Origin of the sequence: Francisella sp. LA112445, assembly GCF_012224145.1 — a bacterium.
GTDB lineage: Bacteria > Pseudomonadota > Gammaproteobacteria > Francisellales > Francisellaceae > Francisella.
This window is the reverse complement of the sequence record NZ_CP041030.1, coordinates 1960145-2017815: the sequence shown is the minus strand read 5'-3', so window position 1 is coordinate 2017815 and position 57671 is coordinate 1960145. Positions and strand designations below refer to the sequence as shown.

The following is a 57671-nucleotide window of genomic DNA, read 5'->3' as shown; positions in this document are numbered from 1 at the left end:
ACAAGTAATAAAGTAATAATGGTTACATCTGATAAGCCTATAGGAGTTGATGCAGAACAAATATCTGAATCTCGTAAAATCTTAAAGATTGCACAAAGATATTTTAAAAAAAATGAGTTTTTAGCTTTGGAAAATAGCGGTGATTTATATAGGGATTTTTATACGTTGTGGACACTAAAAGAGGCTCAAGTTAAGAGAAGTTCTTTAGGAATTGCAAAAGGCTTAGATAGCGCGGTATTTAAAGATATTGGTAACGGTAATTGGGATAGTAAAAATTATCCTAATGACTTTATAACATTCTATTATGAAGAGTTGGTAGTGTCAATTTGCTCTAGTAATATTAAAACAGAGACTTTTAGTTTATTTGAGATCGTAGATTTTGAGTTTAGAGAGATAAAAAGATAGAGGGAGAAGTTATGGCTTTACATGGTAAAAAGAATGTCACAGATGATTTTGAGTTTTTTGAAGAATCATTACCAAAGGTTAGAATCCCAGTAGGGTCACAAGATCCATTACAAACATATCAAGAGATAAAAGATGAGTTAATGTTAGATGGTAACTCAAAGCAAAATCTAGCTACTTTTTGTCAGACCCAAGTTGATGATTTTTCTCATAAGCTTATGGATGATTGTCTTGATAAGAATATGATTGATAAGGATGAATATCCTCAAACTGCTGAAATAGAGTCTAGATGTGTAAACATTTTGGCGAATTTGTGGAACTCTTCGGCTGAAAATGCTATCGGCTGTTCAACTACAGGGTCATCAGAAGCGGCGATGCTTGGTGGTATGGCAATGAAATGGCGTTGGCGCGATAAAATGAAGGCCCTAGGCAAAGACTGTTCAAAACCAAATCTAGTTACAGGTCCTGTTCAAGTTTGTTGGCATAAATTTGCAAAATATTGGGATATTGAGCTTAGGGAAATACCGATGTCTAACGAAAGTCTTATAATGACTCCAGAAGCAGTTATAGAAAGATGTGATGAAAATACTATAGGTGTGGTTCCGACATTAGGTGTTACATTTACAGGGCAGTATGAGCCTGTTGAAGAAGTTTGTAAAGCTCTAGATAAGTTTGAGCAAGAAACTGGTATTGATATTCCGGTACATGTAGATGGAGCTTCTGGAGGCTTTCTTGCTCCATTTATAGATCCTGAGCTTAAGTGGGATTTTAGGCTACCTCGAGTTAAGTCAATCAATGCATCTGGGCATAAATTTGGTTTATCTCCATTAGGTGTTGGTTGGGTTATCTGGTCGGATAAAAAGTATTTACCTGATGATTTAGTTTTTAATGTAAATTATTTGGGTGGCAATATGCCTACTTTTGCATTGAATTTCTCTCGACCTGGTGGGCAAATAGTTGCGCAATACTATAATTTTGTTAGATTGGGTTTTGAAGGGTATAGAAAAGTACATCAGGTTAGTTATGATGTTACAAAGTATATTGCTGGACAGCTTGATGATATGGGTATCTTTGAGATTATTCATAGTGGTCAGGGTGGGATTCCTGCGGTTAGTTGGTCTCTTAAGGATACTAAGGATTATACTTTGTTTGATATTTCTGAGAAAATTCGCGCAAAAGGTTGGCAAATAGCAGCATACTCAATGCCTAAAGATAGACAAGATCTTGTTGTTATGAGAGTCTTGGTTCGAAGAGGTTTTACTTTTGACTTAGCTCAGCTAATGCTTCGAGATTTAAAAGTAGTGATTGATTCACTTGAGGGCAAAAGTACAACTAATGGGGCTAGTTTTTCACACTAGGCTCTATAAAGAAAAGGATATTGTAGGGAGTTACAATTGAACACTATGAATATGAGCTTCTTAGCTCGAGTAATCCATACTGTTGGTTTTGAAGTTTTTGGTGTTGTCATTTTTACGCCATTTGCAGTGCTTGTTCTAAATGAGAATATTTGGAGGATAGGATTTTTAGCAATAGTTATATCTGTAATAGCAATGGTATGGAATCTTATTTATAACTATATATTTGACTTTATAGAGAGTAGCTTTGGTGGGCATAGATCAAAAAGAAAATTGTTTATGCGAATGGCACACGCCGTTTTATTTGAGCTTGGGTTACTTGTAGTAACTTTACCAATGGTCGCGTATTGGTTACATATGAGTATATGGAAGGCTCTGCTTACGGATATTGGTTTTGTTGTTTTCTATCTTATATATGCTTTTGTTTATAATTATATATTTGACAAAATATATTTTGGAATAGTTGTTTCGAAGAAGAATAATAGAAGTTAATTTAATTAAATTTGTTACCCCAGAGTCGATTAAATATTGTTATAATATTTTTGTTTGGTAATTAAACTTTCTGGTGAATTATGTGCGGAGTAATTGGGGTTGCTGGACCAAATCAGGTCAGTTATGCATTGTTTTATGGTTTAAGTCTGTTACAACATAGAGGTCAAGATGCTGCAGGCATTGCCACTATGGATCAGGGACATTTTTTCATACGTAAAAATACTGGTTTAGTTAGTGATGTTTTTACAGATGAGAAGCTTGAAAAGTCAAAGGGTAATATGGGTATTGGTCATGTAAGATATCCAACAGCGGGTAGTCTTGGTGCTGCAGATAGCCAACCTTTTTATGTTAATAACCCTCATGGAATTGTTTTTGCACACAATGGTAATTTGACTAATGTACCTGAGTTAGCAAAAATGCTACATGATATTGAAAGGCGTCATTTAAATACAAGTTCAGATTCTGAGCTTTTACTTAACTTCTTTGCTTGTGGAATGAATAAATCCAGAGGTGGTCCAACTACCCAAGCTGTGTACAAAGCATGTGAGTTTGTGTTTAAGCATGCTAAAGGTGGTTATGCTTGTACGGCGATGATTGCTAACTTTGGCTTAGTAGCTTTTAGAGATCCATATGGAATTCGTCCGTTAGTGCTCGGTGTCAAAGAGTATGAGACTGGTGAAAAAGCTTATATGGTAGCTAGTGAGAGTGTTTCACTTGATATCTCAGGATTTAAAGTGCTACGCGATGTAGAGCCTGGGGAGGTAGTTATTATAACCGAGGATATGAAGGTTCATTCAAAAATATGTGCTAAGAAGCCTGTTTTAGCGCCTTGTTTATTTGAGTATGTATATTTTGCCCGTCCAGATAGTATTATGAATGGTGTTAGTGTTTATCAAGCAAGGGTTGATGCTGGTAAAGCACTCAGTAGAAGAATTATTGAATCTTGGAAAGACAAGGATATTGATATTGTAATACCAGTTCCTGAAACTGGTAGAGCATCAGCACAAGAGATAGCAACAGCTTTAGGTGTTGAGTATAGAGAAGGATTTGTAAAAAATAGATACATTGGCAGAACTTTTATAATGCCAGAGAATGTCGATAGAAAAAACTTTGTTAGAAGAAAACTAAACCCAATCCCAGCAGAGTTTAAAGATAAGAATGTACTACTAGTAGATGACTCTATTGTACGTGGTACAACATCTAAACGTATTATCGAGATGATCAGAGATTTAGGTGCCAAATCAGTATATTTAGCATCTGTATCACCAGCGGTATGTTATCCAAATGTTTATGGTATCGATATGCCAGTTAAATCAGATCTTATTGCTCATGGTAAGTCTCTAGAAGAGATACGCCAATGGATTGGTGTTGATGGACTTATATACTTGCCATTATCAGATCTAAAAGAAATTGTTCAAAAGCAAAATCCTGATATTACTGAATTTGAAGATAGTGTCTTCTCTGGTAACTATATTACAGGAGATGTGGATGAGGCTTATTTAGATGAGCTTGAGAGACATAGAAAAGAATTAAAAGAGTTAGAAAAGAAATACAAAGGGTTTGATAGCTAATGATTAAGATTTTTAAAGGTTTAAGTGCATTATCTCCATTTAGAAGAGAGAAGGTTTTAGCAGATGCTAAAAAAATATCTAGTAAAGTTGAGTCTATATCTGCTGAATATATTCATATAGTTGAAAGTTCTCAAGATCTTAGTGACAAGCAGGTTGAGATTATAAGCTCACTGCTTAATTATAACAAAGAATATGGCTCAGTTGAGCCAAAGGGACATACGTTTATTACAGCTCCAAGAGTTGGCACAATCTCACCATGGTCATCAAAAGCTACTGATATTATCAAAAATACTGGTATTGATGTAGTTAAAAGAGTTGAAAGAGCAGTTCTTTTTGGTGTAGAGGGGAATATCTCTAAGACTGAATTAAAAGAGATAGAAGACCTTGTCCATGATCGTATGGTTGAAGAGGTTTTTGTTTGTGAAAAAGATCTTCAGCGTTTATTTGATGTTACAGCTCCTAAAGAGTTGGAGTTTGTCAATGTTTTAGAGAATGGTGCCGAAGCTATCAAAGATGCTGATAAGAAGCTAGGTTTAGCTCTAAGTGAGCAAGAGATTGATTATTTAGCTGATGAATATACAAAGCTTGGCAGAAATCCTACAGATACAGAGCTATATATGTTTGCTCAAGCTAACTCTGAGCATTGTAGACATAAGATTTTTAATGCTAAATGGACTATAGATGGTCAAGAGCAAGATAAATCATTGTTTAAAATGATTCGCAACACTACTGAAAAATCTCCAAAAGGTGTGCTTTCAGCTTATAAAGATAATGCTGCTGTGATAGAGGGTGCAACAGCTCAGAGATTTTACTCAAATACTCAAACGGGTATCTATAGTTTTAATCAAGAAGAGGTTGATATCTTGATGAAAGTTGAGACACATAACCATCCTACAGCGATAGCGCCATTTAGTGGCTCAGCAACGGGTATTGGTGGTGAGATTCGTGATGAGGGTGCTACAGGTCTTGGAGCTAAGCCAAAGGCTGGCTTAACTGGATTTACAGTATCAAACTTAAATATACCAGGTTTTGAGCAAGCTTGGGAAACTAGCAAGTATGGTAAGCCATATCATATTGTAACCCCACTACAAATAATGCTAGAGGCACCAATAGGTGGAGCTCATTATTCAAACGAATTTGGTCGACCTAACTTAAATGGTTATTTCCGTACTTATGAGCAAGAAGTCAATACATCTGCAGGTAAAGAGATGTTCGGTTATCATAAGCCGATTATGATTGCTGGTGGTATGGGTAATATTAAGAGAATGCATGTTGAGAAAGGCGATATTAATGTTGGTGCTAAGCTAATCTGTCTTGGTGGACCTGCTATGCGTATAGGTCTTGGTGGTGGAGCAGCGTCATCTGTTGTATCTTCTGATACTAACTCAGAGTTAGATTTTGCATCTGTACAACGTGATAATGCGGAAATGGAGCGTCGTTGCCAAGAAGTGATAGATAGATGTTGGCAAATGGGTGAGCATAACCCAATCACATTTATCCATGATGTTGGCGCTGGTGGTATTTCAAATGCGTTTCCTGAGCTTGTAAAAGATGGTAATGTTGGTGGTCATTTTGAGCTTAGAAAAGTAAATGTTGGTGAGGAAGGACTTTCTCCGTTAGAGATATGGTCAAATGAGTCACAAGAAAGATATGTACTATCTGTAGATCCTGAGTCATTAGAGCTTTTTGAACAACTTTGTAATAGAGAAAGATGTCCATTTGCAGTTGTCGGTGAGGCAATCTCTGAGAAGCATATTACGTTAAATGATGAGTATTTTGATAATAAGCCAGTTGATTTACCAATGGGGCTATTATTTGGTAATACACCTCAAATGCATATTGATGTAAAAACTGTAAAAGTTGAGCAAGAAGTATTTGATACAAGCGCTATTAAACTTGATGATGCGATTGAAAGAGTGCTAAAAGTACCAGCTGTAGCTTCTAAATCTTTCCTAATCATAATTGGTGACAGAAGTATTACAGGTATGGTTGCTCGTGATCAGATGGTTGGTCCATGGCAAGTGCCAGTTGCAGACTGTGCTGTGACAACGGCTACAGTAGATAGTCAAGCAGGTGAGGCTATGGCTATGGGTGAGAGAACTCCTGTTGCGGCTATTAATGCAGCTGCCTCAGGTAGATTAGCAATAGCTGAGACTGTAACAAACTTATTAGCTGCGGATATTGAAAAGTTGAGTGATATTCGCCTATCTGCAAACTGGATGGTTGCTGCAAATCAAGGCGATGAAAACCAAAAGTTATACGAGACTGTAAAAGCTGTTGGTATGGAATTTGCACCAGCGTTGGGTATCGCAATACCAGTTGGTAAAGATTCAATGTCAATGAAAACTAAGTGGTCGGATAATGGTCAAGCTAAATCAGTAACATCGCCATTATCATTAGTGATTTCAGGTTTCTCACCTGTAACAAATGCTCGTAAGACTCTTACGCCAGTTTTAGTAGATGATAATGATACAACTTTATTGCATATTGATCTATCTAATGGTGCCGGTAGACTTGGAGCTTCATGTTTAGCCCAAGCTTATAACCAAGTTGGTAATGTTGCTCCAGATGTTGAAGCAAGTAAGCTAAAAGTGCTATTTGAAAATATCACTAAGCTAAAAGCTGAAAATAAAATCTTAGCATATCATGATGTATCGGATGGAGGTGTATTTGCAACTTTAGCAGAGATGTCATTCGCTGGGCGTAAAGGTTTAGATATTAAACTACAAACTCAAGATATACTAGCAAAACTTTTCGCTGAAGAAGTTGGGGCTGTTATCCAAGTTAAAAATAGCGATGTAGTACTAGTTGAAGAGATGTTTAAAGACACTCAAATTCACCTATGTGCAATAGCTAAGCTAAGCTCTAGCGATGAGTTAAATATCTTTGCAAATGGTGAGAAGGTATATTCAAACACACGTGTAAATTTACAAAGATGGTGGGCTGAGACTTCTTATCAAATTCAATCAATCCGCGATAATAGCGAATGTGCTCAACAAGAGTTTGATAGTATATTAAATACTGATGATAAAGGTATCCATGTTGAGGCTACATTTGATCTTGAAGAGGATGTTACAGCTAGGTTTGTCAATGTTGAGAAGCCAAAAGTTGCAATCCTAAGAGAGCAAGGTGTCAACGGTCAAGTTGAGATGGCAGCAGCATTTACTACAGCTGGTTTTGAGGCCCATGATGTGCATATGTCAGATTTACATGCTGGGCGTGTAACTTTGGCAGATTTCAAAGTATTGGTAGCTTGTGGTGGTTTCTCGTATGGTGATGTTTTAGGTGCTGGTGGTGGCTGGGCTAAAAACATCCTATTTACCGAGAAGCTAAGAGATGAGTTTAGCAAATTCTTTGGTCGTGATGATACTCTAGCGTTAGGTGTGTGTAATGGTTGTCAAATGCTTGCACAGCTTAAATCACTAATCAAAGGAGCTGAAAACTGGCCGATATTTATTAAGAATAAATCAGAGCAGTTTGAGGCAAGAGCTTCTATGGTAGAGATTCAAGAATCTGACTCTATTTGGTTTGCTGATATGGCAGGCACAAAAGCACCAATTGCCGTAGCTCATGGAGAGGGTCGTCCATTATTTGAGAATGATAGTCAGCAACAGGCAATGCTAGCAAGCTCACAAGTAGCTCTTAAATATATCGATGGGCAAGGCCAAGCAACAGAAATGTACCCATATAATCCAAATGGTGCAGTAAATGGACTAACAGCTGTCACAGCACTAAATGGGCGTGTCCTTGCAATGATGCCACATCCAGAGCGTGTCTATAGAGCTATCACAAACTCGCATATTCCAGCAGAGTATGATGAGTATTCTGTATGGATGAGAATGTTTAGAAATGCTAGGAAGTGGGTTGGGTAAAATTGAAATGGTTTTTAAATCATAAGTTTGCTACTTTTTTAGGTGTTTTAGCTAGTATAGTGACAATATGGGGCTTTTTTAGTAATAATCCTAAAAAAGAAGTAATTTTTAAAGAAGGACATGTTGACTGGTGTCAACAAACTTATGGAATTAAAACACCTTCTAAATATATACAAAATCATAGTACTAGGAAGTGCTTTTATCCGCTAATTTACACAGTTATAAAGGGAAATCATCTAGTGTGCAGGTTCGATAGTGCTTTAGATGACATCTTATATGGAAATATATACACATCTAATTATCAGCTTAATATAGGAAGTTTCTCAAATAATAGAAATTTAAAAAACCTAACTGAAATAAAAATTAGAGTTAAACCAGAAGAACGTGTTGTTATTTCATGCAATTCAGAAATTAGTGATGATAAAGGAGCTGTAACAATCTATGAGTCTATTGAAGGTGGTACAGCATTATACTGTGCAATAACAGTGTTATCTAAAAAAGAAGGTATTTCAAAACCTGAAGTTAATGTGATGAACTTCGAGATTGATTCTCAGGAGATTAAAGCTTCACTGTGGAGAAAAGATGTTGTTGGGTTTGATAAATTTTATACTGAGAAAGATATATTTAAGCCTATTAATGATGCTTTTGATGAAAAGGGCATAAGATGCTCTCGAAGAGCATAAATTCCCCTTCATAAATGAAGGGGAATTGCTGTAAGTTAAAATTGAGTTTACTATTTAATCTATTCATTTATATTGTGTTAAAATACTAATAGAGTATTTTAAATCATAGGTTTTGAACTACTCATTCTTACTGAAGATATTGAAGTTAACCCTGAAGAGGGAATTGTTGAGTATGTATCGGTAAAGATTATCGATTTAATAACGACAGTCATTCCCATGAAGATGGGAATCTCTTAAATGGTTGAGAGATCCCCGTGTCAAGCACGAGGATGACAATGTTTCTTGATACAAAAACCCTCTTCACTAACAACGAAGGGGAATTCTTATGATTAGAATCAAAAATGATAACTTATTAGTAGAGATTAGTGAGCTAGGCGCTGAAGTCAGGGCTGTCGTAAATATCGAGACAGATCATCAATATATGTGGTCAGGAGATGGCCGAGTGTGGGCTGGAGTGTCGCCAGTGCTATTTCCAGTAGTGGGCAAATCTCATGATAATAAAATCAAATATCAAGGTAAAGAATATCCTATGGGTAATCATGGCCTTGCTCGCCACACTGTATTTGATATTGTTTTACATAGTGAAAATAGCGTCATCTTAGCTATGGAGACTAGCAAAGATAATTATCCATTTAGATTAAGGTTTGAGGTTACATATACTCTTGAGGCTAATAAACTTATCACCGAGTATAATATTATAAATCTAGATGATAGTGTTGCATCATGTGGCTTTGGCGCACATCCAGCATTTGCTTGTCCTTTTGATGAGAAACATAAGTTTAGTGATTATGAAATCAGATTTTCAGAACAGAAACTAGATTTCCATACCATTACACCAGAGGCTTTTTATACTGGAGAAATTAAGCATTTCAAGCTATCTAAAATTGAGCTAGATAATCATACATTTGATAATGATGCATTAGTATATAGTGGTTTCACAGATAAAAAAGTTCGATTAGCTGAGAAGGATTCCGATAGATATGTTGAAGTGTCGTTTGATGGTTTTGAATATCTTGGTCTATGGTCAAAACCTAAAGCAAATGCGCCGTATGTATGTATCGAGCCATGGTGTGGTAGAAGTGATACATTAGGCATGGATCTTGATATTGAGTATCGTATAGGTAACGTTGATATAGAACCTCAGCAAAATTTCTCTCGTTCGTATACAATAGAGTTTGGATATTAAGTTAAGCTATTAGATTAATCCAATTACTTGATAACGTCAAAGTTACATATTGTTACATATAATAAATATTTCAGATAAATTTATCCATTATTATGTAAGTCTAGTTTACCGTAATAAGGCAAGTTATATAAGTATTAAATCCTAAGCATTATGTTCTATAAATAAGGATTGTAATGAAAAATACGTACAAAAGAATAGTACCAATTTATTGGAAGTTTCATTACTATGGAAATAGTAAATGGTACAATCCAGCTAGCCTTTGTAAAGGTTTTATGAAGCAGCTAGCTGGTCATGCTGCGTTACTAGTTTATAAGGTTAGAAAAGAAGATGCTACTAATGTACCATTTTATCCATTTGATGAAAATATAGTTGCAAAAGTAAATTACCTAATCTGTAGATATTGGCCTACGAGAATACTTTCTCAAGAAGATAAAGACACTATAATGTCACGTCTTGATTCATTTCTAGAAAAACTAGTTTTTGGAAATATAGTACAGATGATAAGAGAAGATCATATTTATAAAGAGCTTATGGAAAGCCTTAGTAAAATTAATATAGATGCTTATTTGTCATGGTTGCCGGGAGATGATGCTAGTAAACCTATTTTAACAGTGGTTACTGAGAAAAGGGATGCATCTAATTATGGCTTTGATAAAGACCATAGCTTTAACTATGGTTTTCGGAGCTCAGACATATCCAAAGGTCATTTAAGGCTCAAAGACTCATCTATCAAAAAATCTTTGGTAATGGCATTACAGGAGTTTTTTAGTTATAACACATATATTAATGAGGATAGAAATAGTAAAAGTAAACTTTTGTATAACTTTAAAACAGAAAATGATATTCCTTATACTCAGATACCTGCTACTGAAGGAGATTTTGAAGGTTTAGATTATAATAAAATTATTGCTTGGTGGATAAATATAAATAATACTAAAAGACTAAAGTATTCTTATGCAAAAGAAAATTGTTGTTTTTTTATTGCAAAAGCACTCAAAGCTGGTGGTGCTGACAAATTTTTTACTAAAAATAAAGTAGTATGGACTCCTTATGATATAGCGGATTATGCTAAAAGATTGCGTATAGCAATTAATAAAAAAGCATTAAAGAGATCTAAATCTACTTTGCTTAAAGAAAATATACAGAGTTCAGATAATTTATTATGGACTAAAGAGGAATTTTATAATCAGTCATATGTTTCAAAGATGTCACATAGATATCAAAAACTGGTAAAAATAGATAAAATTTTAAAGAAAATACATGCATGTAGGTATATAGATGGCGTAAATATAAATAGTCCTGAACAACTTGTGCATGATCTAATAGAAATAAAAAATTTAATAGCAGAAATTTTTTATGAACGTCCAAATACTAAAAGATATAAAGCGCTGTATGCTTTATTATTACAGTGTAATCATGTATTACAGATGATACATGATCAATTTTATGATGATGGAGATGCTAAGTACCCAAAACAAGATTATTTTATGTTCATGCTTGATCCAAAGTCATCAATAATTGATGATAAAATAAATATAGCAAGGAAGCGTAGAATGACCTTGGAATCTAGCCCTATATAAACTCCTTATAATTTTCTACTAGATCAAAAATAGAACTAAATAGCTGTACTTTCAATAATAATTCATCTAAGTAGGTATGTAGCTATTGAGTATCTATAAGTATATAGATCCACAGCAAAATTTTTTGATATCGTATATAATAGAGTTGGGTTATTAATCTTTGTTATATCGTATTGAGATATAATAATAAAAAGATTTTTATTTGGTATCTTGGAGCTTTTCCGATATCAGTAGTCAAATATTAGCCATAAAGTGTTGAAATAAAAACGCATAGTATTTTTTGATAAATTAGCTATAAAACAACAGAAAAAGGAGAAAATTGTGTTAGCTAACACCTTAGGAGTTGGTGGGGATATTCTTGTAATAATCGCCTTCTTCCTACTACAAACACGTAGACTAGAATCTAGTGACTTAAGTTATTTAGTATTAAACATATTAGGATCTCTAGGAGTTCTATTTTCATTAATGTATAATTGGAATTTACCTGCTTTTATCATAGAAGGAGCTTGGGTTGTAATCAGTGGTTATGGAGTATATAGCTACTTTAGAGATAGGAGTATTGGATCTTCAGCTTAGCTATCTTTATGAGTAATACTTTGAAGAGTTTCTATATAGCTACCATTTAAGGCAAAATTGTTATACTCAGGGTTTTTAACAGGGATAAGCGAATAGATAGACATTTCTTTTCTTACGGCGCCTATGTTTTTACAGTCTATCTCATTCGTGAGAATTTTGATCTTTTTATCGTTAAGAGGGGTGACTGTTTCAGAGATTATGTTTAGACAGTTTTCATACTTATGATTGTTGATTTTAATACTAGGAACTTCTTGGTGAACAATTAGCCTTTCTCTAACATCGCCATATCTCTCTGGGTGTTGCATATCTACTTCATGTTTAAGTTGTAATTTCTCAGGAAGCAAGATACTACTATCTTTATAGAAGTTGTCTGATACTCGGACAGATCCTTTAATGAAAAAAGAGCCTTTATTGATTGTATAGTGCATACTATATTTACTGATCATCTTGCCTGAAGAGTCAAAAATCTTGGTAGTGTATGAACATTTTGATTTGTTTGAATTACAGCTATCAACTGTTATGTCTATGGAAATGCTTTTCTTGGTTTTGAGTTCGACTCTTTTATAGTGATATGTTGTACCAACATCTGTAGAAATGTAATCACTTCCTTTAAAAGTAGGACCATTATATGTTGAGCAGCTTGTTAGCATAAAAACTACTAGTAATAATGCTAATAAGTTTCTCATAGGTTAAAATTTATGGTTTCTTCATTGATACTAATATGCTTTTATAAATTACAGGTGTTCCTGAAGCATCTGTTTCTTTGAAGTTTTCTTTTACTAAACCAACTCCTTTACAATAAATCTCTTGGCTTTGTGTTTTTACTGGCTTGTTATCTATAGTCATATCTGATTTAGCTTCAAGCTCAATACAGTTTTTATATTTATTACCGTTTACAGTTATCTCTGGAATTTGTTTAGTAAACTCATAAGAGTTTGTAAACTTACCGTTTGCATTCGAGTTATCTTCATTTCTAACTTTATTAAACTCAATATTTGCTGGGAGTAATAATGTTTCTTTATCTGAATTTGGGTATTTGATGTAAACTGCACCATTTTTTATATCATATGCATACTTAGATTCAGAACCGTCTATTTTCTTCTTAACATGGTCTTTTATGCTACTAACATATCTACATAGAGTATTATCATCATTACAGTCTTTTATTTTAGTTCTGATCGTGAAGTTATCATTGTCATTAGCTTCAACTCTTTGATAGATATAAGTTGTACCTGGTTGAGTTGAAATATAGTCACTTCCTTTTAGTGTAGAACTATATCCAAATGATATCGCTGCAATAAGAACTGTAGAAATAAGTATATGTTTTTTCATATAATTTTGTTTCCTAATTTACCTAATGTTGACTTTATCATATTTATTATAAAATCGGTATTTATAACTAAATAATTGATCAGTAATATTTGCTTAATAAGTTAAATTTATAAGAGAATTTGTGCTGTGGTTAATCTCTTATCTAGGTCTTAGCAATATAATAAATGGGTTGACAATAAGGCTCTATTTGAGAGAATTAAAAGTATATTTAACGTTGGTTTAGATAGTTTATCAAGATTTTAGTTGTATGCTGGTGCTTTTAGTCATTTTTGCCTAAAGTGTTCAGGTATGTGCTTGCTTATGATTTATCAAATAGGGATAGTGTAATGATAAAAAGGTATGATGTAGCAGAAATTTCAAAAATATGGGCAGATGAAAATAAATATCGTAAGATGCTTGAAGTTGAATTAGCTATTTTAGAAGCTTTAGAAGATAAAATGGTTCCTAAAGGAACAGCTGCTGAGATTCGTTCTAAAGCAGAAATTAAACCAGATAGAGTTGATGAAATAGAAAAGGTAACAAAGCACGATATTATTGCTTTTTGTACTTCAATTGCAGAGCAGTTTACTGCTGAAACTGGTAAGTTTTTCCATTTTGGTGTGACATCATCAGATATTATTGATTCAGCTTTAAGTCTACAGATACGAGAGTCTTTAGAATTTGTAGTTAAAGATCTAGAAGCTTTATGCGATTCACTATTAGCAAAAGCACAAGAAACAAAAGAGATCATTACTATGGGTAGAAGCCATGGTATGTTTGCTGAGCCGATGAGCTTTGGACAAAAGTTCTTAAGCACATATGTTGAATTTAAACGTAGATTAAAAGATCTTAAAGAGTTCCAAAAAGATGGATTAACGGTACAGTTCTCAGGAGCTGTTGGTAACTATTGTATTTTAACAACAGAAGATGAGAAGAAAGCAGCAGATATCTTAGGTTTGCCTGTTGAAGAAGTTTCTACTCAAGTTATACCAAGAGATAGAATAGCTAAACTAATCTCAATCCACGGACTCATAGCTTCAGCTATTGAGAGATTAGCAGTTGAGATTAGACATCTGCATAGAAGTGATGTTTTTGAAGTGTATGAAGGTTTCTCTAAAGGACAAAAAGGTTCTTCAACTATGCCACATAAGAAAAATCCGATCTCTACAGAGAACTTAACAGGTATGGCGAGAATGCTTAGATCACATGTATCTATAGCATTAGAAAATTGTGTTTTATGGCATGAAAGAGATATTTCACATTCATCAGCAGAGCGTTTTTATCTTCCAGATAATTTCGGCATAATGGTTTATGCATTACGTAGAATGAAAAATACTATTGATAACTTAGTGGTTCAAAAAGATATTATCGAAGATAGAGTTAGAAGTACTAGTGCTTATTTATCAAGTTTCTACTTGCATTTCTTGGTAGCAAATACTCCATTTATGCGTGAAGATTGTTATAAAATTGTTCAACAAGTAGCCTTTGACCTTAAGTCAGGAGAGTCTTTCTCTAAAAGCTTACAAAAAGTTATGCAAGATGAGCATAATATTATTCTTGATATTCCAGAGATGGATTTTGAAGGTATCAAAAAGACTTATCTAAAAGAAATTGATAATGTATTTGCACGTAGTACTAAGTAACTATTCAAATATAAGCTCAAAATAAATTGTTTTCTTAACAAAAATTAATTCTTCAAAGTAGATTTTATTATAATATAGACTATACTAAAGAAGTATAATTCATGACTAGTATTTACTATGTTATATAAACAAATAAAAACTGTACTAAAAATACCAAGACATACTGTATATACACTTATTATATATAGTTTATTGCTAGGTTTTTTATCTCTTACAATTCCTGTATCAGTGCAGACTTTGGTTAACTTAGTCGGAGTTAGTTTATCTATCCGACCTGTTATATCTCTTATTACTATATTATTTATACTTCTTACAGCAGCTTTTTTTGTAAGGATTTTTCAGCTGAAGTTAGTTGAGGATATTCAGCGTAAAGTTTTTGTTGAAACTGTTTTTAGGATTGTATCAGCTATTCATAAGGTGGATTTTGATAAGCTCAAGAGGATAAATATTCGAGAAAAGATTAATAGAACTTTTGAACTGAAGTTTTTACAAAAATCAGTAGCTGTAATTTTCATTATCTTACTTGATATTTTCTTGCAGACTTTATTCTGTGTGATTATTTTGGCATTTTATCATCCTTTATTTTTAGTCTTTGATATTTTGCTTGTTACATGTATTTTACTTACTATATTTATTCCATTAAGAGCTGGCTATGAAGCTGGTCTTAAAGAATCTAACGCGGTATATGATGTTGTATATTGGTTTGAGGAGAAAACAGCAGAGTTTCTATCGTTCCGCCAGCTCCCAGAAGATAGTTCTGTGAGTAAAGTCGATACAAAATTATGCAGCTATATAGATAGTAGGAAAAAATTTTTTAGTGTTATCTTTAGACAGCATGTTTATATAGGTTTAACTTATATTTTTATAAATATTTTACTTTTAGGTATAGGAAGTTATTTGATAATTAATGGTCAGCTTTCTATAGGTCAGTTGATTGCCGCAGAATTATTAGTAAATATAGTTTTATTAGGGTTACTAAAGTTTAGCCAATATTTATATGACTGTTATGGCTTTTTAGTAGCGACTAGAAAAATACTAGACCTTCTAGAAATATCAGATCAACAAGAAATTACATCTGAACATAAGAGCGCGGAGCTTACTGAGAAAGTTGATCTTTTAGAAATTAATTTAGGGAATTCTCAGGAATACTCATTTGATTTTAATAAGAGTCATTTTAATAAGCTTTCTCTATCTACACAAGCAGCGCAAACACTTTTAGGTTCATTTTTTGGCGACACATTGGATAAAACAGTTAAGATTAATGGAGTTTGTATTAGAAACTATAGGAAGGATCATATTAGTGATAATATCCATATTGCAAGTGGTATAGAGGTGGTTGCTGGTACAGTGTTAGATAACTTATGTGATGATTTCTCTCAAGAAAAGTTAAAATATCTAAATCAGTTGTTAGAGATATTTGAAATTCGTTTTTTAGAAGAAAAATTTGAGAAATATATAGATTCTCAGACAATAAAATATAATGTTGTTTTTGATAGCGAAGTTGTTCTTAAAATGAATATTATAAGAGCTATTCTTAAAGATCCAAAACTTCTAGTATTAATTGATACCTATGGGTTAGCTAGTAAAGATAGTAACTTAACGATTACGCAAATTTTAGAGAAGTTGGATATACCAACATTAATAATATCTATTGAATAAAGGGGATAACTATTTCAATGCAGCTAAAGTCGTACGCAATGCTAAAAAAGGATCCTAGTTTTAAGAAGATAATCTTTTTAGTGCTATTAAGTATTATTGTCGTTGGAGTTATTTTAGGAATGATTCCATGGCAGCAAACGGTTGATGGTTATGGAGATGTTACAACTTTATCACCATCAGAAAGACAACAAAATATTTCTGCTCCTATTGGTGGAAGGCTTGGTAAGTGGTATGTCTTTGAGGGTGATAGAGTTAAAAAGGGTGATCCTATAGTCGAAGTTCTAGATTTAGACCCAGAGGTTGTATCTAGATTAGAGGATGAAAAGGCTGCTATAGAGCTAGGTATAAAGTCGATAAAGTTAGCTATTAAGAACACTAAGAAAAATATCGAAAGACATAAGTATCTTGTGACAAAAGGTGCAAGTACGCAGAGGGTTTATGAGCAAGCTCAGATGGAGATGGTAAACTATACTAAGGACTTAGCTAAAGCAAATGTTGATTTAGCTAAAGTGAAAGTTCAAATAGCACGTCAGCAGAGTCGTCTAGTAAGAGCGCCTGTTGATGGAGTTATTGTTGATCGTATCCATGGTATTGGAGGTGTCATTGTTAAAGATACTGATGTACTAGCAACAATCGTTCCAGATAGTAAATCTCGAATAGCCGAATTGTGGCTAAACAGCATGGATATTCCATTAGTAAATATTGGTGATAAAGTAATGCTCCAATTTGAAGGTTGGCCAGCGATACAGTTTAGTGGGTGGCCTCAAGTTGCGATCGGAACATTTGAGGGAGAAATTATATTTATTTCACCACAGAATAATGCTCAAGGACAGTTTAAGATTTTTGTAAAACAAAGTGGCAACCGTGACTGGCCGTCTCCAGATGTGCTTAGATTGGGTACAAAAGTACATGGTTGGGTGTTATTAAATGATGTAAGCTTAGGCTATGAGCTATGGCGTAGATATAATGGCTTCCCAATAAATCTAAATAGTAGCGAACTTCATATTGGAGTTGATAAAAATAAGGCAGTTAAAAAGCCTACGACTATTAAAGAGCAAGTAAATAGTCAACCATCAAATATAAAATAACTTTTGTATACCTTTCTTTATTTTTATGAGTATCTTATAATTTTAAAGGTATTTTTAGATAATTTATTTAGGTGTTTTAAATGGATAAAAAATTAGTAGAGCATATTGCTAAGCTATCTAGCTTTGATTTAACTGATACTCAGTTAGAGCAATATACGCAAGATCTTACAAATATCTGTGAGATTTTAGATACAGTCAAAGATTTTGATGCACAAGGTGTACAACCTATGGTTTCACCTATTAATATGGATTTCAAATTTCGTGAAGATGTTCCTCAAGATCAGGATAATAGAGCAAGTTTTGATAAATTTGCCTGTGAAGTTGTTGATGATTATTTTATGGTGCCACAGGTTGTTAAATAGGTTTAGTTATGTCATATATTAAAAAATTAAGAGCTCGCCTAGATAGTGGTGAGATAACTTCAGTTGATTTAGCTAAGCAGTATTTAGCTAAGATAAAAGATCAAGATAAACAGATAAACTCTGTGATCACTTTGTGTGAAGAGCAAGCTATAAACGAAGCACAAGAGGCTGATCGTGTTATAGCTACAGGTAAGCAAGGACTATTAACAGGTATTCCTATCTTACATAAAGATCTTTTTTGTACTAAAGATATAAGAACTACAGCAGCATCAAAAATGCTAGATAACTTTGTCGCTCCATATGACTCTACAGTAACTAAAAATTGTAAAGATCAAGGTATGGTAACTTTAGGTAAACTTAATATGGATGAGTTTGCTATGGGATCTACTAATGAGTATAGCTACTATGGTGCTGTGAGTAATCCTTGGGATTTAGAAAGAGTGCCTGGTGGTTCATCAGGTGGTTCTGCTGCTGCTGTTGCTGCAGGATTTGCACCAGTCAGTACAGGTTCTGATACTGGGGGCTCTGTTAGACAGCCAGCTAGTTTTTGTGGTTTAACAGCAATGAAGCCAACATATGGTAGTACATCTAGATTTGGTATGATCGCTTTTGCATCATCTTTTGATCAGGCTGGGATATTTGGCCACTATGCTGAAGATGTAGCTATTATGTTGGATACTATTGCTGGAGAGTGTGAATTTGATTCTACTTGTGTTGGAGTAGAAGAAAATCTTTTTACTAAAGACTTAGAAAAAGAGATTACAGGTAAGGTGATAGGTATAGATGAGAGCTTAATTAAAGATTTACCTACACAAGTTCAAGAAGCAGTACAAAAAACTCTAGAAACTCTTAAAGAGCTAGGCGCAGAGATTAAATCTGTAAAAGTCCCAGATTTAAAAGAAGCTTTATCAACTTATTATATTATCACTCCGGCAGAGGCTGCAGCTAATTTAGCTAGATACGATGGTGTTAGATATGGTTATCGTAACCCTGAAGCTAAGAACTTAGATGAATTATATAGAAAATCACGTACAGATGGCTTTGGTGATGAGGTTAAACGTAGAATCATGATAGGTAACTATGTACTAGCTTCTAGTCAATATGATTCATATTACAACAAAGCTCAGCAGTTACGTAGAATGATGACAGATCAAATTAATGAGATATTTACTGAAGTTGATGCTATATTTATGCCAGCATCACCAAGTGAAGCTTTCAAAAAAGGTGATAAGCTTGACCCTGTTTCAGCATATCTGTCAGATATTTATACAATTACGGCAAATATTTCAGGCTTACCGGCTATATCGTTCCCAATTGGCTTTGCAAATGGTTTACCTGTAGGTGGACAGCTTATGGCAAGAGCATTTAATGATAATGTTTTAACGCAGATTGTAACACAGTATCAAAAGCATACTAATGTAGAAGAATTTATTTTAGAGCAAGCGAGGATTTAATAGTGAATTGGGAAATGGTAATAGGACTAGAAGTCCACATTCAGTTAAGTACTAAATCTAAGCTGTTTTCAACTTCTGCGACAAAGTATGGACAACATCAAAATACGCAAGCAGCATTTCTAGATTTAGGTTTACCAGGGACTCTACCTGTAGTAAATAAAGAAGTTATTCGTAAAGCAACGATGTTTGGTTTAGCTGTTGATGCAAAGATTTCAAAAAATAGTTTTTTTGCACGTAAGAATTATTTTTATCCAGATTTACCGAAAGGATATCAAATAAGCCAATCAACAAATCCTATAGTACAAGAGGGTAGACTAGATATCGAGACTTCAAAAGGGCAGAAAACTATTCGTATAGAAAGAGCTCATTTAGAGGAAGATGCTGGTAAGTCTGTCCATGGTTATGTTGCTGGAGAGACAGGTTTAGATTATAACCGTGCAGGTACTCCGCTTTTAGAGATTGTGACATATCCAGATTTTAGATCAGCTGAGGAGGTTGTTGTATATCTGAAAAAGTTACACCAATTAGTTAAGCATCTAGGGATTTGTGATGGTAATATGCAAGAAGGCTCATTTAGATGTGATGTGAATTTATCTATTAGACCAGAAGGACAAGCTGAGTTTGGTACACGTGCGGAGCTAAAAAATATCAATTCATTTAGATTTATTGATAAAGCTATTGAGTATGAGTATGCTCGTCAAGTAGCTGTATTAGAATCAGGGGGAGAGGTTGTACAAGAAACCCGTCTTTATGATGCTGATGCAAATGAAACTCGTTCAATGCGTGCAAAAGAAGATGCTTTTGATTATCGTTATTTCCCAGATCCAGATCTTTTGCCTTTGATAATTACAGATGAATATATTGAAGATATCAAAAAGCAGATGCCTCTTAAACCAGAAGAGCGGGAGGCTGTATATCGTGAGCATTTACTAGAGCAAGAGGTAGAGTTCTTGCTGTCAAATCTTGAGATTGCTGATTATTATGATAAAGTTGCATTAGTAATAGGCCATAAACCAGCATATAATTGGGTTACAGTTGATTTAATATCAACATTAAATAGAGCTGAAAAAGAGTTTTCTGCTGATATTGTTCCAGCTGAAATTTTATTAGATATTATTAGTAATGTGCAAAAGGATGTAATATCTCAGGCGAATGGTAAAAAAGTTATAGCTGAGTATATTGAGTCAGCAGATTCAGTTGAAAGTATTATTGAAAAACTAGGCTTAAAGCAAGTTTCTGATGAGTCAGCTATACGTGAGTTAGTCCAAAGTATAATATCAGCAAACCCACAACAAGCAGCAGATTTTAAAGCAGGAAAAACTAAGTTGATGGGCTTCTTTGTGGGACAAGCTATGAAAGCAAGCAAGGGTAAGGCAAATCCTAAACAAGTTAACCAGATAGTTCAGGAAGAACTAAATAAATAGGAAAAGTATTATGAGAAATACAAATAAATTTTATTATGATCTTATGAAGTTAAATGTTTTAAGCAGTAGTTATGTTGATGATGCTTATAAAGCTGCTTGGGAAGGTAATGTTTATCCATTTTTCCATGATAGTAAGTATGAGTTTCACTATGAAACAGCTAAATATTTTGATAGAGCTGATGAGAAAACTATGGATAAGCTTTGCTCATTACTTGATGATTATATTGATGAGAAGTCAGACTTTACTGATTTTGAGAAGAAAGTAGAAAAAATCGTTGGTAAAGGTAATGTGTTTTATGTTCTAAACTATATCTTTAAAGCAGGTCAATATAAGAGACTTTTAGCAAATATTCAGTTAAATAAAATGCATTTTAGTCAGCATTTTATTGATCGTTTTGAGGCCCATGGTTATTGGGGATAGTTTTTTAAGTCCTATATATATACAGAAAGATCTAGAGTTATTGTGTTCATGTGTTTTTTACTATATAGCTCTTGGTACGAATATTCTAAACCTACTAGTACATTATTATCGAAATAAGCCCTTTGGGAAGAAAGCAATAACTGTTTTTGTACTCCTACCGAAGATTTTCCGAGAGAAAGGGGCGATGCTGTCAAAGGCATAGGTATATTTGCAGCATTATATGTTTGTCCATATGATATACCAAAGTTAGTATTTCTACCTCTTAATGCTAAAGCCCAAATCTGGAAGTAGAGGTCTAGAAGTCGTAAAATTCATTAGTTTTTATTATTTTCAGTTTTTTATCATTTAACATTAAAAAAGATGAGAGTTTTCTTATAGAAATTAAGATATTTTTATATTTTGACTGTGTATAGATACACTTATCCTAGTTTATGACTGTCTCATTTTAAAAAATGTAACCTAAAATTGTTTTTCTTGATGTTATTTATAGTTACTTGAATTACATTAATTGCACTTTCTTGAACTTTTACAAAACATTGTCTAGCGTGAAAAATAATTTTGGCAGCATTGTGGTAAACAAAAGTGGCTACTTTTTTAAGTCTTGCGTTGTTATATTCTTTAGGTAAAACAAGCTTTTAGTACTTGAAATATATTGTATGCTAATGCACAAATGTTGATATACAAAGCATTGGCTTTAAAGTCTTTGCAAGGCATCTTATTTGCACTGAAATCAAGTTTCAAATCTTTGATACGATTTTCACTATCATCTGCTCTTTGGTTATACCATTTAACTAAGTCATCATTGTTTTTATTGGAATTAGTAGCTATAGCTCTATACATATATCTACCACAAGATAAGCTTTGTGATGACTCATCACAAATACCAATTTCCATTTGACCCTTATCTATGAGTTCTCTTTGGATGACTAACTCAAAGCTATGTTTACTATCACCCATAGCATGAACTATTTTGATTTTATTATCTTGCCATGTATCTATATCTAATATTTGTTCGCGTAGTGAATTATGCATTTTTGCTCTAATAGCAAACTCTATCTTTTTATCTATAAGCCAATCAATAATTTCATGCTGATAACCTGCAGCATCTATCCTTACACCTGACAGTTCAATATCTTTAGGCAAGTTATACATACAGGCTTTAATAAATTCATGGTTATTTTTTGAAGGTGGAACATCGCCTTGTCTAAAGTCTATAGCGATAATTTGAGATGTTTCTGCTATCGTTCCTATCATTGGCATGTATCCTTTACCTATATAACCATATAAGGCATTTTCATTAAAAGACAAAATATATGTGGCATCAATATCTAGAGTTACCTTTTTACAATTACCTAAAGATAACCCAACTAAGTAACTATGAAGTTCATCAAGCAATAAAGACTTTCCATTTTTCTTAAGCCACTTACCAAATGCACTAGGCTTAGGTGTTCTAGTATATCCAAGTAATTTCATTAGAGCTTTATCGCTAGTTAAAATAGATAAATCTGATAAATTATCTGCTCCTGCATGTAGGGCAAGAATATATGACAAAACATATTTGGAATGTTTTATAGCATTATTACTTTTAAGTACTCGACCAACCTCATCTATTTTGGTTTGAAGATCTATTTTATCTAACAGTTCTGCCAAACATATAAGGCCTGATCTTGGTGTTATTAATTCTTTGGTTGTTGATAGTTGGTAAGGTATAATTTCCATAAGTCTTTTGTTTCACCTATTGGGTGAATGTTATTTTTTCTCGAAAACATTATAAACAAAAGACTTTATGACAATAATTATTTTTTAACTTCCAGATTTGGGTAAAGAGTAGTTTGCAGCGGTATACCATCCTCCTGCTAAAACATCTTCATTGATATTATTAAAGTCATTTTTATTTGTTGTACTTGCCCAACCAGCTCCAATATTTAAAAAACCGTCGTATATAGTATAAGTTAAGTTACCGTTTATATTAAAGCTTCCTATATTATCGTTAGGACTATCTTTGCTTGCTAGAAATTGACTTATAGAAGCATTACCAGCTCCAGGTATATTGTAGACATATCCAGTATTTAAGCCAATAGCTAATTTTTCCGTCCAGCTCTCGGCATAGAATATTCCTGTTGAAAAATTTGCCTGATTATTGTTAGATCCAAAAACAGCAATATTTGCGTTTAATATATCATCTTTATAATTAAGAGATATATTTGTTGTTCTTCCGGGTGCTAGAAATCCTGTTATTCCTCCAGTCCATGGCCCACCACCACCAAATGCTCCAACAGAAAGTTTACTTCTCCCGGCAGTTAAAAAGAGTGGTGATGTATCTAGGTTTCCAAATATAACAAAGGCATTTCCTAGACCGAAGTTATTTAGCTCACTGCTACTAATATCAAATTGTGCTGTAACATAGTGTCCGATATTAGATAGAAAATATAAGGTAGATGATGTTAGGAATATGTTTTGCCCATGATTTGATAAAGTAGTATTGTTATTTGATATTCCACTACTGCCAAACCATGTTTGGGCATCAACCTCAATCTTTCCACCGAAAAATATAGAATAGCTGTCAAATTTATTTCGTTGACCGATTACTGTAGAAGCAAATAAACTACCAGATATCATACCGATTGGTATACTGTTGTTACCTGAGTAGGCTCCAAGAAAGGTTACTTGTCCTCTAGTTGTAATTGCTGGAGCACCTCCTACGTTGATTGCACCATTATGATCAAAGACATTTCCTATAGATTTATTTCTTAAATCAATAATTGAGTTATTACTATCAATACTTGTAGTAATTTCATAAGAGTCTTTATCATTAATACTAGAGTATAGATCTGTTTCTATAATTTTGGAGTTATACGTAGAAAAGGTCGTTTGATTTTGTTGTAAATTCTGTATCTCAGATTTTAAGTTTTGTATTTCTAACTCTAGTTCTAATGTTTGCTCTAATGTATTTGATGATTGATTCTTTGCTTTTGAAAAACTTATTTCAATAGTAAGAATAAAGATAAATAATATGTATATTATAGGAAGAATATTTATATATATTGGCATAGCATTATAAATAAGTCATAAGATAAAACGAATAAGCAAATACTATACCAAATAATAATGATAATCAATATCATTTAAGGTTAGGTAATTATATATCTTATATGTTTTATATAGCTATGTTGAGCGGTAATTTTCTTAGAAGTAAAAATGCAATTAAGAAACCTGGTATTGAGATAGCCCCCCCTAAGATGAAAAGCATTGAATATCCAATATTTGCAGCTAAGAAGCCACTAGCAGACATACCTAGGATATATATTAGAAGCTCGGCACATACTAATATAGTAAAGTCAGTACCGGCTTGATCTTTTGAACTAAATTTCATAAAGATAGTATATAAAACAACCATTTCCATAAGGCGTGAAGCCATATTTAATAAGACAATACTAAAAATTATCGTCTGATTACTTATACTGTATAAGCTAATAATTCCTAGAGAGAAGTAACAAAAACCTCTAATTATGGCGAGTAAAGTCAAAAGGGCTGTTTCTCTAAAAAAATTAAAAAGATAGCTTATTATTGCTGCTCCAGATATTCCGATAATAGCACTTCCTATCCCCATTACTACGCCTATTGTACTTAAAGGGATATTTGAATCTACAAGGAATGATGATTGCATGCCCATTACTAGTCCTTCACAAGCACGATAGGATAGGCAGATGATTAGCAACATTTTAGTTTCTTTTCTTTTAAAGAATGATTTTATTGATGGTATGGTGTGTAGGAAACTATTGTTATCATCTTCTTTTATAAAAAGCATATACAAACAAATGCAAATACTTATTATAGACATATATAAGGTAATATTATGCCAGCCTAGTATTTTATATAGCGCAATTAGCGATGCTCCGCCGATCATGCTACCTAATGTTGTACCAATTATTCTCGAGAAATTACACCATTGTAGATTTTTAGCCTTTGTTTGCTCAATTGAGAAGCCATCAACGGCAATATCTTGTGTTGCTGCAGTACAGGAGAGTAAAAAGGCCAATAGAAAAATATAGTTGGTATAGTCTCTTGGATTATAAATTGAGAATACCAAAAATAATAATATCGTAACAAACTGCATCACTAAGAACCAGCTTCTTCTTCGTCCTATATTTTTGATATATTTCTTATCAACAAATGGGGCCCATAAAAACTTTATAACCCATGGAACCAGTAAGATACCAAAAAGTCCTATTTTCTCTAGAGAGACTCCCTCTGATCGCAGGATAGTTGGCAATCCATAAGTACAGAAGTATAGTGAAATTGCTTGGGCTAAATATAGTGTTGTGATATCAACGTTTCTTTTTTTCATATCATATTGTTTTTTATTAATATTTGTTGGGCTTGTTTTGAGGCATCATTAAAGTTATCAGCCACAATACAGCGAAAAGGCATTCCTTTGTGCATAGCCGGGTTGTTGATTTTCTCAATCATAATAGGGTCTTGAGTAATCCTAATCATGCCAAGACACCATTTTGAAAGTTCCAATTTTGATTTTTTAAACCATTTAGCTTGTCTTACTCTAGCGTTATGTTCAAACTGATACTTTTCTGAGAAAGAACTTATAATTAAAAATTTTTGTTGTTTTTTTAATATTTCATTACAAAAGCTAAGCCAGTTTAAAACGTCATCATAGCTTGAATGACTTCCAAAATGCATATTGACTATGGGCCATTTTGATATATCACATTTAATCATAATGAGTACCCTCAATAAAAGTATCTTTAGAACAGCTAAATATATAGGCTTGTTTTTCAGGTAGAGTTATTTCTCCTTGGTTTGTATAACCTATTTTAGGGGCGATCTTTTGAAAAGGTGTAACTCTAACATCAGGCTCAAAAATAACATTACTAGCATTAAGCTTTAGAAAGCAGTATTGACTAAGAGCTTTAACAAGAAGTTTTGAGTATCCTTTGCCTACAGCATTTTCAGGACCTATTAGAAGATGCCAACCATAATCATTCTCTTTAGGTGAAAGATAATTAGCAATACGATCACCTTTGACTTTATAAATTTCAGCATATGCTATTTCATTTTGATCTACTGATAGTACAAATAAACTTTGGTTAGGCATTGATAGCAAATTACAGAAGTATTTTTTAAGCTCTGATTTTGACTTATTTAAACTCCAAAATTTAGCAACGTGAGGTTTATTCATCCATGAGTGAATAGTTTCTAAGTCTTTTTCTAAAGAAAAGGCTCTAAGAGATACTCTACCATGCGTAAATATGTTATGGCTTATATCTTTGAAGTTTTTAGCAAGAAATAAAGGGTTATCAAGTTGACCTGTTGAGATAACCTTAGGTCTTTCATTATAGTCACTATATCCTACCTCAAATATTCTTAATCTATTTAAGCAAAGTTTTTCAAATGTTGGCTTATATAAATCAAAACGCTTAAAACGAGAATTTAATTTTGGCTGACTCGCCTGATAACCTTGTATACATTCATCTAGCTTTTGGTAAAAGTATAGTTCTGGATAATTTAACTTATCAGCAAGAATTGAAGAAATATACCTATAATGTACAACAAATAGCCCAGTATGAATAAACTGTAATAAATAATTATCTGTAACTTGAGGGATAGCATTTTTTACCTGTTGTGGTAATGATGCTAGCTCATTGACAGGGTTCTGACAAATATTGATATCATCAACAAAATCTTTCATCGCTAAACCAACAGGGAGATTGTCTTTTATTATTAATATACTGTTCTCTCCATGAGGTGAAAAAACCATGCCATATTTGTATAAGAAATGTAGTAGGGGAGGTACAGTGTTTTCAAAGAACATTGTTAACCACTTATCTATATCTAGAGAAGATTCTTTTATCATTTCACAAATAACACTTTTGCCATTACGATCTATGTGTGTTAGAGCTGCCATAGTTATAGCTTTCTCATTCTCTTGTAACCTGCTTTGAATGCTTTCTCTCCAGATTGCTCCTAACTGCTCTGTGAAGTAGTACGGGACTTTTGAGATTTCGCAGTAGTAGGGGTGCTTACAATATGCACTAGCTAACTCTCCTAATAAGATAAAGTTACGATCAGACAAAAACTCATCTTTATCAGCTATGGTTTTTACCCACTCAGTGAGTATGGGTGCATTGATAGTTTGATCCTTAGGTAAACCTCTATAAACAGCAGTATTTAATATATTTAAAGGAAGCTTTATACTATGTTTTTCTGGATAGGATATATTAGACATAGTTCTTATTGATTGCATTGCTAAATGTTGGTCTGTTGATTTGCCGAGAAATATAATATCTTTATTAGCAATATATTTAGTAAACTGCTGTATTAGAGTATTTTTCCATTGCCATGGATGCACAGGTAGAATATAAAAATCACTAGGGTTCTTATCATTTCTTTCGATAGTTCTGTGAAAACTACGTAAGATCTCAGAATTAATTTCTTTATCTTCTATTTGTGAGTAGTTTAGGTTTGATATACATGAAAAAGTCACCAGATCTTTGTGTATAGCTATCCAAGATAGATTTATGATTTTTTGCATTTCTGGAGTATAGTTCGCATAGTCAGGTGCATTAAACCCAATACGTCCTTTATTTATTACAAACCAAGGGTGACCAGTCATTATTCCTTCAATATATGCATAAGGGAGTTTATAGATGTCTTTAGCACTAGGACTATCTTTCTCAAGGATAGCAATATCTGCGTATATAGTGTTATTAAGTTCTTTGATAAAGTGAGCAAGTGTTGTGGTGTCAATTTTTGTAATTGGTAATGTGTCTAGGATAAGCTGTATAGCATCATTAGCAATTTCGCATTTATTATTTTCATATCTTATGACAGAGTTTTTATGGATAATCAAATTTCCATATATTCTTCTAGAGGCTTTAAATTTATAGTGTAAAGAAGAGTTTATTTCTAAGGTATAGAGTTCTTGATCTATATCTTTTTGAAGAGGGTGGAAAATTTCTTCATAACTAAATTCAGATATTATCTTCTCTAATAAACGAGTGCTAGCTATTTTATAATAATTTGTATTATTCATAGAGTTTGTCTCCTAATATGTTATGCCACTTCAATGTTTGTTCTGCGTGTTAAATACTTCTTTGGAACTCCAAAAGAGGAGAAAATGCAATTTGCGGGAATCTTATAAGCTTCTTTATTAAGAAGCTGGTTAGCTATGATTGTGTTTCTATATGCACCTAACCCTAAATCAGGAGCTCCAACGCCATGGGTATGCATTTCAGCATTTTGGATGAAGATATTTAAGTTAGTATTTTTAGTTATTAACTTATAGTCTTTTGTTACCTTTAGGCAGTTATTCTCACCGTGGACGATAAATTTATCTATATTAGCGATAGCTGGGCTAATATTTGTTTTATATCCTGTTGCTGCAATGACTCTATCTGTTTTTACTAGAAAGTCTTTGTCCTGTTGTTTATGATAAAAATAGCAATTAAGTTCACGACTATTATCAGCCATTGCTATAAACTCAGCATTAGCAATAAGTTCAGCGGAGTCTTTATTTTGTATTGTATGATCGTAAAGGACATCATAGATATCTGAAATAGTTTGGGCACTTATGCCTTTATATAGTAAGTCCTGCTCTTTTATAAGCTTTGGCTTTTCTCTACTAGAGAGATTATAAAAGTAATCAATATAATCAGGTGAAAAGTGTTCTAATCCAAGCTTAGAGTATTCCATAGGGAAAAACCCTTTACTTCTTGTTAACCACGTAATTTTGGTTGAATCATTTTTTGATCTCATTAAATCTAAAAATATTTCTCCAGCGCTTTGTCCTGAACCGATTATAGTTATATGTCGATCTTTCAAAGCTTGAGTCTTTATATCTAGATACTCACTACTATGATGCACATTTTCTAGATTAGAAAGTTGTGGTGGAAGTTGAGGCACTGTTCCTAAACCAAGTACTATATTTTTTGTTAAATATTGTTGTTTGTTATTTTGTGTATCTCTAACTGTTACAGACCATAGTTCACTACTAGATTCTTCAATTCGCTCTATGTTTATTACCTCATAACCAAATTTACAAGAATCACAGTTTTGTGTAACCCACGAACAGTAGTCATTATATTCTTGTCTAGGAATAAAGAAATCTTCTTTGAAATAGAATTTATAAAGTCGATTTTTCTCGTTTAAATAATTTAGAAATGTAAATCTATTTGTTGGATCAGCCATAGTTACTAAGTCCGCCAAAAATGGCACTTGTAATGTTGTCCAATCCATCATTAATCCTGGATGCCAGCAAAAGCTCTCTTTCTTATCAAAAAAAATACTATCTATAGGTTTGTCATGCAAAAGAGCGGCTAATCCTAGATTAAATGGACCAATACCTACTCCAATAACATCATAGATTTTCATATAACCTCCTTAAAAGGATTATTATTAGTATTAACGTAAATAGATTGACTTGTTAGCGGGGCTTGTAGCTCATCAAGACCATCTAGTCGTGTGCGTAGATTAGCTTTTAGTGGGAGTTGATCTAACTTTAGAATTTTGTTTATGAATTTATTGCAAGCCTGATATTTCTCCGCAAAACCTTCAAGAAAGGAAGTTGTGACTTTGATTAAGTCTCGCTCACTAATATATCCAGTGTTGGCAATAGCTTCTATAACAGACATAAGCTGATTAACGATAAAATAGTAACAAAAATGATGATCTATAAACTCCCTAGATCCTTCACATAAATTGCTAATGTCTCCAAAGTTAGCTTCCTTCAGCCCAAAATGATCTTTTATATAGTAATACCCTTGGCTATCACGATAATAGCTCTCAATGGGTAGGCCATGCTCTAGCTTAACTAGTAAATTTTGCTGATGGGCTTCTAGAGCAATCCCATACTTTGAGTAGAGCCATAGAATAGGAGTAATAGCAACAGATAGATATGTTTCAAACCAATAAATAGCAGCGTCATAAGTAGGCATATTATTATGTACGCTTAAATATAGTATCAGTGAGCAAATACGAGTTCTTTCACTAAAAGGATTAGGTTCAGTTAAGCTAGCAATACAAGCTACATCATCTTGGGGGTTAAAACTTGAGTTACGAATGATGCATATACTTGGATCAAAGATTTTATTATTGATTTTGATTGCAGAAAAAGCAGGATCGGTAATTAGATTAAAATACGGGAACTCTTTAGCTAATATTGGTTTTAGATGATTTTTATATAATTTATGCACAGATAAGCTTCTAGCACATTCTTTGGCTAAATTAATCCTTACTGAATTTGTAATAGCAATGCTTAATGAAAACTTTAACATGATATTAAAATCTGGTGAGTATAGAGTTCTAACTGATGTCGTTGGATAAAACCATGGACCCATAACGCCAATATCAATTATTTTATTTTCAACTTTATATTTTTTTATTTCATCATGTTCAGCTAAGTATTTTGCTTGCCAAGGATGTAATGCAAAAAGCTCATAATTTTTATCTTGTTTTATTGGGATACTTTCATTGGTTAAGAAATCTAAAAAAATATGGTTAACACTTTTATCAAGTAATGAATGTGTTTCTAAGATATTTTTATCAACATACATATAGTGAAGCTGTAATTTCCCATTTGTTTCAGGGGAGTATTTAATAAACTCTTGTAGTGACAGACCTCTGCGACTTTTAGGGTCAGGTTGCTGTCTATGACCTCTTATAAGATTTTGCTCATTTAAGATAAAGGAGCTCTTACAACCAAATGATCTATCAAGCTTATGTTTTCTCTTTTGAAGTATAGAGGTAATATTAATTGTAGAATCTGAGACTCTTTCTATAAGTTCATTAGAACCATTTAGTTCTCTAATGATTAAAAGCACTGCTTCAAGAGGGTCTAGCTTTGATCGGATACCTTGCTTTATTAGATAACAAGGTAACTGCCATGTTGGAGACTTTAATATTGGAGAAATTTTTAATGAGATTTCAAATATTGACTCTATAGAGTCTAAATTTATACTAAACTGATATCCATCATCTAGGTTTTTAACTAAGGTGTAGTCATTAAACTCACGATAATAGCAGTTAAGGAAATTTTTTAGAGTGATTTCATTGGCGTATTTAATCATTTTTACTTACCTCTATTTGATTTTTGAGTAAATCACCATGTGTCTTTATTTGAGTAAGACAATCATTAATTAAATTTTGCGTGATCATGGGGTTTACTAGAGTAATTTTTAAATAGATGTTTTTATTAACTTTTGTTTGTGCAATAGCAAAACGGCCACTATGAAATATAAGTTTATGAATCTTACTATTAATAGAATTTAGGGCAGATAAATCTAAATCTTTATTAAAATATCTAAATACAATGGTATTGAGACTATTATTTAGGTGTTGATATTCTTTAAAGGCTAGTTGTAAGTGTTCGTCATTACTTATTATTTTAATAGTACTAGTGGTTGTCTGAATTATATGGTTAATCCATTCTGAAAATAGTTTTGTGCCGCTGGACTGTAAAGAAATAAAGATCTTAAGAGCATCAAACCTACGTGTGGTTTGAATTGATTTATCTACCAAGTTTATACAGTCAAAACCATCATCATCTGGATTAAGATAATCGGCATGGTAGCTAAGTAGCTTAAAATATGATTTATCTTTGCAGAAGAAAGCGCCACAGCTGATTGGTTGGAAAAAAAGCTTATGAAAGTCTACTGTTACAGAATCAGCTAGTTCTAAGCCATTAAGCCTATGTTTATACTTATCAGATAGTATTACAGCACCACCAACAGCAGCATCTGCATGTAACCAAATATTATTTTTATTTGCAATTTCGGCTATTTCTTTAATATTATCAATACAGCCAAAATCAGTGTCGCCAACTGTCGTAACTATACATATGGGTATTAAGTTCTGAGCTTTAAGGTTAACTATCTTGGTTAATAAATCTTGTGTATCTAGTTGAAGGTTATGATCAGTTTTTATTAGTTCAATAGAGTTTTTACCTAAACCTAATATAGATAGTGACTTATGCACAGAGAAGTGCGTTTTTTCTGTGCATAATATCCGAAACCTGTTAGCAATATTTGGCAACCCTAAGTCAGCTATTTTATGATTTAGGATGTTTTCGCAATAGTAATCTCGAGCTAAAAGTAGCCCCATTAAGTTTGACTGAGTTCCTCCACTTGTGAATATACCATCAGAAAAGGAGTTATTTATATAAATTAGCGAGCTTAACCAATTGATAATATTTTGTTCGATATATGTCGCGATAGGGCTTTGATCCCAAGAGTCCATTGATTGATTTAGTAGTGATATGAATAGCTCAGCAACTAATGAAGGTATCATTACAGGACAGTGTAGGTGGGCCATTGATGCTGGCGAATTTATATTTAGAGAGTTTTTGAAAATATCTCTAAATTTGTTCTCTATAATGCTTTCTAGGCTTTGAGGCTGTTCATTTATTTTGAAATTATTAACTATATTTATTAGCTGGCCTGCATCTTTTCCACTAAAAATATTATTGTCATTTATGCTATCTATAACCATCTCTAGAGCATCTTGGATATTACGGATATATGAGTTAATACTTTCATCAGTATTGTTTAAGAAGTACTTATTAAGATCTAAATTCATAGATTCTCCTTAATAGAACTCTCTAATATTTCTACTACTTGATCAATTTGCTCTGTGGTTATAGTTAAAGGAGGTAAAAATCTAATAGTTCCACCAAAACGTCCGCCAAGCTCAACAATTAAACCTTTATCAAAACAAGCTTTTTTTATTTTTAGAGCTTTTTGACCATCTGCTGGTAGACTTCCAATTAGATCAGGCTTAAACGTAGTATCAACGATTTCCATACCTATCATAAGTCCTTCTCCACGAACATCGCCTATGATGTTGTACTTGGCTTTTAGATCATTTAGTTTCTCAAAGAAATATTTACCTTTCTTAGTTACTTGTTCTAAAAACTTAGAATTGTTTACTTTATCTAAAACAACACTACCGGCAACCATTGCTAAAACATTACCTCGAAATGTCCCTGTATGTGCTCCTGGCTTCCAAGTATCTAGGTAACTTTTGTAAAGTATTACAGAGATAGGTAGACCACCACCTAGTGCTTTTGAAAGAACTATCACATCAGGATCAATTCCAGCTTTTTCAAAAGCATATAGATGACCTGTTCTACCAATACCACATTGAACTTCATCAACAATCAAAGGGATATCTAGCTCTTTAGTAAGCTCTCTTATCGCTTTTAACCATTTTATAGGTGCTGGAATTACGCCTGCCTCACCTTGAATTGGCTCTAGGATAATTGCTGCTGGTTTTTTTATGCCACTTTCAGGATCTTTTAATAGGCGAGAAATCATTTGTATATTTACATCAATACTTTGTTCATCTTTCAACCCAAAAGGGCAGCGATATGAGTATGGAAAAGGAAGGAAATGTGTGTAAGGTGTAAGGCCATAGATATTCTCTTTGGGCTCTAAATTGCCCATTAAAGAAAGAGTGCCTTGAGTCATGCCATGATAAGCACCATGAAAAGCAATAATATTTTCTCTACCTGTTGCGGTTTTACATAATTTTATAGCTGCTTCCACAGCATCAGCACCACTAGGACTACAAAACTGGACTTTTGATTTTTTATGATAGCTCTTTGGTAAAGAGTCGAGTAATTCTTGCATGAAGCTGTGTTTTTCTTCAGTCAGTAAGTCTAAAGTGTGTATTGGGACATTCTTATTTAAAGTTAAAAATATAGCCTCTGTAATATCTGGGTGATTATGGCCAAGGGCTATCGTACCTGCTCCGGCCAAGCAATCTATATATTGTTTCCCTTGTATGTCTGTTAAATAAACTCCTTGAGCCTTTTTAATTACAAAGGGATTTTTTCTAGGGTAGCTTCTAGCATTGGATTCCCATATTGATTGATTTTGTAGCATGGATTGTTGAGAAGGATAATTCATTTTTGGTCACCCTATAATTAATATTGATAATCATTATCATTTAGAATATATTTAAATGCAACTATTAATTGCAAAAAAATTAAGTTATGAGAAAAGGTGTTGGAGTAGCAAAATTTGGAGGAACTAGTGTTGCAGATATTTTTGCAATACAAAAGTGTATTAACATAGTAAAAAAGAATAATGATATAAAAATCGTTGTGGTTAGTGCTCAAGCAGGGGTTACTAATTTGCTTGCTAAACTTTTAGATAGCGATATTACTAGTTATAAAGAAATTATTTTGAAATTACATGACATTATAGATCCGATAGTAGATCATGTAGGAAATGATGTAAATAGCTGGATAAACATTCTATTTAATGAATTAGAAGTTTTATGTCAGAAGTTATATCGAACTAAATCACAAAATCTAAAATTGCATGCTCAAATATTAGCATTTGGTGAGAGAATCTCAGCTTTTATTTTTAATCAAGCTTTGAAAAATAGGGGGGTAGAGTCAAGATATATCGATGCAAGGTGTATTATAAAAACACAAGGCTGTTACACTAAGGCAAAGCCCGTTCTTGAAGCTATTGCTGAGCAGGTAAAGAAACATCTAAGAGATACTGATAAAATTTTTGTCTTAGAGGGATTTATTGGCTCAAATGCTGAAGGTGAGACAACGATCTTAGGTAGAGGAGGAAGTGACTATTCAGCAGCTCTTATAGCAGAAGCCATAAAGGCACATATGTTATATATTTGGACAGATGTTACAGGTATTTATCAGGCAGACCCAAGGCTTATACCACAATCACAGGTTATAGAGAGGATAAGTTATCAAGAGGCTATTGAGTTGGCAAATTTTGGAGCAAAGGTTTTACATCCAGACACATTGCAACCTGTATTAAGAAGTAATACCAAAGTATTTGTTGGCTCTACCTTTTATCCTAATAAAGGAGGTACATACATAGATAATGATACAGTTGAAGATGAAAATATAATTAAAGCAGTTACTGAAAGGGCAGAGCAAACTTTAATCAATATAAAATCTTTCAATCAGGATATATCAAGTATAGCTAACCAGGTATTTTTAGTTTTAAAAAAATACGATATAAACGCAGAAATATCTAATCTAACAGAATCAGCTTTTTCATTTGTTATTACTAAAGTTGATAATATCGTAGAGCAGTTAATTCTTAAAGATTTAAGACATCTAAGAGAAGTTGAGCTAAGTTTAGAGCGTAATTTGCTTCTAACAACTATTGTTGGTAATAACTTAGATAAAATGCCAAGTTTGTTAAATAATCTTTCAGAAAGTCTAAGTTCTTTGAATATTAGATTATCGGGGTATGGTGCTACAGGGAAGAGTTTATATTTATTAAGTAATAGTCAAAACTCTTTAGAAAAAGTATATAAAGAGTTATTTTAAAGAAATTAGGTTTATTTTTTTCGACATGATTTGCATTTAACATAGAGGTTTAGGTTATGGTCTATTAGTTCTGCACCGAATGATTCAACAATTTGTTTTTGAAGTTTTTCTATTTCTTCATTATAAAACTCCTGAATCTCATTACACTCGATGCATATTATGTGATCATGATGCTCACCTTGGTTTAACTCGTACATTACTTGGTCGTTATCTAATTTAAGGCGATTTATTATTCCTGCTGATTCGAATTGGCCGAGAACTCTATATACAGTAGCTATTCCTGTAGTACTTCCTTGTGATTTTAGTTCTGAGAAGATATCATCGGCACTGAAATGCTTATCTAAGTTTTCCTCGAATAACTTTAATATTTCTAATCGAGGTTGAGTGATTTTGAAACCAAACTTTTTTAAGTCAAGATTTTTAGAGTCCATTTTTTCTTTTCTTATATACTTCTAAGATGAATTTTGACATAGTTTTTACCATTAATGCAAACTTTTAACCACATATTTTTAGGCACGTTATATATATGGCAAATATAGAGCAGTTAATTATTAATAATATATTATTTAAATGTTAATAAGTAGTTAATAAAAAGTTGACTTAATTTTTATCATTATCATCTACCGTATAAATCTGCTTCTGATTTTGTACTTAGACCTTAATTATGCTATCATTGGCGTACTTAAATTAGATTTATAATTTTTCTATGGCTACTAATATTTACGGGCAATTCGCTCCAATTTTGATATTTCTCATTATTGCTTTTGGATTAGGTGCTACTTTTGCAATTGTAGGTAAGGTTTTATCGACGATTGTTGGCGCGAACAATCCGAGTCAAACAAAAGGTGAGACATTCGAGTGCGGCTTTCCAACTTTTGGAGATGCTAGAGAGAAGCTAGATGTACGATTTTATTTAATTGCTGTACTGTTTTTGGTTTTTGATTTGGAGTTGGCATTTATTATTCCTTGGGGGATAAATTTGAGAGCTAGTGCTGGTGTTCCAGCTATTTCAGGCCATGCTTTTGTGGCAATGATTGTATTTTTAGTAGTACTATTTCTAGGGTTGATTTATGCCTGGAAGAAAGGAGCTTTGGAATGGGAATAGGTAACGAAAATAAAGGATTTATAACAGCTAGTGCTGATGCTCTGATAAACTGGGTCCGTACTGGATCTTTATGGCCTGTTACAACAGGTTTAGCATGTTGCGCTGTTGAAATGATGCACGCGGGTGCAGCAAGATACGATTTAGATAGATTTGGGGTGGTTTTTAGACCTTCTCCAAGACAGTCAGATGTTCTTATTGTAGCTGGAACTTTGTGTAATAAAATGGCTCCAGCATTAAGACAAGTTTATGATCAAATGCCAGATCCTAAGTGGGTTATATCTATGGGGTCGTGTGCAAATGGCGGAGGGTATTACCACTACTCTTATTCTGTTGTTAGAGGTTGTGACAGGATTGTCCCTGTTGATATATATGTTCCAGGATGTCCTCCTACAGCAGAGGCATTAGTTTATGGAATCATACAACTTCAAAACAAGATTGTTAGAACAAATACTATAGCGAGGAAGTAGTAGTGAGTGTTTCTTTACAAGACCATTTTGATAACTTAAATAAAGTTCTAGATGGGTTAGGCGTTAAAAGTTATATTGCATATAATGAAATAACTATTTCAGTGAGAGATCAAAGAGATATTCATCTTGTTCTTGAGAGACTTAAAAAAAAGTATTCATTTGAGCAGTTGACAGATGTGACAGCGGTCGATTATTTAACATATGGCCAGTCTGATTGGCAAACTGGTAAGGCTGTGTCACAGCAAGGTTTTTCAAGAGCTCGTCAGCAAGAGTTTAAAACAGCTGATGTTACAAATAGATTTGAGATTATCTACCAGTTATTGAGTATGGCAAATAATGTTCGAGTCAGAGTTAAGTGCAAACTTAAAGATGCTCAAATTATATTGATTGATTCTGTTAGTGATCTTTGGCCTTCAGCTGATTGGGCTGAAAGAGAAGTGTATGATATGTTTGGGATTTATTTTAATAACCATCCAGATTTAAGAAGAGTTCTAACAGACTATGGTTTTGTAGGACACCCTTTGAGAAAAGATTTCCCTCAAACAGGATATGTTGAAATGCGCTACGATGAAAACCTTGGTAAAGTTGTATATGAGCCTGTAGAGATTGATGACAGGGTTAATGCTCCGAGAGTTATTCGTAATTAAATAAAACTGTGGATTTATAAAATGGCAGAGTATAAAAACTATACGTTGAATTTTGGTCCAGTACACCCAGCGGCACATGGTGTTCTTAGACTTATTCTAGAACTAGATGGTGAAAATGTTGTTAGAGCTGACCCTCATGTGGGATTACTACATAGAGGTACAGAGAAGCTTGCTGAATTTAAGCCATATAATCAAAGTATTGGCTATATGGATAGGCTAGATTATGTATCAATGATGTGTAATGAACATGCCTATGTTATGGCAATAGAAAAGTTACTTGAATTAGAAGTGCCAGAAAGAGGTCAGTATATTCGAGTATTATTTGCTGAAATGACAAGAATTCTTAATCATCTTTTATGGGTTGCAGCATGTGGTATCGATTTAGGTGCAATGACTGTTTTCTTGTATGCTTTTAGAGTTAGAGAAGATCTTTTTGACTGTTATGAAGCTGTTTCTGGTGCTCGTATGCATGCAGCATACTTTAGACCAGGTGGTGTAGCAAGAGATCTACCAACACAAATGCCTCAATATAAGCAGACTAGGTTTACTAGCAAAAGAAAGACTAAAAAGATAAATGCTAATAGACAAGGTAGTATGTTGGACTTTTTAGACTCTTTTGTTGTTGATTTTGAGAAGTCTTTAGATGAGATTGATACTCTTTTAACTGATAACAGACTTTGGAAACAAAGAACCGTTGATATTGGAGTTGTTTCTGCTGAGAGAGCTAAGGAGCTTGGTTTTACAGGTCCTATGCTTAGAGGTAGTGGGGTTGCTTGGGATATTAGAAAAGCTCAGCCATATGAGGTTTATGATAAGTTAGATTTTGATATTCCTGTTGGTGCAAACGGAGACTGTTATGATAGATATCTTGTGAGAATGGCAGAAATGCGTGAGTCAAATAAGATTATGAAACAGTGTGTTGATTGGCTAAGAGCTAACCCAGGTCCAGTACTTTCAGATGATCATAAGGTTGCTCCCCCAAGAAGAAATGCAATGAAAAATAATATGGAAGAGCTTATTCATCACTTTAAACTTTTCTCTGAGGGGTATTGTACTCCAGAAGGAGAGGTTTATGTCGGCACGGAGCATCCTAAGGGTGAGTTTGGGGTGTATATAAAATCAGATGGTGCAAATAAGCCTTATAGATTAAAAATGAGGGCGCCTGGTTTTGCAAATATCAGTGCGATGGATGAGTTGTTAGCGGGGCATATGTTAGCAGATGCTCCGGCAATTATCTCAACAATAGATGTTGTGTTTGGTGATGTAGATAGGTAGAGGAAAGATGTCTTTAGTAGATTTAATATCGCCGCAAGCGAGAGAAGATATTGATAGAGTTTTAAGTAAGTTTCCAGCAGATCAAAGAAGATCAGCTATATTAGAAGGCTTGCATATTTTACAAGACCAAAATGGTGGTTTTTTAACAGATGATTTACAAACAGCTTTAGCAGAGTACCTGCAGGTTAGTAAGGTTGATGTTTATGAAGTTGCTACTTTTTATTGTATGTATGATCTAAAACCAGTTGGTAGACATAAGCTAAATCTTTGTACTAATGTTTCGTGTATGCTAAATGGAGCGTATGATATTTTGAAACATATCGAGAAAAAACTTGGTATCAAACCTGGTCAGACTACAAAAGATGGTCGTATCACTCTAAAAGAAGTAGAGTGTCAAGGTGCTTGTTGCGGTTCACCAATGTTAGAGGTGGATAAAGTTTTTTATGAAAATTTGACTATAGAAAAAGTGAATCAACTTATTGATTCTTTGGAGTAGTGGTAAATGGCTAATGAAGTTTGTTTTCGTACCCTACATTTAAATGAGTCTTATAGTTTGGAATCTTATTTATCTGTAGGAGGTTATTCTTATTGGAATAAAATATTAACCGAAAAAATTCCTCCTGAGCAGATAATAGAAGAGTTAAAAATATCAGGACTTAGAGGTAGAGGTGGTGCAGGTTTCCCTACTGGGTTGAAGTGGAGCTTTATGCCACGTAATACTCCAGGGCAAAAGTATGTTGTTTGTAATTCAGATGAGGGTGAGCCAGGAACTTGTAAAGATAGAGAGATCTTAAGAAGAAACCCACATCAGCTTATTGAAGGTATGGCTATTGCTGGTTATGTGGTTGGTGCTACAGCTGGTTATAATTATACTAGAGGTGAGTTTTATGAGCCGATAAGAAGGTTTGAAGATGCTCTTATAGAAGCATATCAGGCAGGGATATTAGGTTCTAACATAAAGTCATCAGGAATTTCATTTGATTTATATTCTGCGATAGGGGCTGGTGCATATATATGTGGTGAAGAAACTGCACTTTTGAACTCTTTAGAGGGTAAAAAGGGCCGCCCAAGATTCAAGCCACCTTTCCCAGCTTTTGTAGGTCTATATGGTAAACCCACAAATATAAACAATACTGAAACATATGCATCTGTGCCAGCGATATTGCAGCATGGGGGTGAGTGGTTTAAAAAACTAGGTACTGAGAAAAGTGGCGGTACAAAGCTATTTTGTGTTTCAGGCCATGTTGAAAAGCAAAGAGTTGTTGAAATTGGCTTAGGTATGCCTTTTAAAGAGCTACTAGAAATGTGTGGTGGTGTACGTAAAGGTCACAAGTTAAAAGCAGTGATTCCTGGAGGGAGCTCTTCTAAGATTCTAACTGGTGAAGAGATGATGAAAGCTAACATGGATTATGAATCTATAGCAGAGGCTGGTTCAATGCTAGGGTCTGGGGCAGTTGTTGTGTTAGATGAGACTACATGTATGGTTAGAACGCTAGCTAGGTTGGCAGATTTCTATCATGAAGAGTCTTGTGGTCAGTGTACTCCATGTAGAGAGGGAACTGGCTGGCTAGCTCGTACGTTGCATAGAATCATAGCTGGTGAAGGCAGACCTGAAGATATAGATAGTCTTGTAAGAGTAGCGACGAATATTGAAGGAAATAGTATTTGTGGCTTAGGTGATGCAGCTGCATGGCCAGTACAAAGTTATATAAATAAGTTTAGAGATGAGTTTGTTTATATGATTGAGAATAATGGTAAAAGTATAGTGGATCAATAGTTGATTGAGGTAGTTCTGTGTCAGACAATAAAGAATCCAAGAGAATAAATATAGAGATTGATGGTAAGAATTATGAAGCTTTACCTAATCAATCAATTATAGAAGTTGCAGATGAGAATGGTATTTACATTCCAAGATTCTGCTATCATAAAAAATTATCCGTAGCAGCTAACTGTAGGATGTGCCTTGTTGATGTTGAAGGTGCTAGAAGAGCATCTCCAGCTTGTGCGACACCTATTATGGATGGGATGAAAGTCAAAACTCGCTCTGAAACTGCATTAAAGATGCAAAAAGATATGATGGAGTTCTTACTTATAAACCACCCATTAGATTGCCCTATTTGTGATCAAGGTGGAGAGTGTGAACTACAAGATATTGCTATGGGATATGGTAAGACTGCTTCTGAGTATGTTGAGTCAAAAAGAGCTGTTGCTGATCCTGAGTTAGGCTCGTTAGTAGCTACTGATATGACAAGATGTATTTTATGTACACGTTGTGTTCGTTTCGGTGAAGAAGTTGCAGGAATCAAAGAGCTTGGTGTGATGGGTAGAGGTGATCATTCATCTATCAGCACTTATGTTTCTGGTGATATGCTTGACTCAGAGATATCTGGTAATGTCATAGATTTATGTCCTGTTGGTGCTCTTACATCAAAACCCTTTAGGTTTAAAGCAAGATCATGGGAGCTTAAACAGTATCCTACAGTTTCATCAGGTGATGCCTTAGCTGTAGATATAAATGCTCATGTTTATCAAAATAAACTGGTTCGTGTTGTTCCAAGAGAAAGTGAAGTAACAGGAACATGGATAGCAGATAGAGATAGATTTGAGTATACAGGTCTTTATAGTCAAGAAAGAGTTCAGCAACCAATGATTAAGAAATCTGGTGGCTGGGCAAATGTCTCTTGGGAAGAAGCTCTTGACTTTGTTAAGGTAGCTATTGAAAAAACTAAAGAAAAAGATGGAGCTGAAGCTATTTCAGCTATTATGTCTGAATCTTCAACATCAGAAGAAATGTTCTTAATGAAGAAGCTATTAGCTTCTGTAGGATCAAATAATATCGATGCTCGTGTGAGACAATACGCGGATATCTCAGGCATTAGTTCTGGTAAAGGCCTTAGCTGTTCTTTAGATGATATTAGAAATAGTGATTTTGTATTAGTATTTGGTTCAAATATTAGAAAAGAGTATCCTTTAGTTAACTTAGCAGTTAAAGATGCTGTTGAAAAAAATAATGCTAATGCAGTTGCTTGGAATGTTTGTGATTATAGTTTTAATTATGATATTAAGCAGGTTAGATTAGCTGCTGATAATATTCAATATATAGCATTATCTTTACTTAAAGCAATTTTTGTTAGAGCAAATTTACCTTATGGTGATTTAGATGAGATTCTAAGAAAAGTTGATCCAGCTGCAGAAATAAGAGATGCAGCAGATAAGATAATAGCTGCTGAGAATCCTAAAGTAATTATTGGTCAAGATATTGTTAACTCTGATGGTTTTGAAACAGTTTTCTGTGTGTTAGATGTTTTAGAGAAGGTTACAAATATCAAAGGTGGCGTGTTAGCAAGCGATGTTAACTCAGTAGCTGCAGATAGAATTCTTAGCTCATCTAAAACAAAATTCAGTACATATAAGTGTTTAAATGCTCAAACAAAAACAAAACTTCTTTTAACAGCGCATACTGAGTTGTCTAAAGATAGCTTATATGGTGAGCAAAAGCTTAGAAAAGCCTTAGATGATATCGATATAGTAGTAAGCTTTACTCCATTTGCGGATAAATTTACTAAAGATACAGCTGATATTATTATTCCAGTAGCAACTCATTACGAAACTAGTGGTAGTTTTGTTGATATGTTTGGTAATACAAAAGAGTTTAAGCAAGTTGTCAAGCCGTATGCTGAAAATAAAGAGTTATGGAGAATTCTAAGAGTTCTTGGTAACCTTTTAGGCTTAGAAGGTTTTGAATATAACGCTATAAATGAAGTTACTGAAGATACTTATGCAAATAGAGCTAGAGTATCTATAAATCATGTTACTCAGATATTAAATGCAAGTCTTGATTATCAAAAGAATATAGCATTCTTAGCATCAAACCCTGTTTATGGATCTAGTAGTTTATTAAGAAGAGCAGAGCCTCTTCAACAGACAAAAGATGCGAAGAGATTCTCTGGTGTGAGAATATCTCAAGAGTTAGCTGATGATATCGGACTTAAAGCCAAATCAGGTACTGTTAAGATTTATGATATAGATAATGAGATAAATCCAGAAGTTATCGTTGATCCAAGCTTACAAGCTAAGAATATTATGATCCCGAGAAGTTTATTTAAAGACTTTATGCAAGGTGATAGCGTTAATATTAAGCTAGTAGAAGGGGAGAAGTAATATGATAGAGTATATTTTATGGACAGTTCTGTATACGTTGTTAATAATAATCCCTCTAATATTAGTAGTAGCTTATTATACATATGCAGAAAGAAAAGTAATTGGATATATGCAAGATAGGCTTGGGCCAAACAGGGTTGGTTCATTTGGTTTATTACAACCAATCTTTGATGCACTGAAGCTTTTCTTAAAAGAGATAATCATTCCAAATAAGTCAAATAGATACTTATTCTTCATAGCCCCGATATTAGCATTTGCACCAGCTTATGCGGCTTGGGCTGTTATACCTTTCTCAAGAGGGGTGGTACTATCGGATATGAACTTGGGTCTATTATATATCCTAGCAATGACTTCATTCTCAATATATGGGATCGTAATTGCTGGTTGGGCATCAAACAATAAATATTCATTATTTGGTGCTTTAAGAGCAGGTGCGCAAGTTATATCTTATGAGTTAGCTATGAGCTTCTCTATCGTAGGTGTTGTAATTGCAGCAGGCTCAATGGGAATTACAGGAATTATAGATGCCCAAACTGGTGGAATCTGGCATTGGTATTTTATACCGTTATTTCCGCTGTTTATTGTGTACTTTATTGCAGGTATTGCTGAGACAAACAGGGCTCCTTTTGACGTTGTTGAAGGTGAGTCAGAAATTGTTGCTGGTCACCATATAGAATATACAGGTGCTAGGTTTGCTCTATTCTTCTTAGCAGAGTATGCAAATATGATTTTGATCAGTATATTAACATCAATTATGTTTTTGGGTGGTTGGAATTCACCATTCCAATCGACTCCTTTAGAGCACGTATTTAGTTTTGTTCCTGGAGTTATTTGGCTATTTGGTAAGACTGGTATTTTCATGTTCATGTTTTTATGGGTAAGAGCTACATATCCTAGATATAGATATGACCAAATTATGCGTTTGGGATGGAAAATATTTATACCTTTAACATTTGTATGGGTAGTAGTAGTTGCTTGTATGGTTAGATTTGGTCTAGGACCTTGGTGGTAAAGGGATAGTGATATGAGAAATATAACGAATTTTTTTAAAACCTTTTTACTATGGGAGCTTCTAAAAGGTCTTAAAGTAACAGGTAAACACTTTTTCACGCGCAAGGTTACAGTACAGTATCCGGATGAGAAAACTCCGATATCTAATAGATTTAGAGGATTACATGCTCTTAGACGCTATGAAAATGGTGAAGAAAGATGTATTGCATGTAAACTATGTGAGGTGGTTTGTCCTGCGTTAGCTATTACAATTAATTCAACTGAAAGAGAAGACGGTTCACGTAGAACTTCAAGTTATGAAATAGACTTATTTAAGTGTATTTTCTGTGGTTACTGCGAAGAGTCTTGTCCTGTCGATTCAATTGTTGAGACTAATATTTTAGAATACCACTTTGAAGAGCGTGGTGAGAATATTATGACAAAAGCTAAACTTCTTGCTGTAGGTGATAAGTATGAGTCGCAAATAGCTGCTGATAGGCTACAAGATAAGGATTTTAGGTAAAAAGATGATTGTAACAGATATTTTATTTTATATTTTTGCATCGCTAGCTATTATTTCAGCTTTAGTATTGGTGTTAGGGAATAATCCAGTTAACTCTGTAATTGCAATGATATTTACGTTTATATTTACAGCGGCTGTTTGGATTATTTTACAACAAGTATATTTGGCATTACTACTTATAGTTGTCTATGTTGGTGCTGTGCTAGTAATGTTCTTGTTTGTGGTCTTTATGTTAGATCTACATGTTGAAAAAGAAGGAAGGGTAGGAAGATTCTTCTATGCTCTAGCTGCTGTAATCGTTTGTGCTATATTTGCAACGATTATTAGTTATGCGGTTACACATGTTTTTGCAGGTGCAAGTATGCAAGGCGGAGTTGGAGGACTAAAAATAATAGGCTCAACTATGTTTAATGATAACAACTTGTATGTGTTTGAGCTTATTGACTTTATATTGCTAGCAGCAATGACTGCAGCAGTAACGCTTACATTAAGGCCTAAGCGTAAAGATAATAAGTCAGTTAACCCGAGTAAGCAGGTTAAAGTTAGGGCGAAAGATCGTCTGACTATGGTAAAAATACCAAGTAATAAAGAGGGTGCGAAAGATGGGCAGTAGTATCTCAGTTTCAGTTACAAACGGACTAATTTTTAGTACGATTTTATTTGTTGTTAGTGTTGCCGGAATCATTATAAATAGAAGAAGTATTTTAATACTTCTAATGTCTATAGAGCTGATGCTTTTAGCGGTTAATACAAATTTTTTGATATTTGCTAATATGCATCATCAAGCGATGGGTGGAGTTTTTGTATTCTTTATAATGGCAGTAGCTGCTGCTGAAACAGCAATAGGTTTAGCTATTGTTGTTGCTATATCGAGAAAACGTAAAACTATTGATTTAAGTAAACTTAATACACTGAGAGGTTAATCAAGCTATGATAATAAGTAATCAAGTAGCAGCTGTATTAATCGCAGTTATAGTTTTAGCACCTTTACTTGGAGCAATAATTGCTGGGTTTGGTGGTAAATCTGTTAAAAATGCAGGTGTTAATTTTTTCACAATTTCGCTATGTGGACTTTCGTTTGTCCTTAGTGTGATTTTAGCTTGCGGTGTATTTGGTGGTTCTGAAGTTTATAGTGTTAGCTATTATCAATGGGCTCCAGTTTCAAAACTGTTTTCTTTCGATGTTGGTTTTACTGTAAATAGAATTACAGTATATATGATGCTAATAGTGACATTTGTATCAACATTAGTGCATATTTATTCTATTGGATATATGAAAGGAGAAGAAGGCTACGCGAGATTCTTCTCATATATTTCAGGCTTTACGTTTGCAATGCTATGTCTAGTTATGGGTAATAACTTCTTACTTTTATTCTTTGGATGGGAAGGTGTTGGTTTATTCTCATACTTACTAATTGGTTTTTATTTCAATAGAGATAATGCTAATGTGGCAAGTTTAAGAGCATTTATTGTAAATAGAATCGGTGATTTGGGTTTCTTACTAGGTATAGGAGCTGTTATTTTATATACAGGGTCTGTTGATTATACAACTGTATTTGCCGCTTTACCAAATATTGATAATACTCAAGTTGTACACTTCTTAGGAATGAGCTTTAGCCCTGTTACTTTAATGTGTGTGCTTTTATTTATCGGTGCAATGGGTAAATCAGCACAGTTCCCTCTACATTCTTGGTTAGAAGGATCAATGGAAGGTCCTACTCCGATTTCAGCATTGATACACGCGGCAACAATGGTGACAGCTGGTGTATTTATGGTGGCTAGACTTTCTCCAATGTTTGTCATGTCTGAGGCAGCCCTAAGCTTTGTACTAATTATAGGTGCAATTACTTGTTTGTTTATGGGCTTGATCGCTATTGTACAAACAGATATTAAGAGAGTTATTGCGTATTGTACGCTATCACAACTTGGTTATATGATGGTTGCACAAGGTGCTGGAGCATTCTCAATTGGTATGTTCCATCTTATGACTCACGCAATGTTTAAAGCATTGCTATTCTTAGCAGCAGGTTCTGTTATTGTGGCTATGCATCATGAGCAAGATATTCGTAGAATGGGTGGCTTAAGAAAATATATGCCAGTTACATACCTATGTATGTTTATTGGTGCGTGGGCGCTTGCTGCACTTCCGCCGTTCTCTGGCTTCTTCTCTAAAGATTTGATTATTGAAGCAGCACAAACAACTACAGTGTTTGGCCATCAGTTTGCATACTATATGGTTTTAGCGTGTGCTTTTGTAACATCTTTTTATATATTTAGAATGTTCTTCTTAGTTTTCCATGGCAGGGAAAGAATGTCTGAAGAAGAAAAATCACATCTTAAAGAATCTCCTTTAAGCATATTGGTACCACTAATATTGTTAGCAATACCTTCTGCTTTCATAGGTGAATACTTCTTTACAAGTATACTATCACAGAGTCATGGTTTATTTGGAAATACTATAAGTTCATATGCTCAAGCAGGATTACACGGTATGTCTGTAACTGCTGATTTAGCTAGTGAGCCTGATACATTTAATTCATTTGCCTTTATTAAGCATTCGGTTTCAACTGTGCCTTTCTGGTTAGCAAGTAGTGCTTTAGTACTATCATATGTACTATATATATGGCTACCAAGTATTCCTAGAGCTTTAGCTAGTACAAAATCTGGTGTAGGAATTGTTTATCATATTCTAGTTAAAAAATACTTCATTGATGCATTATATGATGTTGTTTTTGTTGCGATTTTCTTAGCTATTAGTAACTTCTTATGGAAGGTTATAGACATATTTATCATAGATAAGGCAGTTGTACAGGGTACATCTAGCTTAATCTATCATACTGGTGATAGTTTTAGAAAAATCCAACGCGGATATCTGTTTGACTATGCATTTGTATTGATGATAGGTGTATTGTTATTTATGATTTTGCTGATTTTAGTTTAGGCAGGTTAGGGGTAAATTTGTATTATGAATTTAGGTAATTATTTATTAAGTTTGATAATTTGGCTACCAATAATTGGCGGCTTTGTTGTCTTAGCAACAAAAACTGAAGAGTTACATGGTGATGCTGCTCGTTGGGTAGCATTAGTGTTTAGCTGCTTAACTCTTGCACTATGTGTGCCGTTAGTAGCATCTTTTGACTATAGTAGCTCAGCTATGCAATTCCAAGAGTCATTTACATGGTTCAAGGTTTTTGGTATGCATAATGTTTATTATAATCTTGGGGTTGATGGCTTCTCAGTATTGTTTATTGTCCTGACATGTTTTGCAACATTAGTAATTGTACTAGCAGCTTGGACATCGATTAAAACTAAAGTTAGACAATACATGGCAATCTTTTTGATTACATGTGGTTTAACAAATGGTGTTTTCTGTGCGACAGACTCTATATTGTTCTATATCTTCTGGGAAGCTTTACTTATCCCGACATGTCTAGGTATAGGTATATGGGGCGGTAAAAATAAAGCATACGCTGCTGTTAAATACTTTATGTATACATTCTTTGGTTCAGTATTTTTATTAGCTGCTATCTTGTATATACAGACAAAAGTAGCTGCATCTCCTTCAGATGTTTTAGTAAGTGCTGATACTTATTCTATTCAAAACTTTATAGCTTGGGCAACACATTCTCAAGCATTAGCAAATGGAGTTAACTTTACTCTTACTGCTCAGTGGCTAGTTTTTGGAGCATTTTTCTTAGCATTTGCAGTTAAGATTCCAATGTGGCCATTTCACTCTTGGTTACCTGATGCGCACTCAGAAGCTCCTGCTGGTGGTTCTGTTATATTAGCAGCTTTAATGCTGAAGTTAGGAGCGTATGGTTTCTTAAGATTTGCTATTCCAATGTTGCCAGAAGTAACTGCATCTCTAGAGTATGTGCTTATAATCATGTCACTAATAGCAATCGTTTATGTTGGTATAGTAGCTGTAGCACAGACTGATGTAAAAAGACTGATCGCATATTCATCTATCTCACACATGGGACTTGTTACACTGGGTCTATTTTCGATATTTATCTTAAAAGATGGTACAGCTTTAGGAAATACTCATGCTCAACTTGCTATCCAAGGTGCAGTGTTCCAAATGATAGCTCACGCGTTTTCATCAGGTGGTATGTTCATCGGTGTTGGTTACTTGTATTTAAGAATGCATACAAGACAAATCTCAGATTTTTCTGGTGTAGCTAAAACTATGCCGATATTTGCAACATTCTTCTTACTTTTCTGTATGGCTAATGTAGGCTTGCCTGGTACAAGTGGCTTTGTGGGCGAGTTTATGATTTTATTGGCAGTATTCCAGTACTCTCCACTAATAGCTTTGATAGCTGGTTTGACTTTGATAATTGCTCCTATATATACACTATGGATGTATAAGAGAGTTTTCTTTGGAGAAGTTGTATCTGCTCAAGTCGCTAACCTTAAAGATTTGGGTAAAATGGAGTTCTTTGTATTTATATTGTTAGCGGTGCCGACTTTATTGTTTGGTTTTTATCCAGAGCCGATATTGCATCTTTCAGCTGCTGCATCGGCAAATATTGTTGGTTTATCTCTATAAGGTGGTGTTTTGATTATGAGTTTATCAATACTTTACATATTACCGGAAATATTATTAGCCGTTGGTATTATTGCTGTAATGTTTTCAGGATTATTCCTACATGGAAAAATAAGAAATATAAACTATATATTTTTCCAAGTGTTTGCAGCACTAGCTCTTATAGCAACCTTTGCTAAAGACTACCTACTTCAGTCAAGTGGTTCAGTTTTTGAGGGGCAAGTTGTATTTAGTGGCTTTGCTTATACTTTACAAATTACGATATTGATTTTATCTTTATTTGTTGCTTTATATTCAAGAGAATATGTGAGAGATAGAAAAATATCTGATGGTGATTTTTACACTCTTTTAATGTTGTGTGTGTTAGGTGCGATGGTTCTAACAGCAGGGCATAGCTTGATTACTATATATGTAGGTTTAGAGCTTTTATCATTACCTTTATATGCTTTAATTGCTATCTACAGAAATTCAGGTGAAGGCTTAGAGGCGGCTATTAAATACTTTGTATTAGGTGCGATTGCTTCTGCTCTTTTACTATTCGGTATGTCTTTTGTCTATGGAATGACAGGCCAGCTAGATATTTCAGGTATAGCTAATGCTCTAGCACATAATAACTTTACAGGCTTAGAGCAGAAATTCTTATTAGTTTGTTTAGTGATGATGATTGCAACATTCTTGTTTAAGCTTGGTGCATTTCCATTTCATATGTGGTTGCCAGATGTTTATCAAGGTGCTCCAAATGCGGTGGCTAATATTGTTGCAACTATTCCTAAAGTAGCTGCTTTTGCTATGTTAGTGAATATCCTTTTTGTAGGCTTCCCATCACTTAAAGATTCTTGGGTATACTTATTTAAAGTAATTGGTATTTTATCAATATTCTTTGGTAGTTTAGTTGCACTATCTCAGACTAATATAAAAAGACTACTTGGTTACTCTACAGTTTCACAAATAGGTTTTGTACTTTTAGCCACAACATTAAACCCACAGGGTTATGCACTAACTGCTGCTAGTTTTTATGTGATTGTTTACGTATTTACAGCTTTAGCAGCTTTTGGGGTTCTTACAGCTATTAGTGTGGGCGGTTATGAAGTTCAGACATTGAGAGATCTTAAAGGTTTTAACACTAAGAACTCATGGCTATCATTTATTTTACTTATAGTTTTATTCTCAATGGCAGGTATTCCTCCGTTTGGTGGATTTATCGCTAAGTTATTTGTTGTAATGGGCCTAATAAATGATGGTAACTATGTCTTAGCATGTTTTGTGTTAATGATGGCTGTAATCGCGTCATTCTACTATGTGCGAGTAATTAAGACTATGTACTTTGATGATCCAGAAAATGATCATAAGGTTAAGGCGCCATTATCTACACTTGTTGCTTTAAGTGTAAATGGTTTAGTATTATTGTTCTTAGGTATTATGCCAATGCTTCTTTTAGGTGTTCTTACACAAGTAACAAACGTTATATAAAATCTAATCTTTATTGCCTATTTATTCTGTAACTTTTATACTTCTAATTAGAAATAATTAAAACTTTACTATTATGAAAGAAATTTTAGGTCCAATAAATGATGTTATAAAAAATTCTAAAGAGAGTATTGTAAACAAAAGTTTAAAGAGACTGGATGTTGTTAGCAGAGAGGAGTTTGAGACTCAAAAGAAAATACTACTTAAAACTAGACAAAAACTTGAGCAAATAGAAGCGAAGTTAGACAAGCTTCTTAATGAGAAAGGATAAAATGTCGTTAGCGATATTAAAAAGTAGAGCTCAACTTGGTATCGAGGCACCTTCAGTATCTATAGAAGTGCACTTATCTAATGGTTTACCTGGACTTTCAATTGTTGGTTTGCCTGAGGCAGCTGTTAAAGAAAGTAAGGATCGTGTTCGTAGTGCAATAATAAATTCAGGTTTTAACTTCCCAAATAAAAGAATAACTATAAATCTAGCCCCAGCAGACTTGCCTAAAAGTAGTGGACGGTTTGACTTACCAATTGCTTTAGGAATACTATATGCTTCTGGGCAAATTAACCCATCTAAAAATATCGATGAATATGAGTTTGCCGGAGAGTTATCTCTAAGTGGCGAGCTAAGAAAAATATCTAGTGCTATTTCAATGGCAATAAAGTGTGTGCATGCTGATAAGAAGCTAATTATTCCAACTCAAAATGAGAAAGAAATAGCTCTTGTTGAGGGGGTGCAAGCTTACGCGTTGTCTGATTTAAAAGAAACTGTCGATTTTTTGGTTGGAGACGTTGATAAGCAGGAGATTAAGTTTGCAACAGATATTGATTTTGAAGGTTTGTATCAAGATTTAGAGGATGTTAAGGGCCAATATCAAGCTAAGCGAGCTCTTGAGATAGCTGCAGCAGGTGGACATAATATTCTCTTGGTAGGTCCTCCAGGTACTGGTAAGACAATGTTGGCAAGTAGATTAAATTCTATTTTGCCACCACTAGATAAAAAAGAAGCTTTATCATCTGCTATGATTGCTTCAATTAAAGGTGAATCGGGTATAGCAGAAAGCTTTTATAAAAGACCGTTTAGGCATCCACATCATACTTCTTCGGGTGTATCATTAGTCGGTGGTGGAAGTAATCCAATGCCTGGTGAAATTTCTTTGGCACATAATGGTGTTTTGTTTTTAGATGAATTGCCAGAATTTGATCGTAAAGTTTTAGAGGTTTTACGTGAGCCTTTAGAAACTGGTACTGTAAATATCTCTCGAGCAAGATGTCAGGTTGAGTATCCTGCTAATTTTCAGCTAATAGCAGCGATGAATCCATGCCCTTGCGGCTATCTAGGATCACAATTCAAAGAATGTACAGACTCTATACAAGCAATTCGTCGTTATCAGAGTAAGCTTTCAGGACCTCTTTTAGATAGGATAGATTTGCATGTTGAAGTTTTAGAGCTTTCGAAGGATGATCTAACAAATCAAGACTTACGTGGTGAAAAGAGCTATGATGTAAGACAAAGAGTTGATAAGGCTCGACAGATACAAATCACAAGGCAAGGTAAGATCAATGCTATGTTAAGTAGTAAAGAATTAGACCAAGTTTGTCGTTTAAGTGATGAAAATAAAGGAATGCTATCACAAGCAATAGAAAAAATTGGATTATCAGCTAGAGGGTATTATAAGATATTAAAAGTAGCTAGAACTATAGCTGATATTAATGGTAGTAAAGATGTTGATAAGGTTGCCATACAAGAAGCAATAAGTTATAGGAAAATGGATAAGTTTATTAAATAACTTTAATTATAAGGTAATTAAAGTATTCTAAAGCAAAATCACCCTATGTTTAGGCTGTTTTATTTTCTATAATAATCATCAGAAATATAATTAAGCGTTAGTTAGAGTCTTTGAGACTAAAGAGGTATTGTTTTATGAGAAAACTTTTTTTGGATGCATTTAATCAAGAGAAATTAGAGAAGCCTCCAGTATGGATTATGCGCCAGGCAGGAAGATATTTGCCTGAGTATAGGGCTGTTAGGTCAAAATTTGAGAATTTTATGGATATGTGTCGTAATGCAGATGCTTGCTGCGAGGTAGCTTTGCATCCGTTAGATCGTTATGATCTTGATGCTGCGATTGTTTTTTCAGATATTCTGACAATTCCTGAAGCTATGGGCATGGATCTTAAATTTATTAAAGGTGTTGGACCAGTATTTTCAGATCCTATAGCATCAGAGAAAGATTTGGATAAGTTAAGATCTGTAGCAGATAGTGTTGGAGATTTAGAATATGTTTATAATGCTGTTAAAACTACGAAATCAGCAATAAATGTACCATTGATAGGTTTTACAGGTAGTCCATGGACATTAGCTGCGTATATGATTGAAGGTTCTGGGTCAAAGCAGTTTAATAAATTGCGAAAAATGATGTATTCGAATCCTCGATTAATGCATGCTTTATTGCAGAAGTTAGCAGATATAACAGTTATATACCTACTTGAGCAAGTTAAATCAGGTGCTAACTCTTTAATGATATTTGATACATGGGGGGGAATCTTACCTCTAGAGCAGTATAAAGAGTTTTCTCTAAAGTATATGGAGTATATTGCTAGTAATGTTAAGAAGAAAGTTAATGTCCCAGTAGTATTTTTCACCAAAGGAGGAGCTAATTTCTTCGATGAGTTAAAGGATAAGTCTTGTGACGGTGTTGGAGTTGATTGGAGTGTTACTATAAAACAAGCTCGTCATAGGGTAGGTGTTGGAAAAGTCCTTCAAGGAAATTTTGATCCAGCATTTTTATATGGTACAGCTGATAGTATTAGAGAGACTGTTAAAAAACATATGGAGTTTATTCAGTCAGATAAATTAAATAACTATATTGTAAATCTAGGTCACGGTATTTATCCTGATATAAATCCAGATAATGTCAAAGTAATGATAGACGCTATTAGAGAATTTAGTATTTAGAAAGCTTTTAATTATAATAAGATTAGTCAAAAGGCTTGACATGGCGAAAAACGATGTTATTATATACGGTTATAGACGCGGGGTGGAGCAGCTTGGTAGCTCGTCGGGCTCATAACCCGAAGGTCGTTGGTTCAAATCCAGCCCCCGCTACCAATCAGGAATTCTTTTACAAAGGCCCTCAAAGGGCCTTTTTGCTATCTGGAGATATGCAAAATCTAAGGGGTAAAAATGTTACTAGATGATTTATATGATATAGTAGAACCCATCACAGCTGACTTAGGCTATATTTTATGGGGAATCGAAGTTGTAGGAAGTGGTAAAGTTACTATTCGTATCTTTATTGATCATGAAAATGGTGTTTCAGTTGATGATTGCCAAACTGTTAGTAGAGAAGTCAGTGCAATATTTGATGTTGAAGATCCAGTATCTGGAGAATATGTTCTAGAAGTGTCTTCGCCAGGAATGAACCGCCAAATCTTTAATATAACTCAAGCACAAGCATTAGTAGGCTTCAATGTAAAAGCTGTTACTTTAGCGCCTGTTGAATCTCAGACAAAATTTAAAGGTTTGCTAAAACAAGTTGATGGAAATAATGTTATTCTAGAGTTAGAGAATAATAAAGTGGTGAGCTTTGATTTTGATGAGCTTAAAAAGCTAAGAGTATCACCAGATTTTAGTTAGATAGAAGGAATTAGATATGAGCAAAGAATTATTGTTAGTATTAGAAACTGTAGCTAATGAAAAAGATATTTCAAAAGATCTTTTATTTGAAGCTATGGAAGAGGCTTTAGCTATTGTAACTAAAAAAGAGCTTGATGAGCAAATGAATATCGAAGTTACTATCGATAGAGTAACAGGTGAGTTTACAGCTGATAGAGTTTGGCATATCGTTTCTGAAAATGAAGACTTAATAGATTATTCAAAAGAGCTATATGAAGATGTGGCTCAAGAAAAAGGCTATAACGTTAAAGCTGGTGATGTAATTCGTGAGCCTGTAGAGGTCGATGGATATGGTCGCATAGCTGCAACTATGGCTAAACAAATCTTGATGAAGAAGATCAAAAATTTCGAGAAAGAAAAGACTGCAAAGATCTACCAAGAGAAAATCGGTGATATTGTCTATGGTGAAGTTAAAAGAGCAACTTATGAAATATTAGTTATTGATCTAGGTAATAATGCTGAAGGTATCTTACCAAAGAAAGACCTTATTGCTAGAGAAAGATTTCGTGTAGGTGATAAAATTAGAGCGTGTGTAGAAACTGTTGAGCAAGATGAGTCTGGTAAGCCAAGTACAGTAATGCTAAGCAGAGCTAGTGACACAATGCTTAAAGCTTTATTTAAACTAGAAGTTCCAGAAGTTGAAGAGGAACTTATAAATGTAGTAAATGTTGTTCGTGAACCAGGATTTAGATCTAAAGTAACAGTTAAAAGTAATGACCAAAGAATTGATCCTTGTGGAGCATGTGTAGGTGTTAGAGGTTCAAGAATTCATTCAATAATGAGTGAGTTAAATGGTGAAAAAGTTGATGTTATTCTTTGGGATGAAGATTCAGTGCAGTATGCTATTAATTCTTTATCTCCAGTGGATTCTGAAGATATATTAGAAGTAAATGTTGATGAAGAATCAAACACAATGGATATCGTTGTTAAGCAAGAAAGCTTATCTAAAGCTATTGGTAAAAATGGTGTTAATGTTAGACTAGCTAGTGCACTTATTGGATGGAGAATAAATGTTCTATCTGATACTGAGCAAGAAGAAAAACAAATGTCTATCGTTGAGAAATTCGTTGAAGTTCTAGATATAGACCATGATTTTGCTTTAGTTCTAATAGAAGAAGGTATTGAAACATTAGAAGATCTAGCATATCTAGATAAAGAAGAGCTTTTAGAGATTGAAGGTTTTGATGAAGAAGTTGTTGATGAGCTTCAAGAGAGAGCAAAAGCGGCTGTCTTATCAAAAGCTTTAGGTGATAAGGAGCCTGCTGAAGATTTATTAAATATGCAGGGGATGAGTCAGGATTTAGCAAACCAGTTGGCTCAGAATAATATAGTTACTATGGAAGATTTAGCAGAATTGTCAGTGGATGAGCTGCTTGATATCGTGACTATGGATGAAGAACAAGCAACAGATTTAATTATGCAGGCAAGAGCTCCTTGGTTTGAATAGGAAAGTACGCGTATAATATAGAGTACAAGGGAGAGGGAAATGGCAGATATTACAGTTGGGCAATTAGCACAACAAACTAACAAAGATGTAGATACACTACTTAAGCAACTTGAGTCTTTTGGTATATCTAAGTCTAATGAGAAAGACACACTTACATCTGATGAGATGAAAACACTTTTAGCAAAGATCAACAGTGCAAAAAGCTCATCAGCTAGGAAAAAAGTAACTACTATGAAGCTAGATGGCAAGCATAAAATAAATGTTTCTGTTAAGCGTAAAAGACGTGTTGCTAAAAAAACAGAAGATGTTGCACCTAGTGTTTCAGAAATCAAACCTCAAGTAGAAGAGCAACCTGCTAAAGAAGTTCAGCCTGTAGTGACTGATGTTAAAAAAGAAGAAGTTTCAGCAGAATTACTTGAGAAGACTACTGAGAAAAAAGCAGAGGCGGTAGTTGCACAAGAGCCTAAAAAGGCAACTGTAAAAAGTAGTGGCTTCAAGATAACATCTATGCCAGAAATAGTTCCAGAGGTAAGTGATCAAGATGATGATTCCTCTAAGACAGATGCTACTAGTAAACAATCAAAGAAAAAACCTGCCAAAAAAGCTTTTACTGACTCAAGTACTAGTAATACTAAATACAAAAGAGAAGAAGAAGAGAAGAAGTCTAAAGCTAAGAAAGCTGGTGGTAAAGGATTTAAAAAAGCTAATCCTAGACAGTTATCTCAGCTTACAGGTGATTTAGATTCATTTGATGAGTTTGGTTCTAGAAAAGGTAAAGTAAAGCATTCAAAAGTTAAAAGACAAGAGTTTACTAAGCCAGTTGAAAATACAGTAAAAACTGTAGAGATATATGAGGGTATTACAGTTAGTGACCTAGCTCAAAAAATGGCTGTTAAAGGTGCTGAGGTTGTTAAGATATTATTTAATATGGGTGTGATGGCAACTATTAACCAATCACTAGACCAAGATACAGCAATTCTAATAGTTGAAGAAATGGGGCATAAGTATACTTTACATAATGAGAATGCTCTAGAAGAAGCTGTTACAACAGTTGATAGAAGTGGTTATAAGCAAATATCAAGAGCACCTGTAGTTACAATTATGGGTCACGTTGACCATGGTAAAACATCTTTACTAGATTATATCCGTAATGCTAGAGTTGTTGATGGTGAAGCTGGTGGAATTACTCAGCATATTGGTGCATATTCTGTTAAGACTAAGAAAGGTGCTTTGACATTCTTAGATACACCAGGACATGAAGCATTTACATCTATGCGTGCTAGAGGGGCTAAGAGTACAGATATCGTAATTTTAGTAGTAGCTGCAGATGATGGTGTGATGCCACAAACTGAAGAGGCTATTCAGCATGCAAAAGCTGCTGGAGTGCCAATTGTTGTGGCTGTAAATAAAATTGATAAGCCTGAAGCAGATCCAGATAAAGTAATTGGAGAACTAGCGCAAAGAGATGTTATCCCAGAGTCTTGGGGTGGTGATGTGATGTTTGCTAATGTTTCTGCAAAAACAGGTGAAGGTGTGCCTGAGCTATTAGATGCTGTATTGTTACAGTCTGAAGTTCTTGAGTTAGAAGCTTTTGCTGATGGTAATGCTGAAGGTGTTGTAGTTGAGTCGCGTTTAGAAAAAGGACGTGGTCCTGTTGCAACTGCACTTGTTCAAAATGGTGAACTTAAGCAAGGCGATATAATCCTTTGTGGTAAAGAGTATGGCCGTGTAAGAGCAATGTATAATGATCTTGGTGTTCAGATTAAAGTGGCTGGACCTTCTACTCCAGTTGAGATACTTGGATTATCAGGTGTTCCAGCTGCTGGTGATGAGATGATCGTTGTAGAAAACGACAAAAAAGCAAAAGAAGTTGCAACACAAAGAGCTCAAAAGCAAAAAGAAGCTAAAATTGCTCAAGAGCAAGCTCTTAAATTATCTAATATGTTCAATAATATGGGCAAAGAAG

Annotated in this window: 48 protein-coding genes, 1 tRNA gene and 2 pseudogenes (2 of these 51 running past the window's edge); 38 read left to right on the top strand and 13 right to left on the bottom strand. The window is 34.0% G+C overall.

Going from position 1 to position 57671, the window contains the following annotated elements:
• The 9 genes from FIP56_RS09710 to FIP56_RS09670 all read left to right on the top strand — a co-directional run.
• Positions 1 to 405: the 3' portion of a 4'-phosphopantetheinyl transferase superfamily protein gene (locus FIP56_RS09710; RefSeq protein ID WP_192578706.1), read on the top strand. Its footprint begins 237 nt before the window's first position; 405 of the gene's 642 nt are visible here — the last part of the coding sequence; its start codon lies off the left edge, out of view; its stop codon occupies positions 403 to 405.
• Positions 406 to 416: 11 nt separating this feature from the next.
• A complete protein-coding gene (locus tag FIP56_RS09705; RefSeq protein ID WP_192578705.1) occupies positions 417 to 1760 on the top strand; it encodes a glutamate decarboxylase in 1344 nt (447 codons plus the stop codon).
• A gap of 36 nt (positions 1761 to 1796) precedes the next feature.
• Positions 1797 to 2249 (top strand): PACE efflux transporter, encoded by a 453-nt coding sequence (locus tag FIP56_RS09700; RefSeq protein ID WP_192578704.1) that lies wholly within the window; start codon positions 1797 to 1799, stop codon positions 2247 to 2249.
• An 80-nt stretch (positions 2250 to 2329) separates the two neighbouring features.
• A complete protein-coding gene (gene purF / locus FIP56_RS09695; protein ID WP_192578703.1) occupies positions 2330 to 3820 on the top strand; it encodes an amidophosphoribosyltransferase in 1491 nt (496 codons plus the stop codon).
• The gene (gene purL, locus FIP56_RS09690; protein ID WP_192578702.1) at positions 3820 to 7692 is read left to right on the top strand and encodes a phosphoribosylformylglycinamidine synthase; all 3873 of its coding nucleotides are present in this window, start codon (positions 3820 to 3822) and stop codon (positions 7690 to 7692) included. Before purF ends, purL begins: the two co-directional genes overlap by 1 nt.
• A 2-nt stretch (positions 7693 to 7694) precedes the next feature.
• Positions 7695 to 8375, top strand: a complete 681-nt coding sequence (locus FIP56_RS09685) for a hypothetical protein (RefSeq protein WP_192578701.1) — start codon at positions 7695 to 7697, stop codon at positions 8373 to 8375.
• A gap of 325 nt (positions 8376 to 8700) precedes the next feature.
• Positions 8701 to 9561, top strand: coding sequence for an aldose 1-epimerase family protein (locus tag FIP56_RS09680; protein WP_192578700.1), 861 nt, complete (start codon positions 8701 to 8703; stop codon positions 9559 to 9561).
• Positions 9562 to 9734: 173 nt separating this feature from the next.
• Complete coding sequence (locus tag FIP56_RS09675) at positions 9735 to 11141, top strand: hypothetical protein (RefSeq protein WP_192578699.1); 1407 nt, start codon at positions 9735 to 9737, stop codon at positions 11139 to 11141.
• A gap of 321 nt (positions 11142 to 11462) precedes the next feature.
• The gene (locus FIP56_RS09670; protein WP_192578698.1) at positions 11463 to 11717 is read left to right on the top strand and encodes a hypothetical protein; all 255 of its coding nucleotides are present in this window, start codon (positions 11463 to 11465) and stop codon (positions 11715 to 11717) included.
• On the opposite strand, the gene FIP56_RS09665 is transcribed toward FIP56_RS09670, so the two are convergent.
• Both FIP56_RS09665 and FIP56_RS09660 read right to left on the bottom strand, forming a co-directional pair.
• Entirely contained in the window at positions 11714 to 12403 is a 690-nt protein-coding gene (locus tag FIP56_RS09665; RefSeq protein ID WP_192578697.1) for a hypothetical protein, read from the bottom strand. The genes FIP56_RS09670 and FIP56_RS09665 overlap by 4 nt on opposite strands.
• Before the next feature lie 10 nt (positions 12404 to 12413).
• Positions 12414 to 13049: a hypothetical protein gene (locus tag FIP56_RS09660; RefSeq protein ID WP_192578696.1), complete on the bottom strand. Its 636-nt coding sequence runs from the start codon at positions 13047 to 13049 to the stop codon at positions 12414 to 12416.
• A 326-nt stretch (positions 13050 to 13375) separates the two neighbouring features.
• Between FIP56_RS09660 and purB the strand changes: the two genes are divergently transcribed.
• The 7 genes from purB (at position 13376) to FIP56_RS09625 (ending at position 21079) form a co-directional block, all read left to right on the top strand.
• A complete protein-coding gene (purB, locus tag FIP56_RS09655) occupies positions 13376 to 14671 on the top strand; it encodes an adenylosuccinate lyase (RefSeq protein ID WP_192578695.1) in 1296 nt (431 codons plus the stop codon).
• A gap of 117 nt (positions 14672 to 14788) precedes the next feature.
• Entirely contained in the window at positions 14789 to 16330 is a 1542-nt protein-coding gene (locus FIP56_RS09650) for an ABC transporter ATP-binding protein (protein ID WP_192578694.1), read from the top strand.
• Between the two features lie 17 nt (positions 16331 to 16347).
• Positions 16348 to 17418, top strand: coding sequence for an HlyD family efflux transporter periplasmic adaptor subunit (locus tag FIP56_RS09645; protein ID WP_192578693.1), 1071 nt, complete (start codon positions 16348 to 16350; stop codon positions 17416 to 17418).
• An 80-nt stretch (positions 17419 to 17498) separates the two neighbouring features.
• Positions 17499 to 17780 carry an Asp-tRNA(Asn)/Glu-tRNA(Gln) amidotransferase subunit GatC gene (gene gatC / locus FIP56_RS09640; protein WP_192578692.1) on the top strand — a complete coding sequence of 94 codons (282 nt, stop codon included), beginning with the start codon at positions 17499 to 17501 and terminating at the stop codon, positions 17778 to 17780.
• An 8-nt stretch (positions 17781 to 17788) separates the two neighbouring features.
• Entirely contained in the window at positions 17789 to 19234 is a 1446-nt protein-coding gene (gene gatA, locus FIP56_RS09635) for an Asp-tRNA(Asn)/Glu-tRNA(Gln) amidotransferase subunit GatA (protein WP_192578691.1), read from the top strand.
• Between the two features lie 2 nt (positions 19235 to 19236).
• A complete protein-coding gene (gene gatB, locus FIP56_RS09630; protein WP_209451842.1) occupies positions 19237 to 20658 on the top strand; it encodes an Asp-tRNA(Asn)/Glu-tRNA(Gln) amidotransferase subunit GatB in 1422 nt (473 codons plus the stop codon).
• 10 nt (positions 20659 to 20668) lie between these two features.
• Positions 20669 to 21079: a hypothetical protein gene (locus FIP56_RS09625; RefSeq protein WP_192578690.1), complete on the top strand. Its 411-nt coding sequence runs from the start codon at positions 20669 to 20671 to the stop codon at positions 21077 to 21079.
• A gap of 11 nt (positions 21080 to 21090) precedes the next feature.
• Here FIP56_RS09625 and FIP56_RS10370 read toward each other — a convergent pair.
• The 10 genes and pseudogenes from FIP56_RS10370 to FIP56_RS09580 form a co-directional block, all read right to left on the bottom strand.
• Positions 21091 to 21342 (bottom strand): annotated as a pseudogene (locus FIP56_RS10370) (hypothetical protein); the annotation flags it as partial.
• A 355-nt stretch (positions 21343 to 21697) separates the two neighbouring features.
• Positions 21698 to 22798 carry an IS1380 family transposase gene (locus FIP56_RS09620; RefSeq protein ID WP_192578689.1) on the bottom strand — a complete coding sequence of 367 codons (1101 nt, stop codon included), beginning with the start codon at positions 22796 to 22798 and terminating at the stop codon, positions 21698 to 21700.
• Positions 22799 to 22900: 102 nt separating this feature from the next.
• Positions 22901 to 24130: pseudogene (locus tag FIP56_RS09615) on the bottom strand (DUF3573 domain-containing protein); the annotation flags it as partial.
• Between the two features lie 106 nt (positions 24131 to 24236).
• Entirely contained in the window at positions 24237 to 25427 is a 1191-nt protein-coding gene (locus FIP56_RS09610; protein WP_192578687.1) for an MFS transporter, read from the bottom strand.
• Positions 25424 to 25774 (bottom strand): hypothetical protein, encoded by a 351-nt coding sequence (locus tag FIP56_RS09605; protein ID WP_245323074.1) that lies wholly within the window; start codon positions 25772 to 25774, stop codon positions 25424 to 25426. The genes FIP56_RS09610 and FIP56_RS09605 overlap by 4 nt, the downstream gene beginning before the upstream one ends.
• Positions 25775 to 25805: 31 nt before the next feature.
• Complete coding sequence (locus FIP56_RS09600; RefSeq protein WP_192578685.1) at positions 25806 to 28127, bottom strand: GNAT family N-acetyltransferase; 2322 nt, start codon at positions 28125 to 28127, stop codon at positions 25806 to 25808.
• Between the two features lie 20 nt (positions 28128 to 28147).
• Positions 28148 to 29464, bottom strand: a complete 1317-nt coding sequence (locus FIP56_RS09595; protein WP_192578684.1) for a SidA/IucD/PvdA family monooxygenase — start codon at positions 29462 to 29464, stop codon at positions 28148 to 28150.
• Positions 29461 to 31158 (bottom strand): IucA/IucC family protein, encoded by a 1698-nt coding sequence (locus FIP56_RS09590; RefSeq protein ID WP_192578683.1) that lies wholly within the window; start codon positions 31156 to 31158, stop codon positions 29461 to 29463. Before FIP56_RS09590 ends, FIP56_RS09595 begins: the two co-directional genes overlap by 4 nt.
• Entirely contained in the window at positions 31151 to 32665 is a 1515-nt protein-coding gene (locus FIP56_RS09585; RefSeq protein ID WP_192578682.1) for a pyridoxal-dependent decarboxylase, read from the bottom strand. Before FIP56_RS09585 ends, FIP56_RS09590 begins: the two co-directional genes overlap by 8 nt.
• Positions 32662 to 33996, bottom strand: a complete 1335-nt coding sequence (locus tag FIP56_RS09580; RefSeq protein WP_192578681.1) for a diaminobutyrate--2-oxoglutarate transaminase family protein — start codon at positions 33994 to 33996, stop codon at positions 32662 to 32664. Before FIP56_RS09580 ends, FIP56_RS09585 begins: the two co-directional genes overlap by 4 nt.
• Before the next feature lie 86 nt (positions 33997 to 34082).
• On the opposite strand from FIP56_RS09580, the gene FIP56_RS09575 reads away from it, so the two are divergent.
• Complete coding sequence (locus FIP56_RS09575; RefSeq protein ID WP_192578680.1) at positions 34083 to 35402, top strand: aspartate kinase; 1320 nt, start codon at positions 34083 to 34085, stop codon at positions 35400 to 35402.
• Between the two features lie 11 nt (positions 35403 to 35413).
• Here FIP56_RS09575 and FIP56_RS09570 read toward each other — a convergent pair whose 3' ends face one another.
• Positions 35414 to 35833, bottom strand: a complete 420-nt coding sequence (locus FIP56_RS09570; RefSeq protein WP_192578679.1) for a Fur family transcriptional regulator — start codon at positions 35831 to 35833, stop codon at positions 35414 to 35416.
• 275 nt (positions 35834 to 36108) lie between these two features.
• On the opposite strand from FIP56_RS09570, the gene ndhC reads away from it, so the two are divergent.
• From ndhC to infB, 21 genes are all read left to right on the top strand, one after another.
• A complete protein-coding gene (ndhC, locus tag FIP56_RS09565; RefSeq protein WP_192578678.1) occupies positions 36109 to 36507 on the top strand; it encodes an NADH-quinone oxidoreductase subunit A in 399 nt (132 codons plus the stop codon).
• Positions 36498 to 36974, top strand: coding sequence for an NADH-quinone oxidoreductase subunit B (locus tag FIP56_RS09560; RefSeq protein WP_072713368.1), 477 nt, complete (start codon positions 36498 to 36500; stop codon positions 36972 to 36974). The genes ndhC and FIP56_RS09560 overlap by 10 nt, the downstream gene beginning before the upstream one ends.
• A gap of 2 nt (positions 36975 to 36976) precedes the next feature.
• Entirely contained in the window at positions 36977 to 37621 is a 645-nt protein-coding gene (locus FIP56_RS09555) for an NADH-quinone oxidoreductase subunit C (protein WP_192578677.1), read from the top strand.
• Positions 37622 to 37642: 21 nt separating this feature from the next.
• Complete coding sequence (locus tag FIP56_RS09550) at positions 37643 to 38896, top strand: NADH-quinone oxidoreductase subunit D (RefSeq protein WP_192578676.1); 1254 nt, start codon at positions 37643 to 37645, stop codon at positions 38894 to 38896.
• Between the two features lie 7 nt (positions 38897 to 38903).
• Positions 38904 to 39392, top strand: a complete 489-nt coding sequence (gene nuoE / locus FIP56_RS09545; RefSeq protein WP_192578675.1) for an NADH-quinone oxidoreductase subunit NuoE — start codon at positions 38904 to 38906, stop codon at positions 39390 to 39392.
• Between the two features lie 6 nt (positions 39393 to 39398).
• Positions 39399 to 40673, top strand: coding sequence for an NADH-quinone oxidoreductase subunit NuoF (gene nuoF / locus FIP56_RS09540; protein WP_192578674.1), 1275 nt, complete (start codon positions 39399 to 39401; stop codon positions 40671 to 40673).
• A gap of 17 nt (positions 40674 to 40690) precedes the next feature.
• Positions 40691 to 43057, top strand: coding sequence for an NADH-quinone oxidoreductase subunit NuoG (nuoG, locus tag FIP56_RS09535; RefSeq protein WP_192578673.1), 2367 nt, complete (start codon positions 40691 to 40693; stop codon positions 43055 to 43057).
• Position 43058: 1 nt separating this feature from the next.
• Positions 43059 to 44069, top strand: a complete 1011-nt coding sequence (gene nuoH, locus FIP56_RS09530; protein ID WP_192578672.1) for an NADH-quinone oxidoreductase subunit NuoH — start codon at positions 43059 to 43061, stop codon at positions 44067 to 44069.
• A gap of 12 nt (positions 44070 to 44081) precedes the next feature.
• Complete coding sequence (nuoI, locus tag FIP56_RS09525; RefSeq protein ID WP_192578671.1) at positions 44082 to 44570, top strand: NADH-quinone oxidoreductase subunit NuoI; 489 nt, start codon at positions 44082 to 44084, stop codon at positions 44568 to 44570.
• A gap of 4 nt (positions 44571 to 44574) precedes the next feature.
• The gene (locus tag FIP56_RS09520) at positions 44575 to 45183 is read left to right on the top strand and encodes an NADH-quinone oxidoreductase subunit J (RefSeq protein WP_192578670.1); all 609 of its coding nucleotides are present in this window, start codon (positions 44575 to 44577) and stop codon (positions 45181 to 45183) included.
• Positions 45173 to 45493, top strand: coding sequence for an NADH-quinone oxidoreductase subunit NuoK (nuoK, locus tag FIP56_RS09515; RefSeq protein WP_192578669.1), 321 nt, complete (start codon positions 45173 to 45175; stop codon positions 45491 to 45493). Before FIP56_RS09520 ends, nuoK begins: the two co-directional genes overlap by 11 nt.
• Before the next feature lie 7 nt (positions 45494 to 45500).
• On the top strand, positions 45501 to 47510 hold the full coding sequence (gene nuoL, locus FIP56_RS09510) for an NADH-quinone oxidoreductase subunit L (RefSeq protein WP_192578668.1): 2010 nt from the start codon (positions 45501 to 45503) through the stop codon (positions 47508 to 47510).
• 24 nt (positions 47511 to 47534) lie between these two features.
• Complete coding sequence (locus tag FIP56_RS09505; protein WP_192578667.1) at positions 47535 to 49121, top strand: NADH-quinone oxidoreductase subunit M; 1587 nt, start codon at positions 47535 to 47537, stop codon at positions 49119 to 49121.
• 15 nt (positions 49122 to 49136) lie between these two features.
• A complete protein-coding gene (locus tag FIP56_RS09500; RefSeq protein WP_192578666.1) occupies positions 49137 to 50588 on the top strand; it encodes an NADH-quinone oxidoreductase subunit N in 1452 nt (483 codons plus the stop codon).
• 73 nt (positions 50589 to 50661) lie between these two features.
• Positions 50662 to 50856 (top strand): accessory factor UbiK family protein, encoded by a 195-nt coding sequence (locus tag FIP56_RS09495; RefSeq protein ID WP_192578665.1) that lies wholly within the window; start codon positions 50662 to 50664, stop codon positions 50854 to 50856.
• A gap of 1 nt (position 50857) precedes the next feature.
• On the top strand, positions 50858 to 52369 hold the full coding sequence (locus FIP56_RS09490) for a YifB family Mg chelatase-like AAA ATPase (RefSeq protein ID WP_192578664.1): 1512 nt from the start codon (positions 50858 to 50860) through the stop codon (positions 52367 to 52369).
• A gap of 134 nt (positions 52370 to 52503) precedes the next feature.
• Complete coding sequence (gene hemE / locus FIP56_RS09485) at positions 52504 to 53538, top strand: uroporphyrinogen decarboxylase (RefSeq protein WP_192578663.1); 1035 nt, start codon at positions 52504 to 52506, stop codon at positions 53536 to 53538.
• A gap of 76 nt (positions 53539 to 53614) precedes the next feature.
• Positions 53615 to 53691: transfer RNA gene (locus FIP56_RS09480), tRNA-Met, on the top strand.
• A gap of 75 nt (positions 53692 to 53766) precedes the next feature.
• On the top strand, positions 53767 to 54219 hold the full coding sequence (rimP, locus tag FIP56_RS09475) for a ribosome maturation factor RimP (protein WP_192578662.1): 453 nt from the start codon (positions 53767 to 53769) through the stop codon (positions 54217 to 54219).
• A 16-nt stretch (positions 54220 to 54235) separates the two neighbouring features.
• Complete coding sequence (gene nusA / locus FIP56_RS09470) at positions 54236 to 55705, top strand: transcription termination factor NusA (RefSeq protein ID WP_192578661.1); 1470 nt, start codon at positions 54236 to 54238, stop codon at positions 55703 to 55705.
• 39 nt (positions 55706 to 55744) lie between these two features.
• A protein-coding gene (infB, locus tag FIP56_RS09465; protein WP_192578660.1) for a translation initiation factor IF-2 crosses the window boundary here: on the top strand, positions 55745 to 57671 show its 5' portion. It continues 620 nt past the right edge of the window; only the first 1927 of its 2547 coding nucleotides appear in the window; its start codon is at positions 55745 to 55747; its stop codon lies beyond the right edge, outside the window.

Coding starts and splice junctions, on each gene's coding strand:
- FIP56_RS09665 (WP_192578697.1), bottom strand. CDS start 12,403: ATGAGAAACTTATTAGCATTATTACTAGTAGTTTTTATGCTAACAAGC.
- FIP56_RS09610 (WP_192578687.1), bottom strand. CDS start 25,427: ATGAAAAAAAGAAACGTTGATATCACAACACTATATTTAGCCCAAGCA.
- gatC (WP_192578692.1), top strand. CDS start 17,499: ATGGATAAAAAATTAGTAGAGCATATTGCTAAGCTATCTAGCTTTGAT.
- FIP56_RS09595 (WP_192578684.1), bottom strand. CDS start 29,464: ATGAAAATCTATGATGTTATTGGAGTAGGTATTGGTCCATTTAATCTA.
- ndhC (WP_192578678.1), top strand. CDS start 36,109: ATGGCTACTAATATTTACGGGCAATTCGCTCCAATTTTGATATTTCTC.
- FIP56_RS09585 (WP_192578682.1), bottom strand. CDS start 32,665: ATGAATTTAGATCTTAATAAGTACTTCTTAAACAATACTGATGAAAGT.
- rimP (WP_192578662.1), top strand. CDS start 53,767: ATGTTACTAGATGATTTATATGATATAGTAGAACCCATCACAGCTGAC.
- nusA (WP_192578661.1), top strand. CDS start 54,236: ATGAGCAAAGAATTATTGTTAGTATTAGAAACTGTAGCTAATGAAAAA.
- nuoL (WP_192578668.1), top strand. CDS start 45,501: ATGATAATAAGTAATCAAGTAGCAGCTGTATTAATCGCAGTTATAGTT.
- FIP56_RS09600 (WP_192578685.1), bottom strand. CDS start 28,127: ATGAATAATACAAATTATTATAAAATAGCTAGCACTCGTTTATTAGAG.
- nuoH (WP_192578672.1), top strand. CDS start 43,059: ATGATAGAGTATATTTTATGGACAGTTCTGTATACGTTGTTAATAATA.
- purF (WP_192578703.1), top strand. CDS start 2,330: ATGTGCGGAGTAATTGGGGTTGCTGGACCAAATCAGGTCAGTTATGCA.
- nuoE (WP_192578675.1), top strand. CDS start 38,904: ATGTCTTTAGTAGATTTAATATCGCCGCAAGCGAGAGAAGATATTGAT.
- FIP56_RS09570 (WP_192578679.1), bottom strand. CDS start 35,833: ATGGACTCTAAAAATCTTGACTTAAAAAAGTTTGGTTTCAAAATCACT.
- FIP56_RS09500 (WP_192578666.1), top strand. CDS start 49,137: ATGAGTTTATCAATACTTTACATATTACCGGAAATATTATTAGCCGTT.
- FIP56_RS09495 (WP_192578665.1), top strand. CDS start 50,662: ATGAAAGAAATTTTAGGTCCAATAAATGATGTTATAAAAAATTCTAAA.
- nuoK (WP_192578669.1), top strand. CDS start 45,173: ATGGGCAGTAGTATCTCAGTTTCAGTTACAAACGGACTAATTTTTAGT.
- FIP56_RS09705 (WP_192578705.1), top strand. CDS start 417: ATGGCTTTACATGGTAAAAAGAATGTCACAGATGATTTTGAGTTTTTT.
- FIP56_RS09505 (WP_192578667.1), top strand. CDS start 47,535: ATGAATTTAGGTAATTATTTATTAAGTTTGATAATTTGGCTACCAATA.
- purB (WP_192578695.1), top strand. CDS start 13,376: ATGATAAAAAGGTATGATGTAGCAGAAATTTCAAAAATATGGGCAGAT.
- FIP56_RS09590 (WP_192578683.1), bottom strand. CDS start 31,158: ATGATTAAATACGCCAATGAAATCACTCTAAAAAATTTCCTTAACTGC.
- FIP56_RS09650 (WP_192578694.1), top strand. CDS start 14,789: ATGTTATATAAACAAATAAAAACTGTACTAAAAATACCAAGACATACT.
- FIP56_RS09550 (WP_192578676.1), top strand. CDS start 37,643: ATGGCAGAGTATAAAAACTATACGTTGAATTTTGGTCCAGTACACCCA.
- hemE (WP_192578663.1), top strand. CDS start 52,504: ATGAGAAAACTTTTTTTGGATGCATTTAATCAAGAGAAATTAGAGAAG.
- FIP56_RS09580 (WP_192578681.1), bottom strand. CDS start 33,996: ATGAATTATCCTTCTCAACAATCCATGCTACAAAATCAATCAATATGG.
- FIP56_RS09620 (WP_192578689.1), bottom strand. CDS start 22,798: ATGGAAATTATACCTTACCAACTATCAACAACCAAAGAATTAATAACA.
- gatA (WP_192578691.1), top strand. CDS start 17,789: ATGTCATATATTAAAAAATTAAGAGCTCGCCTAGATAGTGGTGAGATA.
- FIP56_RS09625 (WP_192578690.1), top strand. CDS start 20,669: ATGAGAAATACAAATAAATTTTATTATGATCTTATGAAGTTAAATGTT.
- FIP56_RS09490 (WP_192578664.1), top strand. CDS start 50,858: ATGTCGTTAGCGATATTAAAAAGTAGAGCTCAACTTGGTATCGAGGCA.
- FIP56_RS09645 (WP_192578693.1), top strand. CDS start 16,348: ATGCAGCTAAAGTCGTACGCAATGCTAAAAAAGGATCCTAGTTTTAAG.
- FIP56_RS09575 (WP_192578680.1), top strand. CDS start 34,083: ATGAGAAAAGGTGTTGGAGTAGCAAAATTTGGAGGAACTAGTGTTGCA.
- FIP56_RS09605 (WP_245323074.1), bottom strand. CDS start 25,774: ATGCATTTTGGAAGTCATTCAAGCTATGATGACGTTTTAAACTGGCTT.
- FIP56_RS09660 (WP_192578696.1), bottom strand. CDS start 13,049: ATGAAAAAACATATACTTATTTCTACAGTTCTTATTGCAGCGATATCA.
- purL (WP_192578702.1), top strand. CDS start 3,820: ATGATTAAGATTTTTAAAGGTTTAAGTGCATTATCTCCATTTAGAAGA.
- FIP56_RS09560 (WP_072713368.1), top strand. CDS start 36,498: ATGGGAATAGGTAACGAAAATAAAGGATTTATAACAGCTAGTGCTGAT.
- FIP56_RS09675 (WP_192578699.1), top strand. CDS start 9,735: ATGAAAAATACGTACAAAAGAATAGTACCAATTTATTGGAAGTTTCAT.
- FIP56_RS09520 (WP_192578670.1), top strand. CDS start 44,575: ATGATTGTAACAGATATTTTATTTTATATTTTTGCATCGCTAGCTATT.
- nuoI (WP_192578671.1), top strand. CDS start 44,082: ATGAGAAATATAACGAATTTTTTTAAAACCTTTTTACTATGGGAGCTT.
- nuoF (WP_192578674.1), top strand. CDS start 39,399: ATGGCTAATGAAGTTTGTTTTCGTACCCTACATTTAAATGAGTCTTAT.
- FIP56_RS09680 (WP_192578700.1), top strand. CDS start 8,701: ATGATTAGAATCAAAAATGATAACTTATTAGTAGAGATTAGTGAGCTA.